The sequence below is a fragment of the Blastochloris sulfoviridis genome (assembly GCF_008630065.1).
Taxonomy (GTDB): Bacteria; Pseudomonadota; Alphaproteobacteria; order Rhizobiales; family Xanthobacteraceae; genus Blastochloris; species Blastochloris sulfoviridis.
Window position 1 is genome coordinate 1 of the sequence record NZ_VWPL01000010.1, and the last position, 56,746, is coordinate 56,746.

Genomic DNA, 56,746 nt, shown 5'->3' on the forward strand with positions numbered 1-56,746 from the left:
GCAAAGTCCGGTTCCGCTGGCTCCATCGCCCATCCTCCGCATCCGAATCGAAGGAACCGACAGATTCAGCACTTCAGGACCTTGTCACGCCTTTCTTCACCCGATCGCCCTGACCGCGCCACGCCTCAATGTTGCCGCCTCGCCGGTCGATTTGATGCAATCGGCCTTGCCCCCTATGGTCGCGTCTTCGAGGCCGGACAGGAGATGCCGCCCGCAATGCCCGATCGTCAGCCCGAAGAACTCCGTCTGCCTGAAGCACCCCGTCAGCCTGAAGCACCGCGCGCCGCTCCCCGGACCGGCCTGCCGCGACGGATCGCCGCCGCTGCCCTGGCGCTCGTGCTCGCCGTCACCACCGCCAGTCCGCAGCCGGCGGTCGCGCAGGGACAGCCGAAGCTGCCGATCGTCCGCGACGCCGAAACCGAGGCGCTGCTCAAGGACTATATGACGCCGATTCTCAGGGCGGCCGGGCTGGCGAAGCAGAATGTCGAGGTGACGCTGATCAACGACCGGAGTTTCAACGCCTTCGTCGCCGATGGCCGCCGCATTTTCGTCTTCCTCGGCACGCTGGTCGAGGCGAAGACCCCCAATGAGGTGATTGGCGTGCTGGCGCACGAGACCGGCCACATCGCCGGCGGTCATCTGGCCCGCATGCGCCAGCAGCTCGCCGCGGCGCAGACGGTGTCGATCGTCGCCTTCCTGCTGTCGCTCGGTGCGGTCGCCGCGGGCGCGGCGGCCGGCTCGGCGCGCGACACGAACCTGGGCGGCGCGCTGGGCGGGATCATGACCGGCCCGCAGGAGATGATTCGCCGCTCGCTCCTGTCCTATCAGCGCGGCGAGGAACAGGCAGCCGACCGGGCGGCCATCAGCTATCTGCACGCCACCCACCAGTCGCCGAAAGGCATGCTGGAGACGTTCCGCCGCCTGAGCGACCAGAGCCTGTTCATCTCGCGCGGCGTCGATCCCTATATGCTGTCGCATCCCCTTCCCCGGGAACGTATTTCGCAGCTTGAGGAGCTGGTGGCCAAGAGCCCCTATCGCGACACGCGCGACCCGGCCGAGCTGCAGCTTCGCCACGACCTGATGCGGGCCAAGATCATCGGCTACTTCGACCGGTCCGACACCGTGGCCCGCCGCTATCCGCCGAGGGACACCAGCCTGCCGGCACGCTACGCCCGCGCCATATCTGCCTACCGCTTCAAGCAGGTGCGCGAGGCGATCGCCCAGATCGACGGGCTGATCGCCGCCCAGCCCAGAAATCCCTATTTCTACGAGCTGAAGGGGCAGGCGCTGCTGGAGAGCGCGCGGCCGGCCGAAGCCATCGCGCCGCTGCGGCGGGCGGTGGCGCTGGCGCCCAACGCCAACCTGATCCGCATCATGCTGGGCCAAGCACTGGTGGCGACCGGCGACAAGGCCCATGCCGAAGAGGCGATCCGCGAGCTGTCGCGGGCGCTGACCCGCGAGACCCTGGCCGCCGACGGATACCGCCAGCTTGCCATCGCCTATGGCCGCAAGGGCGACATCGCCAATGCCGACCTCGCCTCCGCCCAGGCGGCGTTCGCCGGCGGCGAGTTCAAGACGGCGCGCCACCTCGCGGCCCGGGCCAAGACCCGCTTCGCCAATGGCTCGCCCGGCTGGCTCAAGGCCGACGACATCGAGAACTACAAGCCCCCCAAGCTCGACGGCAAGAGTTGAGGCGACGGCAAGAGTTGAGGCGAGAGCTGAAGCAGACGGCGAACCGGGGTCGCGAGATGCGTCCGTCGATGTGAACGAACCGAACGGGGCGTTCGAAGGTTCTTGGCCGAGGCAGCTTGCTGCACATAACCGCCGGTTCGCACTTCTGCGGAGAATGCCCCAAGTCTCCAGCTGTCGCCTTCTCTTGCGCAAAACCGGTTCCCACTTCTGCGGAGAATGCTCTAAGGCTGTCGGCAAACGCCCCTCCGACCTGGTTTGGAGAGAACGACCGGCGGGGCATGCCAAAGAATCTCCCGGTCCGTGTCGACCGGCCATCAAGGAGCCCCCGACCCATGACGCTCTTTTCCCTCAAGGCGCGGACGGCCGTGGCCGGCCTGGCGCTGCTGGCCGCCATCGCTGTCGCCGCGCCGGCCTGGGCGCAATCAGCGGCACCGCTGTCGCGCGAGGATGTCGAGAAGATCGTTCGCGAGACGATCGTAAAGAATCCGGAGATTCTTCAGGAGGCGATGCAGGAGCTTGAAAAGCGCGCCAACGCCGACGAGGACAAGCGGCGCAAGCAGGCGCTCTCGGCCAATCGTGATCTGTTGCTCAACTCGCCGAAAAGCATCGTTATCGGCAACCCGAAGGGTGACGTCACGATTGTCGAGTTTTTCGACTACAATTGCGGCTTCTGCAAGCGCGCGCTCTCCGACCTCATCGGACTGGTCAAGACCGACAGCAATCTCAAGGTGGTGCTGAAGGACTTCCCCGTTCTCGGCGAATCCTCGGTCCAGGCCGCCACGGTGGCGCTCGCCGCCAAGCTGCAGGCGAACCCGGCCAAGTATTTCGAATTCCATCAGAAGCTGATGGGCGGCCGCGGCGAGGCAAACCGCGAGCGCGCGATGGCGGTGGCCAAGGAGGTCGGCTTCGACATGGCCCGCCTGACCAAGGACATGGAGTCGCCCGCGGTGATGGCGACCCTGCAGGAGAATTTCCGGCTGGCCCAGGATCTCGGCCTCACCGGAACGCCGAGCTACGTGGTCGGCAGCGAGGTGGTGGTCGGCGCCGTCGGCCTGGAGAAGTTGCAGGAGCAGATCCGGGCGGCACGGGCAGCCTGTCCGGAAAAGGACTGCTGAGCGAGGACGCACCGATCGAGGACACGCTGATTCGAGCGGGTCAAATCGTCACGAACGGGGCTGGTGCATCGCCGCGGCCCCGTTTCGGCGGACCGGACGCGGCGCCCGGCCGCCGCGGCGCAATGCCTGTCAATGCCAAAAAAGTCTGAAAGTGCATGCGTGTCGGCCGCCCGTGAGGACCGGCCGCGCACCGCCCGAAGACCCGCCGAGTGGGTGCTCGACACAGGCCGCTTTTCACCGGACGCATCCATGCCTATAAGAGCGCCGGCGGGCGAACCGGTCGGCCGCGCCAGATGGGTCCGATGGTTGCGGTCTGCAATGGGTGCGATCATCGTCTTCAAGGAATCGGCATCGAGCCGGATGGAAGCGCGCTCGCCGCGGCGCATCGGCATGACGGCGAGATCGGTCCGGCCGAGGCGTATCCTGCGCGAAATCCCCCCGCGCATACGCGTTCAGTGCTCATTCGCGGCGAGCCGACCGCTCCGCCAAGCTGAAGGCGACGGTCTGAACCGGCGCCGGGAGATAGAATGTTGAAGCCCAAACCCGCCATCGATCCCGCATTGATCCGCGAACTCGCGCAGCTACTCAACGACACCGACCTCACCGAGGTCGAGGTGCAGCAGGGCGAACTGCGTATCCGCGTTGCCCGCAATATCCAGCTCGCGCCGTTCCCGGCGGCGATGTCGGCCAATGCCGTCACCGTCGCGGCGCCAGCGCCCATTCCGGCTGTCGCCGCGGCGGTTGCGGCGGCCGAGGCCGTCGCCGATCTGGCCGCCCACCCCGGCCTGGTGAAGTCGCCGATGGTCGGCACCGCCTACCGCGCGCCGGAGCCCGGCTCCAAGGCGTTCGTCGATGTCGGCACGCAGGTGAAGGAAGGCCAGACCCTGCTGATCATCGAAGCGATGAAGACGATGAACGCGATTCCCGCGCCGCGCGCCGGCACGGTGACGCAGATCCTTGTCGGCGATGCCCAGCCGGTCGAATACGGCGAGCCGTTGATGATCATCGAGTGACGATCGCGCCCCCGGGCGGCGCCCGGAGGAAAAGAGGCTCGCATGTTCACGAAAATCCTGATCGCCAACCGTGGCGAGATCGCGCTCCGCATTCTGCGCGCCTGCAAGGAACTCGGCATCTCCACCGTCGCCGTCCATTCGACGGCCGATGCCGATGCCATGCACGTCAAGCTCGCCGATGAGAGCGTGTGCATCGGCCCGCCGCCGGCCAAGGACAGCTATCTCAACGTGCCCCAGCTTCTGGCCGCGTGCGAGATCACCGGCGCCGAGGCGGTACACCCAGGCTACGGCTTCCTGTCGGAGAACGCGCGCTTCGCCGAGATTCTCGCCGACCACCATATCGGCTTCATCGGCCCCAAGCCCGAGCACATCCGCCTGATGGGCGACAAGATCGAGGCCAAGCGCACCGCCAAGCGGCTCGGCATTCCGTGCGTGCCGGGCTCGGAGGGCGGCATCACCGACGACGTCGACGCCCGCCGGATCGCCGCCGATATCGGCTATCCGGTGCTGATCAAGGCCGCGGCCGGCGGCGGCGGACGCGGCATGAAGGTGGCGCGCACCGAGGCCGACCTCGACGTCGCGCTGGCCACCGCCCGCTCCGAGGCCAAGGCGGCCTTCGGCGACTCGACGGTCTATCTCGAAAAGTATCTGGAAAAGCCGCGCCACATCGAGATCCAGGTGCTGGGCGACGGCCGCGGCAACGCCGTCCACCTCGGCGAGCGCGACTGCTCGCTGCAGCGCCGCCACCAGAAGGTCTGGGAGGAGAGCCCCTCCCCGGCGCTCAATGTCGACGCCCGCAACCGGATCGGCGAGGTGGTCGCCGACGCCATGCGCAAGCTGAAATATCTCTCGGCTGGGACGGTGGAATTCCTGTACGAGAACGGCGAATTCTATTTCATCGAGATGAACACCCGCATCCAGGTCGAGCACCCGGTCACCGAGATGGTCACCGGCATCGACCTCTTGAACGAGCAGATCCGGCTCGCCGCGGGCCTGCCGCTGTCGATCACGCAAGATGACATCACGATCAACGGCCATGCCATCGAGTGTCGGCTCAACGCCGAGAACCCGTCCACCTTCCGCCCCTCGCCCGGCAGGATCACCTATTTCCACGCGCCGGGGGGCTTGGGCGTGCGCGTCGATTCGGCGGTCTATCAGGGCTACACGATCCCGCCCTACTACGACTCGCTGGTCGGCAAGCTGATCGTCCACGGCAAGACCCGCAACGAGTGCCTGATGCGCCTGCGTCGCGCCCTGGACGAGATCGTGGTCGATGGCGTCGAGACCACCGCGCCGCTGTTTCGCACCTTGGTGCGGCATCCGGACATCGCCAACGGCCAGTACGACATCCACTGGCTGGAGCATTTCCTGGCCGGCTCGCCCGACATTTGAGCGTTCGAGCCGGTCGCGCGGGCTTCACCGCACCCTGCCGCGCTGCTGTCGCGATGTGCTATTGTGATCGCGGCTCTTCGCTGGGGGGCGGAGATATCTGGCCATGACGCGCGGCTTTTCCGGGCAGGTCGACATAACGCCCGAAGTTCTGCTGAAGGCCTATGCCTGCGGCATCTTTCCGATGGCCGAGAGCGCCGACGATCCGGGCTTGTACTGGATCGAGCCGGAGCGCCGCGGCATCATTCCGCTGGATGGCCTGCATGTGAGCCGGCGGCTCGCCCGCACCATCCGTTCCGACCTATTCGAGGTGCGCATCGACTGCGATTTCGAGGGCGTGCTCGACGGCTGCTCGATGCCGGCGTCGGGCCGCATGCGCACGTGGATCAATGCGCGCATCCGCCGGCTCTATCGCGAATTGTTCGATCTCGGGCACTGCCACTCGGTGGAGACCTACCGCGACGGACTCCTGGTCGGCGGGCTCTACGGGGTGGCGATCGGCGGCGCCTTCTTCGGCGAGAGCATGTTCCATGTCGAGACCGACGCCTCGAAAGTGGCGCTGGTGCACCTCGCGGCGCTGCTCCTGGTCGGCGGCTTCACCCTGCTCGACACCCAGTTCTCCACCCGCCATCTGGAGAGCTTCGGCTGCATCGAGGTGTCCCGAAACCAGTACCACCGGCTGCTCGAACAGGCGCTCGCCGGCCGTGCCGATTTCCGGGCCGCCGCCCGCCGGCCGATGCCGGGCGCCGCCGCGCTCGCCATCGTGCAATCGGCCAACGAGCGCCGCTCGGATCCGGGCTGAGGCCGCGCACCTCGCCGTCTTTCCGATCCAGTCACCACCACCAGCATTACCGGAGCGGAAGACCAACTTTTTTCCGTTCTGAGCATATTTTGCGTATGCTCGCTATCGACGAGATGAGTTCGCCCACCAATTACTGTGATTGCCAAAATCCTGAGGAGGCAGCAATGCAGCGTCTGAACAAGGCCGTGCACGTCATCTTCCGCGTGGCCCTGCTGGCCCTGGTCGCAATGGTCAGCGTACCCACGCCGTCGGAAGCGGCAACGGGCACGGTGCGGGCGGTCATCACCCGCGGCGGCTTCATCATCGGTGTCGGCGGTGGCGAAGGCACGCTCACCTTCAAGGGGCGCGTCTTTCCGCTGCGCTTCGGCGGCATCAGCGCCGGTGCCATCATCGGCGCGTCGCAGTCGGAACTGGTCGGTCGGGCCTACAATCTGCGTCGGGCGTCCGACATCGCCGGCACCTACACCGCCATCGGCGCGGGGGCTTCCTTCGCTGGCGGTGCCGGCGCGGTGCGTCTGCAGAATTCGAACGGCGTCGTCCTCGAACTGTCCGGGCAGAGGGTGGGCTTCGACATCTCCGCTGGCCTCAGCGGCATGACGGTGAGCCTGCGATAGGGTATCCGCCGATCCGTCCGAACCAGGCGGCCGCTCTAGGTTCTTGAGTTGTCGCATTCTTTTTTGCAAAGCCAGCATCCACGTTTGCGGGGAGTGCTTCTGGACGGCAGGTCGCCTGGAAACTGGGACTGGATTTCGGGGCGCGGCCGGCTGGCCGCGCCCTTTTCGTTGCGGCGTGGCGCGTGCTCGCGTGAACGGTCGTTTGCGAACACAGGCGGGGCGGCGCTTCGAGCCGCAACCGGCGGCGCCAAGCCTTCCGATCGTCTCGCCTCGCCCGGCGATGTATTGCCCGCCGGCGCGGCGGCGTGCGCAAACGCGCAGCAAGTTGCACTGCGTCGCCCCGCCATGCCTTGCAGCATGACGGTGTCTTCCTGCGCGAGGAACCGCGATCGCGACCAACTCCAGACGACCCACCGGGGCAGCCCTCGGTGGAGACCTGAACGGACATGGCGATACCGCCCCTATTCCGCAGATGGATGGTAATGAATTACATAACGTCTGCTCGTTCCTTATGCCGACGCACGATTTTTAGACTTTACTTTGGAAATTTACCATTTCGAATATGGACTTACGCTGTTGACCTCGGCCCCGGGTTGACTATGAATAGTGAGTGCCGGTGCGGCACGGATCCGGCGTGCAGCGCCGGTGGCGTCGCGGGTCGGCACCCGATGCTCCTGCTGGGCAGCACCGTCGGTTTTGCCATGTTTCGGGTGCCGGGGTTTCGGTTTGCGGGTGACCGCTTGGCGATCGCCAGGGACACTCCCGCCAAGATCCTCGGTCGAGACCGGGATTTCTGGCGGTCGGACGGCGGAACTCCGTCCGGATCGGCCGGTTTCGTGTGAGGGGATGACGATTGTGAGCGGGGCAGGCCTGACGGGATTGGACGTTTCCTATGGCGGCAGCGGGCGGATGGCTCGCAGCGCCCGAGCCGAACGGGTGTCCGGGGTGGCGGGCCCCCTGCTGTCGATCATGCTTCTGGTGCTGCCGGTGTCGCCGAACGTCGCATCAGCCCAGGTGCAGGCCGAACCGCCACAGGTTCATCAAACACAGGCTCATCAAACGCAGGCTCATCAAACACAGACTCCTGCCGACGCCGCGACACCCGCGCCGGCGGTGCCTGTTGCACCAGCCGCCGCAGCCCCGGCCTCCCCGATGCCCGCGGCTCCTGCAGCGGCCTCCCCCGTTTCGGTCACAGATCCCGTCTCGCCGCCCGCCGCCGACCCGCCTGTCGACAGGCCTGCCGATCTGCCGCGCGACCTGTCGCCGCTCGGCATGTTCCTGGCGGCCGACATCGTGGTGAAGATCGTGATGGTCGGGCTGGCGCTGGCCTCGATCCTGACCTGGACGGTGTGGCTCGCCAAGACGATCGAGCTCGCCGCCGCGCGCCGGCGCATCCGCGCCGATCTGGACGCGCTGGAAAACTCGGCGACGCTTGATGCCGCGCTGGCGCGGCTCGTGCCGCAGGACGGTGCGGTGACGGCGCTGGCCCGCGCCGCGGCCGTCGAGATGGATGCGTCGAGCGAGCTTGCGGCGGCCGGCATCAAGGAGCGCATCCTCTCCCGGCTGGAGCGCATCGAGGCGGCTGCCAGCCGCCAGATCGCGCGCGGCACGGGCATCCTCGCCACCATCGGCTCGACCGCGCCGTTCGTCGGCCTGTTCGGCACGGTGTGGGGCATCATGAACAGCTTCATCGGCATCTCGAAGGCCCAGACCACCAATCTGGCGGTGGTGGCGCCCGGCATCGCCGAGGCGCTGCTCGCCACGGCGCTCGGCCTGATTGCCGCGATTCCGGCGGTGATGATCTACAATGCGTTCGCGCGCCAGATCGCCGCCTATCGCGGACTGGTCGGCGACGCGGCGGCAGCGGTGCTGCGCCTCGCCGGCCGCGACCTCGACCGGCATGCGGCCGGCCGGCCGCGCGCGACGCGCGCTGCGGCGGAGTAAGGCCATGGCGACGCAGTTCGGCCGCAGCGACGGCGACATCGACGAGGTGCACGAGATCAACGTCACGCCGTTCATCGACGTGATGCTGGTGCTGCTGATCATCTTCATGATCGCGGCGCCGCTCGCCACCGTCGATGTCGCGGTCAACCTGCCCTCTTCCACCGCCGAGCGGCAGCCGCGGCCGGATCGTCCGCTGTTCCTGACCGTGAAGTCCGACCTGTCGCTGACGGTCGGCGAGGACGCGGTGAGTCGCGACGGGCTTTCGGCCGCACTCGACCGAGCCACCGGCGGCGACCGCGAACAGCGGGTGTTTCTGCGCGCCGACAAGGCGGTGGCCTATGGCGATCTGATGTCGGTGATGAACGTGCTGCGTTCGGCTGGCTATCTCAAGGTGGCGCTGGTCGGGCTCGACGCCGGAGGGGCGCGATGAGCCTGCCCGCGTTCGCCCGTCAGGATTCGCTGCGCTGGGGCCTCGCATTCGCGTTCGCCGCAGCGGCGCACGGCGCGGTGGCGGTGGCGGTGCTGACCAACTGGCAGACGGAGGATATGGCGGCCGGCATGCCGGTGGTGATCGAGCTCGACATGATGTCGGCCTCGCCGGACTCGGCCAGCAGCGAGAGCGTGCCCGGTCCCGAGCAGACCCAGGCCGATGCCAACCCCGATTCCAACACGAACGACGAGACCGAGCCCGAGAAGACCGAGCCGCAACCCGAGCCCGAGACGGCGGAGACGCCGCCCGAGACCGAACAGGCGGCGGTGGAGCCGCCCACGCCCGACCCGGTCGAAGTGCCGGATACCGTGCCGGCCAAGCCGGCGCCGAAGCCGCGCCCTGACATCAAGGCGTCCGAGGTCAAGAAGCCTGAACCGAAGCGCGAGACGAAGAAGCCCGAGCGCAAGCCGAAGCGGCAGCAGACGGCCGCGGCGACCACCGCGCCGAGTTCCGCCGAGAGCGTGGCCTCGATCCCGGCGTCGCCGACGTTTGGGCATGGCGCCCGCGATGCGCGGTCGAGTTGGCACAGCCGTATCCGCGCCCATCTGCTGCGTCACATGCGCTATCCGGCCGCGGCGCGGGCCCATGGCGAGACCGGCGTTGCTCAGTTCAGCTTCACGCTCGACCGCCGCGGCCACGTGATCTCCAGCCGCCTCATCGCGAGTTCCGGGCATGCCTCGCTCGACCGCGAGACCGCGGCGCTGATCCAGCGGGCGCAGCCGCTGCCGCCACCGCCGCCCGAACTGGCGGGCGCCCGCTTCAGCTTCTCACAGCCGTTCCGCTACAACTTTCGGTGAGAAGGCCTTGTTCGTCGTCCCGGGACCGTTGGCAGGAAAAGGGCGCAAGAGTGAAGCGTATTCCACCGCCGCATCGGCGCAATACGCTGACGCTGTTGCGCCCTACGGCGCTGCGCACGATCCCGGCTCTCGCGCCTAAGGGCGCTTGGCCGGGATGACGAGGCCCAGGCTGTCGTCCCGGGCGAGGCGAAGCCGAGAGACCCGGGACCGTTTTCAGAATGGGGGCTTGTTCTGCGCACGATCCCGGCTCGGCGCTTCGCGCCGTCCGGGATGAGGCGCGAAAGAGCATCACGCCGCGCGGGTGGCGGTGCCCTGGGCGGCGAGATCGAGGGCGGCGTGCAGGCCGGAGGTGAGGTTTACGGACCAGAACGCGCCGGCGCGGGTGGTGGTCATCACCTCATCGACAATGTTGATCAGGCCGGCCGCGCGCCAATTGGCGAGCAGCGGCTCCGCCGTCGCCAGCACGCCCGGCGCCTCGCGCTCCAATGCTGCGAGGTCGAGCCGTCCGAGATCGAGCGAGGTGATGACGCGGGTGCGGGCGGCGTGGTCGGCCGGAAGGCGGGCAATGCCCTCGATCGGCCAGCGGCCGGCGGCGATCGCCTCGGCGCGGCGGTCGAGCACCGGAATGGTGCGCCAGGACAGGCCATGGGCCGAGCCACCGGCGCCGGCACCGAAGGCGAGGCACACCGCGCCGTCCTTGACCAGCCGGTTATAGCGGTTGCGCTCCACCGTGGTGCGGCCGAAATGCGCTTGCGAGAGCTGGCGCCAGCCGGCATCGACGAGGCGGCTCACCGCGTCGTCATATAAGCGGGCCTGATCGGCGAGTGCCGCCGCCTGTGGCAGCTTGCCCCTTACGATGGCCTTGGCCAGCGGGCCGTGCTGCCAGACATTCAGCGCGTAGACGTCGACGCCGTCGAGGCCGAGCGCCATCGCGGTCGAGACATCGACCTGCCAGGTGCGGCTGTCCTGCCCCGGCAGGCCGTAGATCAGGTCGGCGATCACCGCCGGGCCGTTGAGGGCGAGCAGTTCGCTCAGCGCCCGCTCGATCTGGGCGCGGCTGGCCTTGCGGCCGAGACGGCGGCGGATGGTGGTGTCGAAGGACTGTACGCCGAGCGAGAAGCGGTTGGCGCCGCCGTCCCGGGCGGCCTTCGCCTTCTCGATGGGGAAATCGTGGATGCGGCCCTCGACCGTGATCTCGCAATCGGCAGCCAGCGGCAGGTGGCGGCGCAGGCCCACGATCAGGCGGCCAAGATCGGCGGCCGCCAGCGCGGTCGGCGTACCGCCACCGAGATACACGGCGGCGATCGGCGGTCCCTCGGCGACCAGAGCCGTCCCGGCGGCCCGCTCCAGCTCCGCCAGCACGTCGTCGACGAACGGCGCCGACAGATCGGGGTGCCACACGGTCTGGAAGAAGCCGCAGAACAGGCAGTGATTGTGGCAGAACGGCACGTGCAGATAGGCGACGGTGGTGTCCTCGCGGCGGCGGGCGAGCGCGTCGGCATAGACGGCCGCGGTCTCCTCTGGCGGCACCGGCGTGGCGTTGCGCCAGGGCATGACGGGCACGCGCGCCGTGAAGGCGCTCGTCAGCGGGTCGCCCTCGCCCGCTGCGAAGAAGCGGGCGAGCGGATCGGCTGCCGGCGCCTTGCGGCCGGCCATCGACGGCTGGCCGTTCACGCCGCCGCCTCCACCGAACCGGCCAGCCGGTCGGCCAGGGCGCGGAAGGCTTCGAGCTGTTCGACGCGCAGCGCGCGGCTTTCGTCGCGGCCGACGAACACCTTGAACATGATGCCGCCGTCGATATTGAAGAACAGCACCGCCGCCGACGGCTTGCCCATGAACGGGCGCTCGACGAAGCCCAGGCCGCCGCACCGGTCGTGGCGCAGATGGCCGTGCAGGCCGCTCGACGACATCAGATTGAAATAGCCGTGGCCGACCTCGCCGCGCGGCACATTGGCGGTCATCTCGAAGATGCCGTCGACGGTGTGGACGATGACGGTGACCTCGCCCCAGCCGGCGATGTCGGCCATCACCTCTTCGAACGCGGATGCCGGCGCGAAGCGGCGCATCGACACGGGCAACGCCTCAACCACGTCGCGGGCGCTCACCCCGTATTCATGGGCGGCCTGTTCGATCACCAGGCCCGGATTGGCCGCAATTCGGCGGACGAGGTCGGCGGGAACGGTCATGTCTTGTCACTCCATGGCCCGCGGCTCCTGCCGCGGGCGCAGACTGAGGATGGGGATTGAGCCGGCCCGTTCAGCCGGCCTTGGCTTCGATGGTCTGGCGCACCTCGAAGCCTTCGAAGGTCGGGTGCTCGAGATAGATGCCGGAGACCCCGCCGCCGCCGGCACCGGAATGGGCGCTGCGGAACTGCTCGGATGTCGTCCAGGCGTCGAAATCCGCCTTCGTCGCCCACACCGTGTGCGAGGCGTAGAGGGTGTGGTCTGCGGCCTCGGGGCCCTTGAGCAGATGAAAGGCGACGAAGCCCGGCAGTTCGGGCAGGCGCGTGTCGCGGCCGAGCCAGATGCGCTCGAACGCGTCTTCCTGGCCCTTGGCGATGCGAAAGCGATTCATGGCGATGAACACGGCTCTTCTCCTGGTGCTGGCGGTGGCTGGCGAACGATCCCTCGGGGAACGAAGACAAGCCCTGCCGGCAGCACCAAGGGGGACGGGCCGCCGGCAGGTCCGCGCAAGGCGCGCGGAAAACAGTGGCAAGGAAAACGAATGGCGGAGAGAGGCCGGCGCGGCGAAACGGAGGTGAAACGCCGGCCGGCCTCCTGCGCGTTCCGGACGATCGCACCGCGATGCCGGACCGGCCGCGCGTGGGGGCCTCGCGCGGACATTCGAGCGCCGCGCCCACAGGCGTCCGTCTGGGCACCGGTCGGGTGCGGTCGCCGGCAGGCGCATCGTTCAGCCTCCGAACCTGATCTTGAGCCCGCCCTTGATGGCGAGGCCGGGGGCGGCGGTGGCCAGGATCATGTCGGGCTGGCCGACCGGGTTCGGCAGGTAGTATTCGTCGAGCAGGTTGGTCACCGCGGCGTGCAGCAGCACGTCCGGGTTCGGCTGGTAGCCGACATAGATGTCCACCAGATTGTAGGCGGCGGTGTAGGTGTAGCCGTCGGGCACGTGGTCGTAGCGCGCCGCCGTCCAGCTCGCCTGCAGCGTCACCTTGCGGTCGAACAGGCGGATGCCGGCCACGGTAACGATCCGGTCGGACGGGATCGACAGCAGCGGCGTGTCTTCGTTGACGTTGCGCCCCTCCATCCACTGCGCGGTGAGGCCGAGATACCAAGCGCCGGCGTCGTAGCGGCCCTCGAACTCGAAGCCCTCGATCATCGCCTCGGGAACGTTGCGGTACTGCGCCAGCGAATAGTCGTTGATCGTCACCAGCGGAACCGGCGGACAGCCGGGAAACGTCACCGGGCACCAGGTGACCGGATCGCCATAGGTGAAGATTTCGATGTAGTTCTCGACGTCGTTGCGGAACACGTTGATCTTGGCGCGCAGCGCATCGCCCTTGCTGAACAGATCGTCCTTGCGGATGTTGAAGCCGATCTCCTTGGTCTTGCCGACTTCCGGCTGAAGCCCCGGATTGGGCACGAAGGTGAACAGGCTCGGAATGCCGGGCGCGTAGCCGGGGTGAGCGCCGGCCACCAGCGTCTCGGTCACCGCCGGAGCGCGGTAGCCCTCGGCATAGGTGCCGTAGACGGTGAGCCACGGCAGCGGCGTGATGCCGAGCGTGATCTTGGGCGAGATGCGGTCGCCCTCCGAGGAATTGCCGCCGCCCGACAGTTCGTAGCCGTCATAGCGGGCGGCGGTGATCAGCTCGAACCAGTCCGCGTGATTGAGCTTCCACTGCAGGAAGCCGCCATAGACGGACCGCTCGCCGGACGGCGTCGAGAGATCCGAGGCGCCGGTGGGATCGCTGGTCTCGACCTGATCGTTGAAGAAGTCGGCGCCATAGGTGAAGGCGTGGCGAAACGAGCCGGTGTCGATGCGCGTGGTGTTGTGGAGGTCGAAGCCGGCGGTGTCGATGGCGAAGGTGCGCGCGACGCCGAGCGTGCCGCTGATCTGGCCCGAGGTGCAGCAGACCTTGATCTGCTCCATGTCGGTGCGATTCCAGTAGACCGAACCCTCGAAATCGAACAGCCGGTCCTCGGGCTTGGAGTAGCGCCAGCGCATCGAGGCGGTGTCGTTCTGGAGCTTGGTGTCGTAGGCCGAGGCATTGGCGGCTGACTGCCCCACCTCGTAGTCGGTGCGGTTGGTGAGTCCGGAAAACTTGACCTCGTGGCCGTCGGCCGGGCGGAAGGTCGCCTTGGCGAGGCCCGAGGCGATGTCGTTGCCGCTGCCGGCGACCTCGGCGCCATTGCCGTTGTCGTAACTGTCCTGCGTCCGGTAGGAGGCACCGACCATGACGTCATAGCTGTCGGTCGGCCGCACTGCCCCAAACAGCGAGCCCATCGCGCGGCCGCGATTGGTGCCGAACAAGGTGTTGGCCAGCGCGCCCCAGCGCTCGCCCGGCCGCAGGATGTCGTCGGTATCCTTGGTGGTGAACGACACCACGCCGCCGATGGCGCCGGAGCCGTAGATGTTGGCCACCGGGCCGCGCACCACCTCCGCCTCGGAGAGCATCTCCGGATCGAGATAGAACTGGCCGTCGGAGCCGTGGCCGGAGCGCTGGAAGTTCTGGCGGGCGCCGTCGACGATCACCGCGACGCGGCCGAAATCCTGCAGGCCGCGAATATTGATGGACGAGCCGGGGTCGTCGCCGCGGTCGGAGAACGACACGCCGGGGACGTACTTGAACACCTCGGCCGGCCGGGTCGGCATGATGGTGTTGAGGTCGCTCTGGGTCACCACGCTGACCGCGGCCAGCGCGTCGATCGCCCGCTCCTCCGTCCGCGTCGCCAGCACCGTCACCGGGTCGAGCATCAGCACCTCGTCGGCGCTCAACTCCTGTTGAGTCGTCGCCTGCTGCGCGCTCGCCGCCTGCGGCATTGCCGCAGCGATGGCACCGGCCGCCGCAATCGACACCCCTGCCAGCCGCACCGCCGCGTCCCCTGCCCGTTTCGTCATCACTCGCCAGCTCCTGCACCTGAATCGTTCGGATCGCTGCTGGCGGGCGCGCCGGAGGGCGGCTGGCTGGCAGGGCCGTCCCACGAGGCGGGCGGCACTCAGCTATTGCATTTAGTAGTCAATTGCATTAGGTCGAGTCAACAAAGATAAATGAAGTTTAGATCGTTTCAAAAGAGCGTTTTCGAGTTCCAGAACCTTTCAAAATCAAACAATGGCTTTGCGCCAGGCACATAAAATGGGCAGGTCTGACGTGTTGAACGATCGTCTAAAGGTCGATGCTGCTGCGAGTTCCAGGCAGAATCCTGCGGATATGCCAGCGAAACGCTATGTCCCCGTCGAACTGAACCGGATCGAAAGCCGAGATCTGTTCGTCGCCACCCGCGAGATCACCATCGGGCACGGTTCCGAGACCTATCGGCTGCGGCTTACAGCCCAGAACAAGCTCATCCTGACCAAATGAGGCGCGTGATGCGAACACTCGCGGCACGGATCGCCGTCCTGACCGGGCTCGTCCTGTCCGGTCTCGCCATCGCCCTCCCCGCGACCAGCGCCACGGCAGCCGGGGCGACATCACCCGACGCCAGCCGCATCGTGTCGGTCGGCGCCGCGATCACCGAGATCCTCTATGCGCTCGGGCTCGACGGGCGGGTGGTGGCGGTCGACGCCACCAGCCAATTCCCAGCGCGGGCGCTGCAGGAGAAGCCGAGCGTCGGCTATCTTCGCCAGCTTTCGGCCGAGGGCGTGCTCGGCACCAACCCCTCGCTGGTGCTGGCTGCCGCGGCCGCCGGCCCGCCCGAGACCGTGCGGGTGCTGGAGGCCGCCGCCGTGCCGCTGGTGCGGGTGCCGGACAGCTATGACGGCGCAGGCATCCTCGCCAAGATCCGCCTGATCGCGGCGACTGCCGGTGCCGAGGCGCGCGGCGTCTGCCTTGCCGCTGCGGTGGCGGGCGACCTCGACGCGCTGGCCGGGCTCGGCGCCAAGGTGACGGCGGCGCCGCGCGTGGTGTTCCTGCTGTCCTTCGTCAATGGCCGCGCCATGGTCGCCGGCCGCGGCACCGCCGCCGACGGGCTGATCCGCCTCGCCGGTGCGGCCAACGTGTTCGACAGCCTCGACGGCTACAAGCCGGTCACCGACGAGGCGATCGTCGCCGCCCGCCCGGACACGGTGATCGTCATGGACACCGGCGGCATTGCCGGCCCCGGCGGCGCGGGCATGCTGACAGCCGATCGGGTGTTCGCGCACGCCGGCTTCGCCGCCACGCCAGCCGCCGAGCACCGCGCGTTCCGTCGCATCGAGGCGCAGGCGCTGGCCTTCGGCCCCATCACCGCGCGGGCGGCGCTCGATCTGGCCCAGGCACTGCACCCGGACCTTGCCGCCGCACCGCGCCCGCCCACACCGGACTGCAGCCGATGACCATGGCCCTGCCGGCCGCGGCCGGCGCCGAGCGGCCGCACCACCCGCTCGCGCACGCGCCGGCCCTGGTGCTGGGCATCCTGCTTGCGCTGCTGATCGCGGCCGCGCTCAGTGCCGCGACGGTCGGGGCGGCCGGCATTCCGCTGGAGCGGCTGCCGGCGGCGTTGGGCTTCGTTGCCGGCGATCCCGCCACGGTCGAGCGCGACCGGTTGGTGGTGTGGTCGATCCGCCTGCCGCGCATCGCCATGGCGGTGATGGTGGGCGCGCTGCTCGCGGCCGGCGGCACCATCCTGCAGGGGCTGTTCCGCAATCCTCTGGCCGATCCCGGCCTCGTCGGCGTCTCCAGCGGCGCGGCGCTGGCCGCCGCGGCCACCATCGTGCTGGGCGACCGGCTGATGCCGGCGCTGCCGGCCGAGGCGCTGCCGGTCGCGGCGTTCGCCGGGGCGCTCATCGTCACCGCAACGCTCTACCGCATCGCCACGAACGGCGGGCGCACCTCCATCGCCATGCTGCTGCTCGGCGGACTGGCGATCGGCGCGCTGGCCGGCGCGCTGACCGGCCTCCTGGTGTTCATCGCCGACGACCGGCAATTGCGCGACGTCACCTTCTGGACGCTCGGCTCGCTGTCGGGCGCCACCTGGGCCAAGGCGGCGACCATCCTGCCCTTCCTGCTGGCGCTGGTGATCGCCACGCCGCTCCTGGTGCGCGACCTCGACCGGCTGGCGCTCGGCGAGGCGGAGGCGTTCCATCTCGGCACCTCGGTCGAGCGGCTGAAGCGCGTCGCCATCGTGCTGGTGTCGGCGGCGGTGGGCGCGGCGGTGGCGGTGTCCGGCGTGATCGGCTTCGTCGGCATCATCGTGCCGCATCTGCTGCGGCTCATCATCGGGCCGGGGCACAGGCTGCTGGTGCCGGCGGCGCTGCTGCTCGGCCCGGTGCTGATGCTGGGTGCCGATACGCTGGCGCGGGTGGTGGTGGCGCCGGCGGAGCTGCCGATCGGCATCCTCACCGCCATTCTGGGCGCACCGGTGTTCCTCGGCCTGCTGCTGCGGCAGCGGGCGCAGATCGGACTGTGACCGATGATCGTGCTGGACGCCGAAGCGATAACGGTAACTGCCGGCAGCAAGCGGCTGGTCGACGACGTCTCGCTCGCCATCCTCGCCGGTCAGGTGGTGACGCTGGTCGGGCCCAATGGCGCCGGCAAATCGACGCTGCTGCGGGCGCTGTCGGGCGAGATCGTGCCGCGCGCCGGCCAGGTGCGTCTCGGCGGAAAGGAGATCCGCACCCTCGGGCCAGCGGCGCTGGCGCGGCGGCGGGCGGTGATGTCGCAGAACTCGACGGTGGCGTTCGCCTTCACCGTCGCCGAGGTGGTGCGGATGGGGGCCGGCGAGCGCCAGGGCCCGCGCATCGAGGCGTTCATCGACGCAGCCCTGGCCGAGGTCGACCTCTCCGGCTTCCGCGAGCGGATCATCACCACGCTGTCGGGCGGCGAGCAGCAGCGCGCCCACTTTGCCCGCGTGCTGGTGCAGCTCATGGTCGGCGCCGAAACCGAAGGCCCCGGCCTGATGCTGCTCGACGAGCCGATCGCCGCGCTCGACCTGCGCCACCAGCTCGACATCGCCGATTCGATGCGCCGCTTCGCCACCCGCGGCGGCACGGTGCTGGCGGTTCTGCACGACCTCAACATTGCCGCCCGCATCGCCGACCGCATCCTGGTGCTCGACCGCGGCCGGCTCATCGCCGACGGGCCGCCGCAGGCGACCGTCACCGAAGCGATGCTGCAGGCGGTGTTCCGGGTCGGCGGCGCGGTCGGGCACGTGCCGCCGCCGGGCACGCCCTTCGTGCTGCCGCACGCCATGCGGGCGATGGTTTGAACGGTTTCCGGTTGATCCGCCGGAAACCGTATCAAATTTTCATTTCTCTCCGTCATGAAAGCTATCGCAACAAGAGCGTGGGGATGGTCGAGGAGCGCAACAGGTCGGCAGTCTTGCTGCCGAACAGCAGGCTGCGCAGTGGCGAGTGACCAAACGCGCCCATGATGAGCATATCGATGGCCTGTTCTTTGACCGTCTTGGCAATGGTGCTTTCCGCATCGCCTGGGATCAGCGCGGCGGTGACGTCGAAGCCCGCGGCCTCCAGGGTGGCTTTGGCCCAATCAAGCTTTTCTTGATGGCGTCCTGGGTTTCCTTGCCCGACATCAGCAGGCAGATCGGCAGCCCCCGGAACAACGGACTCTCTGCCGCCATCTCGACGCCACGCCGGGTGATGGTGCCGCCATCGAAGGCGATCATCACGCGCCGCGGCTCCTTGAAGTCTTCGGTCACGGTCAGGATGGGCTTGCGAAGAGAGAGATAGCCCCGCCTATCGCGCGATGGCGTGATCGTTGATGTTCTGAGCCAGAGGGCTTTTGGACACATGACGATTTCAGAGCTTACGCTTAAACCCAGCATCGACGATTCGGTTCGGCGGCATGAGGTGTCAAGACGGCCGAGAGCCTCAAGTACTTTGTGCTCCACCAACTGCTCACGGTTATCGGCTTCGTCGACTGGGCGATGGCGGGGCGACAGCTTTCTGTTCGAGCGACTGCACGAATGCTCCGATCCGGCCGACGTCGCGTCCAAGAGGACGAACCGGTTGCTGCAGCGCGCCGGTGCCAAGGGGCGCCATTTCGAAGTGGGCCACTCGCTCCGGCACGGCGCGAGGGATCTGATGAGCGACGAGGATATCGAAGAAGAGGCCAGCCGCCTGCAGATGGGTCACGAACTCGGAGATGTTCACGATCGGTTTGGGCGCCGGGCCGAGTTTCGTCGCGCGGAGTGTGCTGCCCTTGCGCACATGGCGCTACCGGCCGGCATCGAATGGTCCGTTTTCCGTGGGCTCGATTTCGAGCGGATATCGAAGAATCCGCGCCCTTATACCAACGGCCGCGAATGCGGACCGTTGGTTCCGGTCGCGGATTTTCGCGAAATCTCTGATTTCGGATGAGAAAATCCGCGAGAGCCAACGGCCCCACGCGTCAGCGTCTGGGGCCGTTGGTATTATAGGGCGTCGGCGAAAGCCCGCTCCTTCGAGCATCCGCCGATCTCGTTGAACCAGGCGGACGCTCCAAATTATTGAGTTGTCGCATTCTCTTCCGCGAAACCGGTTTCCACTTTTGCGGAGAATGCTCTAGGCTCATTGTTGTCGGACTGGGTGTCTTGTCCATGCCACGCTGACGCCCTCCTGTCCTCCACGGCTTAGGTCGATCAGATCGCGAGGTATTTGTACATTAGATCCTCGCTCTCCAGCACCTCCTTCGCGGTGCCGTCGAAGGCCACCTCGCCGGTGTCGAGGATGACGGCACGGTCCGACAGGTTCAGAGCCGCAACCGCGTTCTGCTCGACAATGATCGTCGTGATGCCGGCCTCGCGCACCTCCATCAGCGCCTTGGCGATGTCGTGGCGCACCACCGGCGCCAGCCCTTCATAGGGCTCGTCGAGCAGCAGCAGCTTGACGTCGCGCGCCAGCGCGCGGGCGATCGCCAGCATCTGCTGCTCGCCGCCGGACATGGTGACGCCTTCCTGCTTGCGGCGTTCGGCCAAGCGCGGGAACAGCTGGTAGATGCGCTCGAACGACCAGCCGCGCTCACCGGAGATGATGGAGAGCTGCAGGTTCTCCTCGACCGTGAGGCCGGGTATGATGCGGCGGTCCTCCTGCACCAGCTGGATGCCGGCACGTGCAGCGACATAGTTCGGCTTGCCGTGCAGCGCAACGCCGTCGAGCACCACCTCGCCGCTGCGCAGCTCCGGCGTCGAGGCACGGGCGATGGCCCTGAGCGTCGAGGTCTTGCCGGCGCCGTTGCGGCCGAGCAGCGCCAGGATCTGGCCCTTCTCCAGCGCGAACGAAACGTTCTGCACCACGTAGCTGTCGCCATAATAGGCATCGAGCCCGCGGCATGAGAAGAACGGCGCGGCGTTGGCGGGCGCCGTGCGCGGGCGCTCAAGGGTCTGAACGTTCATACCTGCTCCTCGCCGAGATAGGCCTCGACCACTTTCGGGTTGCCCTTGATCTCGTCAGGCAAGCCCTGCGCGATGACGCGCCCGCCGGCCAGCACGGTAATGCGGTCTGCCAGCGAGAACACCACGTGCATGTCGTGTTCGATGATGACGATCGTCATGCCGGATTCCTTAAATTTCCGGAGAATGTCGATCGTCGCGTTGGTATCCGCTCGGGCCATGCCGGCGGTCGGCTCGTCGAGCAGCAGGAGCTTGGGTTGCTGCACCACGCTCATCACCAGCTCCAGCCGACGCTTGTCACCGCGCGACAGCGCCCCGGCAAGGTGATTGAGGTGGCCGCCGAGGCCGAGATCGGTCAGCGCCTTGGTGGCGCGGAGGCCGGTCTCGCTCCGGTCGCCAAAGCGCGACAATAGCCTGAGGCGGAACGCGCCGTCGCGATGTGACAGCATCGCCATCATGACGTTCTCGACGACCGTGAGGTCGGCGAAGATCTCCGGGGTCTGGAACACCCGCGCGACACCGAGCTGGTTGATCTCGAACGGACGCCGTCCGGTGAGTTCGGTGCCGGCGAGCAGCACCTTGCCCTTGGTGGGCTCCAAGCCGCCGACGCAGACATTGAGCAGCGTCGACTTGCCGGCACCGTTCGGACCGATGATGGCGTGCGTCTCGCCCTCGCGGATGTCGAGATGGACGTTGCTCAGCGCGTCGAGGCCGCCGAAGGTCTTGGAGACGTGGTCGATGTGGAGAACGATCGGCTTGCTCATGATGCTGTCTCCCTCATCGCCTTGGCAGACTCACGGGTTCGCGATGTGTGATCGTCCGGCGGCATGTCCTCGATCACACTCTCGCCGATCGCATCGCGCTGCGGGGAATCGCCGAGCGACTTGACCTTCGGGGTATGCTTGAGGCGGAGCAGTCGCATCACGCCTTCCATGATGCCGCCGGGCAGGAAGATGACGACCAGCATGAACAACAGGCCGAGCGTCAATGCCCAACCCTCGCCGACGAACATGCCGAGCACGCTCACCACATTGTCGCGCAGGTCGTCGGGAAGGAAGGAGAAGATCGCGGCGAGCTGGACGTCGTTGTAGGACGAGAAGATGTTCTCGAAATACTTGATCATGCCGGTGCCGACCACCGGGCCGAGCAGCGTGCCAGCGCCGCCGAGAATGGTCATCAGCACCACCTCGCCCGACGCCGTCCACTGCATGCGCTCGGCGCCCGCCAAGGGGTCGACCGCTGCGAGCAGCGCACCGGCCAGGCCGGCATACATGCCGGAGATGATGAAGGCGGTGAGAAGGAACGGTCTCGTGTTGTAGCCGGTGAAGCCCATGCGCTTCTGGTTCGACTTGATGGCGCGCAGCGTCATGCCGAACGGCGAGCGGAACACCGCGATCGACAGGCCAAAGGCCGCCACCAGCACCGCGCCGCAGACATAATAGCCGGCCCAGCCGGTCATCTGCAGCCCGAACAGCGAGGGCGCGGGCGAGACGTAGCCGAACACGGCGTCGACCACGCGCGGATCGTCGCGCAGCACGCGAAGGCCAGTCTCGCCATTGGTGATCGGCGTCAACACCGAATAGGCCATGTTGTAGCACATCTGCGCGAACGCCAGCGTCAGGATCGAGAAGTAGATGCCCGATCGGCGCAGGCTGACATAGCCGATGGCGAGGGCGAGAATCCCGGCAAACAGCACCGCGAGCAGGATCGCCGGAACGAGGTCCATCGAGACCAGCTTGAATGACCACACCGCGGCGTAGGAGCCGACGCCGAGAAACGCGGCGTGGCCGAAAGACAGATAGCCGGTGAGGCCGAACAGGATGTTGAAGCCGATGGCGAAGATGCCGTAGATGGCGAACTTCTGCAGGAGGTCCGGATAGCCGGCGCCGATCGGCTCAAAGATCACCGGGCCCAAGGCCACCATGACGGCGAAGCCGATCAAAAGGGCGAAATCGGCGAGCTTGCTGGCGTGTTTCATCTTATCAGCTCTCCATCACACCCTTGCGTCCCATCAGTCCGCGCGGCCGGACCAGCAGGACGGCCACCGCCACGAGATAGATGATGATCTGGTCGATGCCGGGGATCAGCGCCTTAACCTCGTTCATCGACGCGAACGACTGCACAATGCCGAGCAGGAAGCCCGCCAGCACCGCGCCGGGCAGCGAGCCCATGCCGCCCACCACCACCACCACGAAGGACATCACCAGGAAGTCCATGCCCATGTGGTAATCGGGCGGCAGGATCGGCGTGTACATCACGCCGGCCACACCGGCGACGATGGCGGCAATACCGAACACGATGGTGAAGCGCCGCTCGACATTGATGCCGAGCAGGCCGACCGTCTCGCGGTCCTGCATGCCGGCGCGCACCACCATGCCGAAGGTGGTGAGCTGCAGGAAGGCGAACACCGCGCCGATGACGGCGAGCGAGAACACCAGATAGACGATGCGCCAGTAGGGGTAGACGATGGTCTCGGTCAGCGAGAGGCTGCCGGAGAAGATCTCCGGCGCGGTCTGCGGAATCGGATTGGCGCCGAAGATCTGCTTGACGATCTCCTGCAGCACGATCGCGAGGCCGAAGGTGACGAGAATCTGGTCGGCATGCGGACGCTTGTAGAAGAAGCGAATCAAGCCGCGCTCCAGCACCACGCCGATCAGCAGCATCACCGGAATGGCCAGCAGGATGGAAACCGGCACCGAAAGGTCGATGAGGAAGCGCCCCCAATCGCCCAGAAGGTCCTGCACGAAGGGGGTTCTGATTTCGAGCGGCGAGCCCCACGGTGTGGTCTGCGTCGGGTCGATTCTGACGGTTTCGAGCGTCAGCAGCTTGTGCAGCGTGACCGCGCAGAAGGCCCCGAGCATGAACAGCGCGCCGTGCGCGAAGTTCACGACGCCGAGCGTGCCGAATGCCAGCGTAAGCCCCAGTGCGATCAGCGCATAGGCAGCCCCCTTGTCGAGGCCGTTCATGATTTGCAGGATGAGTGCGTCCATTCGCCGCCAACCTCGTATTTGGCCGGGAGCAACGCTCCGGGCCCGCCCGTTCCGGGTGTGTCACCGCGATGTCGAAGACGTCGCCTTTTACCGAGGCCGCCGCGATGCGGCGACACCTCATGCCCAACGGCCCAGAATGCCTGAGGCAATGCCTGCGGCATTGGGCCGTCGTCCATCTCGTCGAATTTCCCATCCGGAATCGGAGATGAACGGAGAGCCGGCGATCATGGCCGACGCTTGGTGGCTACCGCCGTAATTATCCAAGGGAGGCGCCGACGCACAGCTGGATCGGCGGAACGCTCGACCGATCGGCCGCGCCTCGCAGAGGGCGCGGTCGACCGGTTGTGTCGGTTCACACCGTAACCTGAGTCAGCGCCAGTGCCGACTGCAGCTCAGCACTTCTTCGCAGCCTTCGACCCGAGATCGCCGCCGAAGATCGCGGGATCGTAGGTCACCTCCGCCGCCGGCACGATCTTCTTGATCGCGAGCAGGTCGTACTTGTCCTTCGGGTTTTCCTTGCCCTGCACGACGAGCACGTCCTTGAAGCATTGGTGGTCGGCGGCGCGGTAGAGCGTCTTGCCGTTGCCCATGCCGTCGAACTCGAAGCCTTCCAAGGCTTCGATCACCTTGGTGGGGTTGAAGGTGCCAGCGCGCTGGCAGGCGTCGGCGTAGAGAATGGCCTGCACGTAGCAGGTCTGGGCGGCCTGCGAGGGCGGCATGCCATAGGCCGCGCCGAACGACTTGGTGAACGCCTTGGTGGCAGCGTCCTCGAGCTTCCAGTCCCAGTTGGCGGTGCCGATGATGCCCTTGATGTTGTCGCCCGCTCCTTGCGCCATCAGTTCGGAGAACAGCGGCACCACGATCTCGAACTTCTTGCCGTTGGCCATCTTCTCGCGCAGGCCGAACTGCACCGCCTGGGTCAAGGAGTTGATCATGTCCTTGCCGTAGTGGTTCAGAATCAGCACGTCGGCGCCCGAGTTCAGCACCGGGGTGATGTACTGCGAGAAGTCACCGGCACCGAGCGGGGTGCGCACGGTCTTGACGGTGGTCCAGCCCAGCTTCTCGGTGGCGTCCTTGATCGATTCCTCCTGGGTCCAGCCCCAGGTGTAGTCGGCGGTGAGGTGATAGGCGGCGCGGTCCTTGCCGTACGCCTCCGCCAGCACCGGACCGAGCGCCAAGCCCGACATGTAGGCGTTGAAGAAGTGGCGGAAGCCGAAGGCGCGCTTGTCCTTGCCGGTGGTGTCGTTGGAATGGGTGAGGCCGGCCATGAAGATCACGCCGGTGTCCTGGCACAGCGACTGGACCGCGACCGCCTCGGCGGAGGAGGAGCCGCCGGTGATCATGATGGCGCCGTCCTTCTCGATCATGCGCTTGGCGGTGGCGCGCGCCGCATCGGCCTTGGTCTGGGTGTCGCCGCTGACGAACGCCACCTTCTTGCCGAGGATGCCGTTGCCCTTGAGCGCCAGCGGCTTCATGGTCTTCAGCAGGCCGCCGTCGCCCTCGCCATTGATGTGTTTGACGGCGAGTTGGAGCGCACGCAGCTCATCCAGGCCCTCGTCGGCATAGGGGCCGGTCTGCGGCACGTTGAAACCGAAGGTGACGGTCGAGCCCTTCGGCATATTGCAGAAATCGTCGGCCCACGCATCGCGAATGAAGAAGGTCGGCGCAGCAAGCGCACCAGCGCCGGCGAGACCTGCCTTGAGAGCGGCTCTGCGATTCAGGCGAAATATCCGATCGGTCATTTAGAGTCTCCGTGGGTTTCCTTGATACGTCTTTTATCGTTGTTTATAGCCGAGATGGGACTTATGTCTCGTTCTATTTAGATTTATACCTGCGGCTACGTATTCAATAAAGGATTTTAAATTCATTTAACAATACAGTCAATTACTACGATGGTCGAATGACGCCGAATGTCGTATGTGCAGTGCAGCAACGTCCAACGGAAATATTTTACGCACGACCAGGTTATGGAGTTCGACTCGCCGAATACAAGGTCGCAGCGCGATCCCCCCGCGCGCAGGGCGGGCTCCCCTCGGCTCGCTGTCGTGTTGGTCGTGGGTCACCGGCCAACGAACCGACGGGCGATCAGGTGGTCCAACGACACCAGGCCGGGGCCGCGGGCCAGCACCACGAGGAGGCAGGTCGCCCACACGCCGTGGGTTGGCCATGCGCCCGGATAAACGAAGATCTGGATCACCGCGGTCATGACGAGCAGCGCCAGAGCCGACGCCCGGCTCGCCAGCCCGACCACCAGCAGAGCCGGGAACAGGTGCTCGGCGATCGCTGCCGCGTGGGCGGCGATCAGCGGATCGACGAACGGCAGCTTGTAGTCTTCGCGAAACAGCACCACGGCGCTGTCCGACAGGGCGAAGCCGTCGACCTTGGTCTGGCCGGATTGCCAGAACACCGCCGCGGGAAACAGTCGCGCGCAGAGCCCGACCACGGCATGGGGAATGCGGTCGAGCAGGGACACGGCGCGGCGCACCAACCTCAGCGGGGCGGACGCCGGCGACGGTACGGACACGATGTCGGTCACGACGGAACCTCCGAAGCATGAATGGCGGCGATGAGCCGGGTCTCGATCAGGTCGGCCAGCGCGGCGGTGAGGTCGAATGCGGCGGCGTCGGCGAGCGCCGTCTCGATGGCGTCGGCGACGGATTGACCGGCGGCGAGCGCAGCGAGGAAGGCGCCACCGCCGGGCGGCAAGCGGCGGACGACGACGCGATGGCCGTCGCGCCCCACAAGCGCATCCTGTGGTCGCCAGTCGTCGATCGCGGCGAGCGGTGCCTCGCCGACGTTCATCGCCCAGATCGTCACCAGAGGATGAAGCGAGCGGATCACCGTGGTGCCGGGGAGCAGCGTCGCCCGCGCCGCGCCGAGTTCGCCGGCGTGGAGTTCGGCGAACGCCGCGGCGTCGAGCCCGTCGGCGTCAACGGCGTGATAGGCGTGCGTGCGCGCCGCCTCAAGCCGCGCCACGTCGGCGAGAAAGGGCAACTCGGCCACCGGCGCGAAGGTTTCGAGGAACGCCGGCAGGGCGTCGCCATAGTGCATCATCAGCGGCGAGCGCGGCGGATGGGCGCGGACGAACACGCCAGCCATCGCGCGGAAGAACTCGTCGCCGACAATGGCGCAAACCGCCGGGAAACGTGCCTCCAGCGCCTCGACGAGCCCGACCACGACATTGTTGCGATAGACCGCGAAGCGCTGCGTCGGCGCGCCCGTACGGCGTGAGACGAGGCCGGTCGGCACCGGCAGGGTCGGGTCGAGCAGCGCGGCGGCGAAACCATCCTGCCAGGTCATGACCCGCCTCACGCCACTGACCGTGCGGCCGCCGCATCGGCGAGCCATCGTTCGGCGGCGGCCGCCTCGCCGCGCAGGATCGGCCAAGTCGGCACGTCGTTGTCCCATTCGATCAAGGTCGGCAGCGGGCCGGACCGGGCGAGCACGTGCCCGTAGAGCGCCCAAACCGGATCGGGAACCGGCGAATCGTGCGCGTCGATCAGCAGCGGGACGCCCCCCTCGTCCTCGGCGACGGCATGGCCAGCGAGATGAATTTCGCCGACGTCGGCGAGCGGGAAGCCGGCAAGGTAGGCCTGCGCATCGGTGCCGTGGTTGACGGCCGACACGAAGACGTTGGCGATGTCGAGCAGCAGGCCGCAGCCGCTGCGCCGCACCACCTCGGCCAGGAAGTCGACCTCGGCGATCGTGCTGTCCGCGAACAGCACATAGGTCGCCGGGTTCTCCAACAGCATGCGGCGCCCAAGCACGTCCTGCACCTCGGCGACATGGTCGGCGACGCGGGCGAGCGTCACGGCCGTATAGGGAATCGGCAGGAGATCGTTCAGAAAGACCTCGCCGTGGCTCGACCAGGCGAGATGCTCCGAGAAGCTCTCCGGCGCGTGGCGGTCGCAGAGGCGACGCAGCCGCGCAAGGTGCGCGCGGTCGAGCGGACGGTCGGCGCCGATCGACAGGCCGACACCGTGGATCGATAGGGCGAAGCGCTGGTGCAGGGCGGCGAGCTGGGCGTGGGGCCGCCCGCCGTCGCCCATGTAGTTCTCGGCGTGGACCTCGACGAACCCGATCGGTCCGGGATCGGCAAGGATGGCGTCGAGATGCTGCGACTTGAAACCGACGCCGGCGCGGGCGGGAAGCGTGGGGGTGATCATCGCGATGTATCCGGGCGGGGGAAGGAGGCGCGGCATCGCCGCGCCCCGATGCCGATCAGCTCTTCACCGGCTCGAGCGAGCCCGTGCCCTTCGGCGTCTTCATCGTGGTGCAGGTGCCCTTGGGGACGTACTTCCAGGCGTTGCCCTGGTAGTCTACCTTCGATGTGCCCGCGCAGGTCGTGCCGGGCCCGGCCGCGCAGTCGTTTTGCCCCTTCAACGCGACGCCGAAGCACTTCTCCTTGGCGGCGTTCTTGCCGGGGTCTTGGGCGCCGGCCGGAACGGTGGCGAGTGCCAGCGCAGAGGCCAGCGAGCCAGCGAGGGCGAGGGTGGCGGTGCGGCGGTTGGTGCGGCGGTTCATGGGTGGTCTCCTCGAGTGCTGGTGGATCGGGTCGCTGCTGGCCGTTGGGCGGCCACACGACACCCTTCGGCCACGCCACGCACTCCGTTACGCCGCTCACGCGGCTGTGTCCGGCGACCGCGTCGCGAACACAGCTGCGCAACCGGGCGCCAGCAGCCTGTAACGAACCGCGGTCTGGCAACGAAGAGGGGACGAATGACGGCCGACGACCGCGAACGGCAGTGGGCCGACTGGATGGTCGCCGGTCTCGGCGGCGACGAAGCTGCCTATCGCCGGCTGCTGACCGCGCTGGCGCCAGCGCTGCGCGGCAAGGTGCGGCGCGCGCTGGCCCGCTGGGGCGTGCCGGACGCAGATGCGGAGGACATCGTGCAGGACGCGCTACTCGCCATCCATCTGAAGCGTCACACGTGGCGCCGCGAGGATGCGATCGGTCCTTGGATCGAAGCCATCGCCCGCTACAAGCTGGTCGATGCGCTACGCCGCCGCGGCCGCCGCGGCGAGGTGCCGATCGACGGTCTCGGCGATTTCCTGCCGGGCGACGACGACCCGGCCGAAAACCTCGGCCGCCGCGACGCCGAGCGGCTGGTCGATCGGCTCGGCGGAACGCAGGGACGCATCGTGCGCGCCGTCGCCGTCGAGGGAACCAGCATCCGCGACACGGCGCAGTCACTGGGCATGAACGAGGGCGCCGTGCGCGTCGCGCTGCATCGAGGGCTGAAGACGCTGTCGAAACTCTATCGGGTGGAGCCGTGAGGACTGACGATCTCATTTCTGCGTTGGCGGCCGATCATGCCGTAGAGCCGGGACCGCGCGGTCTGGTCGCCGCGGCGATCGCGGTCGGGGTCGCCGTCGCTGCCGTCCTGTTCGTGGTCGCGCTCGGGGTGCGGCCGGACGCGGTCGCCGCGCTCGGCACGCCGCGCTTCCCGCTGAAATTCGTGCTGACGTTGGCGCTCGCCGTGACGGCGACGCGGTTGCTGCTGGCCCTGGCGAGGCCCGGTGCCGATCCGCGCCGCGCGGCGCGCTGGCTGGCTCTTCCGACGATCCTCGTTTTCGTCGCATTGGTCGCCGAACTGTTGGCGGTGCCGGCGGACGCTTGGTCGGCAAGGCTCGTCGGCCGCAATGCGGCGGTCTGTCTCGTCGCGATTCCGTCGCTGGCGATCGCGCCGGTCGCCGCCTTGTTCGTCGCGCTGCGGCGCACGGCACCGACCGCCCCGGCCCGCACCGGCGCCGTCGCCGGACTCGCCGCCGGTGCGCTCGCAGCGACGCTCTACGCTGCCCATTGCCCCGACGATTCGCCTCTGTTCGTCGCGACCTGGTACGGCCTCTCCGTCGCGCTCGTCACTGTCGCGGGTGCGGCGCTCGGCGTGCGGTTGTTGCGCTGGTGAGCGGGTCTTCAGCATGCCCCGCGCAAGTGGAGCAGATTGGCGGGCAGCGGTCACCTATGTGTCGGCGATCGACGACGGTCGCGTGCTTGCGGTTGGACGACGCGCGCATGTGCGCGGCCACGCGCTTGGCGACCTTGCCGCTTGGCGACCTTGGCCTCGGTGCGCGCGCTGCACAAGCCGTTCGCGGTGGACGCGGTGATCATCATGGCCGCAAGAAATCAGGCTGCCCTCACCCGGATCCCAGACCAAGCCACCACGCGCCCATGATGATCACCGCGTCCGCCGCGATCAGCCCGGCGGTCACCGAGCGGCCGGTGGCGGCGTAGGCGCCGGCCCCCGCCCCCACCGCGGCAAGCCGCAGCGCCAGCGGAATGGCGGCGAGCCCGCCGGTCGGGAACAGCACCATCCGCGCCGCCAGCCCGGCCACCATCGCGGTGGCCACCGCCCGCACGAAGCGGAAGCCGAGGCTGCGGTCGTCGATCCGGTTGGCCACGGCGATGCCGAGAAACCGCCAGACATAGGTGGCCGCGGCCGCCGCCAGCACCATCGCATAGATGGCAAGGTCGCTCATGCCCGGCGCTCCCAGGCGAGGCCGGCGGCGAACGCCACCGCGCCGCCGATCGCGCCGGTCAGCATCAGGTCGAAATCGGGCGCCGCCACCGCCATCGCCGGCCCGAGCACGAGGCCGGCGGCAAACGCCAGCTTGTCGACGACACTTCGCGCCGTTCGCTCCAGCGACAGGAGAAAGAACACCGGCGGCAGGAACACCAGCCCGATCACCAGCGGCTCGGCCAGCCGGCCGGCCACCACATGGCCCAGCGCCGTCGCCGCCGCCGAGGCGACGATCAGCGCATAGGACATGCCGAGATAGAAGCCCGGCCGCTCGGCGCGCGGAATGTCGGGCAGGTGGCGGAAGGACTCCACCCACACCGTCTGCGCCACGAAATGGGCGCACCAGAACTGCGTGCCCACGCCCATTCGCGGCGCCCGCAGCACCGGCATCAGCGACACCACCATCGGCATCAGCCGCACCGCCGACAGCGACACCGCCAGCAGTGCGGCGAGCGGCGAAGACCCGGCGGCGACGGCCCCGAGCAGCACCACCTGCCCCGGCATCGCCCAGACCAAGAGCGTCGCCAGCACCGCGGCCGGCAGCGGCCAGCCGGCATCGTGCGCCAGACCGCCGAAGCCGACGAAGGAGGCCATCAGCACCAGCATCGGCGGGCCGAAGGCAACGCGGATGCCGGCGGCGAGCGGGGCGTTGTGCGAGGTCATTCGGGAGAACCGGGCCATGGACCGCCAGTGGTCCTATCTGGCCGATTCTCGGCGGCAAGAGGAAGCCGACATTCCTAGAACCGCTTCATGGGCACCAGCTTCAGGCGTCGTCCCGGGCTTCGCAACGCGAAGACCCGGGACCGTACGCAGACAGGAACCCCTTCTGAACCCGATCCCGGCTCCGCTGACGCGGGCCGGGATGACAGGACACCGGATTGGCGCGCCGCCTTCACGCCTTGATCAGCGGCACCTTGGGCACCGAGCTGCGCGCCGGGCCCGGTCCGCCGCCCTTGGCGGCCTTCGGCTTGGCCTTGGCCGACTTGGTGCGGTAGGACGTCTTGCGCTTGCGCGGTTTCTTGACCGGAGCCACCGGATCGGGCTTCGGCGTCACCGGCCCTTCGAGAAACTCGAAGCCGAGCCTGCGGCCGCCGTCGACCTCCTCGACCACCACCTTGACGTGGCCGCCCGTGCGCAGGCGTCCGAACAGCACCTCGTCGGCCAGCGCCTTCTTGATGTTCTCCTGGATGACGCGGCCCATCGGCCGCGCGCCCATCTGCTCGTCATAGCCGCGCTCGACCAGCCATTCGGTCGCCGCGGGCGTGAGCGCGATCGTGACGTTGCGGTCGGCGAGCTGGGCTTCGAGCTGCAGCACGAACTTCTCGACCACCAGGGCGATGATCTCGGGCGACAGGTGCGCGAACGGGATCACCGCGTCGAGACGGTTGCGGAATTCCGGGGCAAACATGCGGTTGATCGCCTCGGTATCGTCCCCTTCCCGCTTGGTGCGGGTGAAGCCATAGGCCGCCTTGGCGAGGTCGGCTGCCCCGGCATTGGTGGTCATGATGATGATGGTGTTGCGGAAATCGACCTGCTTGCCGTTGTGGTCGGTCAGTTTCCCGTGGTCCATCACCTGCAGCAGGATGTTGAAGAGATCGGGATGGGCCTTCTCGATCTCGTCCAAGAGCAGCACCGAGTGCGGGTTCTGGTCGACCGCGTCGGTGAGCAGGCCGCCCTGGTCGAACCCGACATAGCCCGGAGGCGCGCCGATCAGCCGCGACACGGTGTGCCGCTCCATGTACTCGCTCATGTCGAAGCGGGTCAGCGGCACGCCGAGCACGGAGGCGAGCTGCTTGGCGACTTCCGTTTTGCCGACGCCGGTCGGCCCCGAGAACAGATAGGAGCCGATCGGCTTCTCCGGCTCGCGCAAGCCGGCGCGGGCGAGCTTGATGGCCGAGGCCAAAGCCTCGATCGCCTTGTCCTGGCCGAACACCACGCGCTTGAGCGTCTGCTCCAGATTGGCCAGCACCTCGGCGTCGTCCTTGGAGACGGTCTTGGGCGGAATGCGCGCCATGGTGGCCACCACCGCCTCGATCTCCTTGACGCCGATGGTCTTCTTGCGCCGGCTCTCGGGCTGCAGCATCTGCGCCGCGCCGGATTCGTCGATCACGTCGATCGCCTTGTCCGGCAGCTTGCGGTCATGGATGTAGCGCACCGCCAGATCGACCGCCGCCTTGATCGCCTCATTGGTGTAGCGGAGCTTGTGGAAGTCCTCGAAATACGGCTTCAGCCCCTTGAGGATCTCGAAGGCGTCCTCCGGCGTCGGCTCGTTGACGTCGATCTTCTGGAAGCGGCGCACCAAGGCGCGGTCCTTCTCGAAGTACTGGCGGTACTCCTTGTAGGTGGTCGAGCCGATGCAGCGCACATTGCCGGAGGCCAGCGCGGGCTTGAGCAAATTGGAGGCGTCCATCGCCCCGCCCGAGGTGGCGCCGGCGCCGATCACCGTGTGGATCTCGTCGATGAACATGATGGCGCCGGGATAGTTCTCGATCTCCTTGATGACCTGCTTCAGCCGCTCCTCGAAATCGCCGCGGTAGCGCGTGCCGGCCAGCAGCGCGCCCATGTCGAGCGCGAACACGGTGGCGTTCGACAGCACCTCCGGCACCTCGCCATTGACGATGCGCCGCGCCAGCCCCTCGGCGATGGCGGTCTTGCCGACGCCGGGGTCGCCAACGAACAGCGGGTTGTTCTTCTGGCGGCGGCACAGCACCTGGATGGTGCGCTGGATCTCGGAATCGCGGCCGATCAGCGGATCGATCTTGCCGTCGCGCGCCTTCTTGTTGAGGTTGACGCAATAGGCTTCGAGCGCGTCGCCCTTCTTCTTGGGCTCGTCGCCCGGCTTGGTGTCGGCCTCGTCCTCGACGCCGCGCGCCGGCCGGCTCTCCGACAGGCCGGGCCGCTTGGCGATGCCGTGGCTGATGTAGTTGACGGCGTCGTAGCGCGTCATGTCCTGCTCCTGCAGGAAATACGCGGCGTGGCTCTCGCGCTCGGCGAAGATCGCCACCAGCACGTTGGCGCCGGTCACCTCCTCGCGGCCGGAGGACTGCACATGGATCACCGCGCGCTGGATGACGCGCTGGAAGCCCGCGGTCGGCTTGGATTCGTCGCTGCCGTCGGTGGTCAGATTGTCCAGTTCGCTGTCGATATAGTCGACCAGGGCGCGCTTGAGCTTGTCCAGGTCGACATTGCAGGCCCGCATCACCGCCGCCGCGTCCTGGTCATCGACGAGGGCGAGCAGCAGGTGTTCCAGCGTCGCGTACTCGTGATGGCGTTCGTTGGCCAAGGCCAGGGCGCGGTGCAGGGACTGTTCGAGGCTGCGGGAGAAACTGGGCAATGGGGGCTCCTATTTCTTCTCCATGACACACTGGAGAGGGTGCTGGTGTTTGCGGGCAAAGTCCATCACCTGCGTGACCTTCGTCTCCGCCACCTCATAGGTGTAGATCCCGCACTCGCCGACGCCATGGTGGTGGACGTGCAGCATGATGCGCGTCGCCTCGTCGCGGCTCTTGCCGAAGAACCGTTCGAGGATCAGCACCACGAACTCCATCGGCGTGTAGTCGTCGTTCAGGATCAGCACCCGGTACATGTTCGGCCGCCGGGTCTGCGCCTTGGTGCGGGTGATGACCGCCGTTCCCGGCCCCTGCGGCGGCGCGGGCTTTCCCTTGTCGGCCATCCCCTTGCCGGCCATCGCCCGCGGGCGAGCCGCCGCGGTGCCGAACCGATCGATCGAAGAGAACTCCTGAATCATGGGCGAGCCGGGGGCACGAGGACAGCGATCTGGTGACGGGTCTTCACTCGGGTAGCGGAACATCCGGACAGAGGAACATCCGGGTAGCGGCACATCGCGGCTTTCGCACGGCGCCTGGCTTTGGATCGTCGCTCGTACGCACGGCCGACGGACCCGCGGCCCTGGCGCCACCGATCACCGTTCTCTTGACTCATAATAGTTGCTGCCCCGGTGCGCCGCCAGTGCGGCCGGTCTGGCGCCGGACAGGGAACGCGCCGAGCAGGACCGCAGGAAGCCGGCCGGCCGGTCACATGACGGTGAGCAGGTCCGGCGGGGACGGCCGCACGCAAGGGCGGGTGCACCCGCTTGGCGCCGGTCTGGCGCCGCGCCGGCATGAACCAGCGAGACATCATACCAACGGCCCCAGACGCTGACGCGTGGGGCCGTTGGCTCTCGCGGATTTTCTCATCAGAAATCAGAGATTTCGCGAAAATCCGCGACCGGAACCAACGGTCCGCATTCGGCCGTTGGTATAAACCGAAGCATTTTATGCAAATGAGGATGCAGCCTTGATGAAAATAGCAAGATGGACTCGCCATATTGGACCAGCGGAAGGATTATCCACACCGGCATACACTATAAAATTCGATGCATAAAGGTTAACCAATCGTTTCGTCGCCACCCATGTTTTATGCGGCCGACCTAACCGATCCGATACGTCTTATGTGTAAGTTTACACAACAGCACGCACCGGAGGGCACACGATGGTCCGTTTTTGGCGTTCCGAATCCGGCAATGTCGTCGTCATTTTCACCTTGGCGGTGATCCCCGTCCTCGGACTGATCGGCGCCAGCGTCGACTTCAGCCGCAAGTCGCATGCCTTGTCGGAGATGCAGATCGCGGTGGACTCCGCCGCGCTGGCACTCAGCAAGATGCCGCTGAACACGCCGCAGGGCACCTTGGAGACCAAGGCCAGGCAGTATTTCAACGCCAACTTCAACGAGGCCAATGTCGGCGACGTGACGCTCACGGTCACCCCCAACAAGGGCGAACTGGCGGTGTCCGCCGCCACGACCATGTCGCCGACCGTGACCATCCTGTCCTCGGTGACCTCGATGCCGCTCGCCGCCAACGCCACCGTGAAGTGGGGCAACGGCAAGCTGCGCGTCGCCCTGGCGCTGGACATCACCGGCTCGATGAACAGCGCCAACAAGCTCAACGCGCTCAAGACCGCGACGAAAGGTCTCCTCGAACAGCTCGAGGCGCTCGCTGTGAACGACGGCGACGTCGAGGTCGCGATCATCCCCTTCAGCGAACTGGTCAATGTCGGCACGGCCAACAAGAACGCGACTTGGCTCGACTGGACTTCCACGAACGCCGAATACGGCACCTGCAGCAAGAATTCCTCGACCAACGTCAGCCGGAAGCGTTGCGCGAGCGCCGGCGGCACTTGGACTCCGTCGACCAACAAGAACGCCTGGAAAGGCTGCGTGACCGATCGCGGCCTCTCCACCGGGCCGAACCCCGCCACCGCCGGCGCCGGCTACGATCAGAAGATCGACGCCACCGATACGTCGGTCATCGCCTCGAAATTCCCTCCGGCCTCCCCCTCGCTCGACAGCTATTGCCCGACGACGACGATGATCGGTCTCAACCACAATTGGTCGTCGTTGAAATCGACCGTGGAGAACCTCACCGCGGCCGGCGCCACCAATCAGCCGCTCGGACTGGTGTGGGCCTGGCAGGCCCTGGTGGGCGGCGGCCCGCTGACGGCGCCCGACAAGGATCCCCAGTACAAGTACAACGAGGCGATCGTGCTGCTGAGCGACGGCCTCAACACCCGAAACCGCTGGGAAGGCAACGGTTCGAACACCTCGACCGCAGTCGACAAGCGGATGTACGACAGTTCGAACGGCGGCAAGGGAACCTGCGCCAACATCAAGGCCACGGACATCACGATTTACACGATCCAGGTGAACACCGGGAACGACGCCCGATCGACCCTTCTTCAGAACTGCGCCACCGACGCCGGCAAGTTCTACTACCTGACCTCGGCCTCGGAGATGGTGACGGTGTTCGACGAGATCGCCTCGGAACTCGCAAGCCTGTACATCGCCAAATGAGCGACCGCCGGGTCGGCGATCGGAATACGGCCCGAAGGCTCGATCAGCCGGAACCCGTATAACGCCAAAAAGCCCGGCTCATCGGCCGGGCTTTTCCATCTTGCGCACGCTGCGCGTCGCAAGAGCATTCTCCGCAAAAGCGGGAACCGGTTTTGCGAAAGAGAATGCGACAACTCAAGAAACTGGAGCGTCCGACCGTTTCAGTCCGACCGGCGGACGCTCAAGAGCATTCTCCGCAAAAGCGGGAACCGGTTTTGCGAAAGAGAATGCGGCAACTCAAGAAACTGGAGCGTCCGACCGTTTCCGTCCGATCGGCGGACGCTCTGTCCGAGGTGCCGGCCCCATCCCGCGGCCGCTGACCGCTGACCCTGGACGCGGAGTTCCGCGAAATCCCTGAATTCCGGAAAGAACATCCGCGAGGATCAACGGCCCCACGCCGCGGCGTGTCGGGCCGTTCGCATCAGGACTTCGGCGTCAACTTGCCGAGCACGTTCTCGTAAGGCTTGTAGGCTTCCTTGGCGAGATCGGTGTAGAGCGCGCCGAGTTTGGTTGCCTGCGAAATCATGCTTTCGTAAGCCGACTTCACATAGTCGGTCTGGATCTCCATAGCCTTATCGAGCGAGCGGGCGCCCAGCAGTTTCTCGGCCGCGGCCGACCCCTGCTCGAACGATTTCTTCGAGTAGTCGACCATCTCGACGGCGATCGCCTGCGCGCTCTTAGTGACTGCACTTACGGACTTTACCGCAAGGTCGACGTTTTCTTTTCCGAGCTTCTGAATTTCGTCAAAATTCTGGAACATCTGGGCTTCCTCTCTTTCGGCTTCAGCGCCGCAAGCGCGGCGTTTCAGCGGCGTTTCAGCAATGGCCCCGCCCCCCATGGTGGATACCGCGATGCAGCATTTTGGTCAAGATTTTATACCGCACTGCAATATACCGATGCCTTTTTTGAAGTCTCTTAACACCCCGTTAACCCACCGACCCCAGACTTGGGGCATTTCCCGCGTCGCAGATGCGTCCGGGCTGGCCCGGACGCCCGCAGGAACCAGCCCACGGAACCGGCCAACCAACACGGCCAACGGATCACGCCGTGATCACGCCGCGCCGCATCTGCCGCACATGGTGAAAATGGCCGCAAGGATCGCGGCTGCAAAGGACAGCAACGGACCGCGCCAATGAATGTGCTCGCCTCTGGACAGAGTTTGTTGCCTTTCGCCATCCGCGTCATCGCCATCGCCGCAGCGCTCGGCATCGCGCTTCCCGACCCGGCGGATGCCCGCGCGAAGCACCGCCGCGGCAAGCCCTCCGCCGCCGCCGAGCAGCGCAGCCGGGCGCCGGCATCGTCCGAGCAGTGGCGCACCGGCTATGCCGCCTTCGTTGTCGATGCGAACACCGGCAAGGTGCTCCACGAGAGCGCGCCGGACGCGCTTCGCCATCCGGCCTCCATCACCAAGATCATGACCCTCTACATGCTGTTCGAGCAGCTCGAGGCCGGCCGCCTCAAGCTCGACAGCCAGCTTCCGGTCTCGGCGCGCGCCTCGGCGCAGGAGCCGACCAAGCTGGGCCTCAAGCCCGGCTCGACCATCGAGGTCGAGGACGCCATCAAGGCCCTCGTCACCAAGTCGGCCAACGACGCGGCGGTGGTGATCGCCGAGGCCGTCGGCGGCGACGAGGCCTCCTTCGCGACGCTGATGACCCGCAAGGCGCGTGCGCTGGGCATGTCGCGCACCACCTTCAAGAACGCATCGGGCCTGCCCAATCCCGAGCAGGTGACCACCGCCCGCGACCTGTCGGTGCTCGGGCGCGCCATCCAGGAGCGGTTCCCGCGCTATTACCGCTACTTCTCCACCCGCCAGTTCGTCTGGCGCGGCGGCACCATCGCCAACCACAACAAGCTGCTCGGCCGGGTGGAAGGCGTCGACGGCATCAAGACCGGCTACACCCGCGCCTCGGGCTTCAACCTCGTCACCTCCGCCAAGCGCAACGGCCGCCACATCGTCGGCGTGGTGCTCGGCGGCCGCTCCGGCGCCTCGCGCGACGCCCAGATGGCAAACCTGATCGAGACCTGCCTGCCGAAGGCCTATGCCGGCGCCCCGATGGTTGCGCGCATTGCCGAGGTCGAGCCGGCCACCCCCATTCCGCAGCCGGAGCCGCGGCCGATGAGCCGCGAGCCGCTCGCCCTCGCCGCCGTTGTCGTGGCCGACCAGACGCCGACCGCCGCGATCTCGCGTCCGGCCCCCGGCTCCACCGAGCCGCTGCGTCCAACCACCGTCCGTTCCGTCCCGGTCGGCCCGGTCACCAACACCGCGCCGCTCGGTGCGGTGGTGGTGCGGGCCTCGGCCAATTCGGTGTCGACCTACACCACCGCCTCGGCGTCGGCGGCGCCGGGCCAGATCGCCCCGGCGGTCATCACCATCGCCCCCGAACCGGCACCGCATACCCTGGATGCGCAGGTCCGCGCCTATGCCGCTACCGCTCAGCCGAGCCGGCCCGGGGCGATCCAGGTCGCCTCGGTGCAGGTCGCCTCGGTGCAGATGGCCGCTCCCCCGTCACCTCCCGTCCGTCATGCCGGCCGCAGCGCGTGGATGATCCAGATCGGCGCCTTCCAGGCGGAATCGCAGGCGCGCGACAAGCTGCGCGAAGCCCAGACCCGCAACAAGGGCCTGCTCGGCAACGCCGATCCCTTCACCGAGAAGGTGGTCAAGGGCTCGACCGCGCTCTACCGCGCCCGCTTCGCCGGCTTCGACGAGGAACGCGCCCACGAAGCCTGCCGGGTGCTCAAGAAGTCCGACTTCGCCTGCATGCCGCTGCGGAACTGATACGGTTTCCGGTTGATCCCTTCGGGATCCCGGAAACGGGCTCGCCGAAAACCTCTTGTTCGGAAAGAGGATTTTCGGCGACCGGAATACGAAACTCCGGCCTGTTCGGCCGGATTTCGTATGATACCGGCCTGCGTCGACGGGAACCTGCGGTCTGGGCAGTCTAGAGCATTCTCCGCAAAAGTGGATACCGGTTTTGCGAAAGAGAATGCGACAATTCAAAGAGTTAGAGCGCCCGATCTGATGCAGTCAGATCGGGTCGCGCTCTAGCCGGAACAGTCCCGGTCATCGCCGGGCTCGTCCCGGCGATCCCGACACCCTGGTCACCCGTCCGTCGCCCTCTTGTCCGACACCGCCGCGATCCCATCGAGATCGCCGGCACAAGCCCGGCGATGACCACGGCGCGAGCGCACACGCGCCGGACGCCGGACGCCGGACGCCGGACGCAATTCAATCGCGCCAACGCCGCGTGATGTTAAACCAAAGATAAAGGATTACCGACAATATTAGATGAACGAGGCGCATACATGCCTCGGTTCAGGGTTCCTTCGCGCGTGGAGTATCAGCGATGGTGCCGCAGAAGTACGTCCTTGGCTTCATTGACGCGGGACGCCAGCCAATCGGTTCCGCCCTGGTCGGGGTGCAGCCGCTTCATGAGCGTCCGGTGCGCCCGTCGAATGTCCTCGGCGGCGGCTCCTGGCTCAAGGCCAAGGATCTCATAGGCCTCCTGCTGGGTCATCGCGCCGTCGCGCCCTCCCTCACCGCGCCCCGCTGCCGCGTCCGCCTCGCCGTGTTCACGCCAGCCGGGCGCCCGGCGGTCAAGATACGCTTCCAGTAGCGCGCGGCTGTCGCCATCGGCGTCGGCGTAGAGATCGCCCAGCTCCGCCAGGGTCAGGTCGTCCAGGGTCCGCCCCTGGTGCGCCCCGGCGGTCACGGTTCCGCGCATCTCGCCGCTGTCATGGTCGAGCTCCATGTCGAGCAGAGCGGTGCGGGCGCGCGAGCTTTGCCCGGTCGAGCGCTGGGTCCGCTGGCTCCAGCCCGCCGGCCGGTTCGGCAACCAGCCGAGCAGCGACAGCCCCAGGAACAGCAGCGGTACCGCAACGACGAACCGTCCGGTGACCGCGAGCAGCACCCCCGCGGCCAGCGCCACGCCGCCGCCGATCTGCGACAGCCGGGCGACCAGCGTCCGGGCATCGAGCTTGGCCAGCCGGTCGAGCCCCCACAACGCCAGCAGCAGCGCAACGATGCCGATCGCCAGCGTCATCATGGCGCCCGCATCTGCTCCAGCAGCAGGCGCGCCCCCCGCCCCTCGCGGTCGGCCAGCGCGGTGAGCGCCCGGCGTCCGCCCGAGGCAAAGGCCGCCACCGCCTGCAGCAGCGCCCGCAGCTCCGCCGCCGAGCCGGGTCCGAACCGGCAATAGGCGCCGCGCGTCAGCCGTGCCACCTCGCGGAACGCCTGCTCGGCGACCGGGTCCGCCCCCTCCTGGAACAGGAAGGCCGGCACGCCGCGCAGCGCCAGCGGACCGGCGGCGGCGCAGAGATCGTCGAGCGATTCCTCCATGGCATCGCCGACGAACGCCAGCGCATGCACCCGTCCGCGCAGGGCCTCCTGGCCGGCATGGCGCAGCACGCGGGCGATCTGGGTGTGGCCGCCGCGGCAGTCGATCGACGTCATCAGCCGCTCCAGGCTGGCGGCCTCCGACACCCACCGCGAGGCCCGGCACTCGCCGAGACCGCGGTAATAGACGAGCTGCACTTCGAGGCCGGCCAGCGTTCCCGCCTCGCGGAACATGTCGGCCTGCAGCCGCATCGCCATGTCCCAGGTCGGCTGCCGGCTCATGGTCGCATCGAGCGCGAAGACCAGGCGTCCGCGCTCGCCGGCCGCCACCGCCGGGGCGCGGCTTCGCACCTCGGCGAGAAACGCCGCGACATCGCTGCCGCGCTCCAGGGCTTTGCTTTCGCCGGAAACGGCGACGGGCGCTTTGGTCTCTCGGCTTGCCATCAATGGACTCGAACTCAACGGCCTGCCCACTAGGTGGGGCTGGTGTGGCCATCAGGCAACCGCGCCGGCGGCGCTATTCGCCGGCCATCAGGCCGGGATCGGCGCCCGACCAGCTCTCGCGCGGCTCGGCGCGGCCACGGCCGCGCACGTCGAGCGGCAGGTTGAGGACGTCGAGCAGCGAGCGCACCTCGGTGCGCGCCGTGAAGTGCGACAGGTTGGGCTCGATGCCGAACAGCGAGCGGTCGAGCGTGTCGAGCACGGTCAGGCCGCGCGCGAACAGCTCGCGGTAGATCACCCGGTCGGACAGGCCGTTGGCCGGGCGGAAGTCGAGCGTCGAGGCCAAGAGCGACAGGCAGCGCTCCAGATTGCGGCCGTTGCGGGTCTCGAACTGGCCGACGCGGTTGCGCACCACGATCCAGTCGGTGGTGCCGCCATCGGCCAGCCGGCGCTGCCGGCGCGCCTCGCACACCAGCTCGGCATACTGGCTCACCGCGAAGATCTCGCCGCTCTCGGAATCGACCCGCGCCAGCACGTCGAAATCGATGAAGCTGTCATTGAGCGGGGTAATCAGCGTATCGGCCATGGCATGCGCCAAGCGCATGAGATAGCTGTCCGACCCCGGCGTATCGATCACCACGATGTCGTGGGTATGCTCCAGCGTGGTGATGGCCGCGGCAAACGACGCGAACTCGTCGGTCTCGTTGCGGTCGATCTCGTTGTGGGTCGCGCGGTCGACCGTGAAGTGATGCGACAGTTCGAGCTCGATCCCCATCCGGACGGCCAGCGCCCGGCGGTTTTCGACATAGCGCGTGAAGGACTTCTGCCGGCAGTCGAGATCGATGGTGGCGACGAGGTAGCCGGCCTTCATCAGCGCCACCGCCAGATGCATGGCGATGGTCGACTTGCCGGAGCCGCCCTTCTCGTTGCCGAGCACGACCACGTGCGCCCCGCGCCGACGCGCGGGCTCATTGGTGACCGGCACCGATTCTCGACGCATCGAGCACAACCCGAATCCGACGCAATGCATGGAATTGTCGGTGCTATGTACCTCTCCGGTCAAGCGCTTGGCAGCATTTTCACCCGGCAATAGGTTTGCCAAGGACGAGCGGCCAAGATTAAACGGCAAGATTGAACGGCAAGATTGAACGGCCAGGATTGGACGGCCCCGGGATAAACGGCCAAGGATGAGCGGCAATCACGCCGGCGCCACCCGGCCGCGCTGATCGGGCCGGCGAGTTCCCGGCGAGTTTTTGGGGGAGACGAGAATGGCCAAGGAAACGCGGGTCGTCCGCTCGGTCCGCAGCCTGCGCCGCGCCATCGAGCCGTGGGCGGCGGCCGGCGAGCGCATCGCGCTGGTGCCGACCATGGGTGCGCTGCACACCGGCCATCTGGCGCTGGTGAAGCTGGCCCGGCGCAAGGCCGACCGCGTCGTGGTGTCGATCTTCGTCAACCCCACCCAGTTCGCCCCCACCGAGGATTTCTCCAAATATCCCCGCACCTTCCGGCAGGATTTCCGCAAGCTCGAAGCGGCCGGCGTCGATCTCGTCTATGCGCCGACAGCGGAGGAAATGTATCCGGACGGCTTCGCCACCCGCATCGTGCCGGAGGGCGCGGCGCTGGCCGGGCTTGAGGACGCGTTCCGCCCGCACTTCTTCGGCGGCGTCGCCACCGTCGTCGGCAAGCTGTTGTTGCAGGTGCGGCCGGACATCGCGGTGTTCGGCGAGAAGGACTACCAGCAGCTCAAGGTGGTCAGCCGCCTCGCCCGCGACCTCGACCTGCCGACCCGAATCATCGGCGCGCCGACCACGCGCGAGGCGGACGGGCTCGCCCTGTCGTCGCGCAACGTCTATTTGTCGGCGGACGAGCGCGCCCGCGCCGTGGCGCTGCCGCACGCGCTGGTCAAGGCGGCCGAATCGATCGCCGCCGGCCAGCCTGTGAGCCGCGCGCTGGCCCAGGGCCGCGCCACGCTGTCGCGCGCCGGCTTCGAGACCGACTATTTCGAGGCGCGCGACGCCGAGACCCTGGCGCCGCTCAAGCGCGGCCAGCGCAGCCGGGTACGCCTGCTCGCCGCCGCCCGCATCGGCGCCACGCGGCTGATCGACAATCTGGCGGTGCCGGAGGGGTGATCGATTTATACGGTTTCCGGCCCACAGGGCCGGAGAACCGTATTCCGATCGCCGAAAAATCCTTCCCAGATCAAGGATTTTTCGGCGAGAGCGTTTCCGGTATCCCGAAGGGATCAACCGGAAACCGCATTACAGTAACCCGAGGCCGGCCAGTTCCTGGCGCAGCGCCTCGGGCATGTCGGCGACGCCCTCGCCGGCCCGATCGAGATCGGACGGCGCGTCGGCGGCCGAGAGGTAGCGCCAGCCCTGGAACGCCCGCATCGGCCGCAGCACCGTGCGCACCAATTTGGGCTCCAGCACCAGCTCGCAACGACTGACGCCCTCGGCATCGACCACCGGGCGCAGATCGATCAGCCGCTGGCGGCACTGGACCACGCCCTTGATCACCCAATAGAGCGAGCCGCCGGCCAGAAGCTCGGCGCGCCGCTTCGGCGTCATGCGGGTGGTGTGGACCTGCTCATGCGGCCGGCCCTGGCGGGTGCACTCGCGGATCCGCGCCGCGATCCATTCTTCGAGGTCGGCGACGGCATCGCAGCCGACGCACAGCTTGACGAGATGGAGCGGATTGGTCGGCGAGTCCGGCATCGCCGCGTCCTACCATGCGGGGACAACGGCCGTCATCCGCGGGTCGCTTTGCCGCCTCGTCGTCCCGGGCAAGCAGCGAAGCTGCGCGACCCGGGACCGTCATCCGGAAAGGGTGCCTTTTCCTGCAAACGATCCCGGCTCTCGCTGACGCTCGGCCGGGATGACGCCATGGTATTAAGGTAGGTCGGAATAGCGAAGCGTATTCCGCCATCTTCGCCGTGCGTCCTCGACCAATTCGGCGCAATACGCTGGCGCTATTGCGCCCGACGGCGCCTCACCCCTCGACCGGCGCGATCAGCATGATCTTCGCGCCGTCCGCCACCTGGGCGCCGACGCTGACCGCCACCTCCGCCACCGTGCCGTCGATCGGCGCGGTGAGCGCGTGCTCCATCTTCATCGCCTCGATCACCGCGATCGTCTGCCCCTTGCGGACCGGATCGCCCGGACCGGCGGCGAGCGCCAGAACCTTGCCGTGCATCGGCGCGGTGACGATGCCGCCCTCATCGAGGTGCTCGATGTCGATGGCCTCAATGTCCTTGGCCTTGACCATGGCCTGCCGGCCGTGGCGCACCGCGATCACCGCGTCATCGGCCTCGATCACCGCCGCGTCCGCCGCGGCAATGCCCTCGACGCTGACCGCCAGATCCGGCGCCGAATAGCGCACCCGCGCCGTCACCGTCTCGCCGTCGGCGGTCACCTGCAGCCCGACCTCGCGGGGGCCGGCGAGGTCGAAGGCGTCGAGCACGTCCCACGGCGAGGCCGCCTCGTCGGAGCGCGCGCGCGCCAGCGCCGAGAGCCGCGCCTGCTCGCGCCGCACCAGCCGCGCGGTCGCCGCCGCCACCGCGCCGGGATCGGGCCCGCGCTGCGGCAACAGCTCGTCGAGATGGCGGTCGATGAAGCCGGTGTCGAACTTGCCGGCGCGGAACGCCGGATGCCGGGCGAGCGCCGCCAGGAACGGCGCATTGGTGCGCGGCCCCGCCACCAGCGTCTCATCGAGCGCTTGCGCCAGCCGGTCGAGCGCCTCGTCGCGGGTGGCCGCGTGGGCGATGATCTTGGCGATCATCGGATCGTAGTGCGGCGAGACCTCGCCGCCCTCCTCCACCCCGGAATCGACGCGGATGCCCTCGCCCACAGGCAGCTTCAACGCCCACAGCCGCCCGGTCGAGGGCAGGAAGCCGCGCTCGGGATCCTCGGCATAGAGCCGCGCCTCCACGGCATGGCCGTCGATGGCGAGGTCGCCTTGCGCGAACGGCAGCTTTTCGCCCGCCGCGACGCGGAACTGCAGTTCGACCAGATCGAGCCCGGTGATCGATTCGGTCACCGGGTGCTCGACCTGCAGCCGGGTGTTCATCTCCATGAACCAGAAGGCGTCGGGCCTCAGGCCCTTCGAGCCGTCGGCGATGAACTCGACCGTACCGGCGCCGACATAGCCCACCGCCTTGGCCGCCTTGACCGCGGTGTCGCCCATCAGCGCCCGCATCTCGGGCGAAAGCCCCGGCGCCGGCGCCTCCTCGATCACCTTCTGGTGGCGGCGCTGCAGCGAGCAGTCGCGCTCGAACAGATGCACGGCGTTGCCGTGGGCGTCGGCAAACACCTGGATCTCGACGTGGCGCGGATCGGTGACGTAGCGCTCGATCAGCACCCGCGGGTCGCCGAACGCCGCCTCCGCCTCGCGCTTGGCCGACGCCAGCGCCTCGGCGAAGCCGGCGGGGTCCGTGACCTTCTTCATGCCCTTGCCGCCGCCGCCCGCGGTGGCCTTGATCAGCACCGGAAAGCCGATCTCGACCGCGGCATCGGCGAGCCGCGCCGGATCCTGGTCCGCGCCGTGATAGCCCGGCACCACCGGCACGCCGGCCTTGGCCATCAGCGCCTTGGCGCCGTCCTTGGCGCCCATCGCCCGGATCGCCGAGGCCGGCGGGCCGATGAACACCAGCCCGGCCGCGGCGCAGGCGTCGGCGAAATCGGCGCGCTCGGACAGGAAGCCATAGCCGGGGTGGATCGCCTCGGCGCCGCTCTCGCGCGCCGCCGCGATCAGCCGCTCGGCGACCAGATAGCTGTCGCGCGCGGGCGCCGGCCCGATGCGGCAGGCCATGTCGGCGAGCTTCACGTGCGGCGCCGTGGCGTCGGCGTCGGAATGGACGGCGATGGTGCGAAGGCCGAGGCGGCGCGCGGTTCGGATGATGCGGACGGCGATCTCGCCGCGATTGGCAATCAGGACGGAGCTGAACATGGGGACCGAAGGTTGCGCGCAGGAAATAGGACTATGCGCAACCGGTTCCGCCCCCGTCAATCCTTGCTTGAAGCCAATCCTGCGTGGAGCCAGTCCCCGCCTGGGTTCGATCCCCGCGCGGCGTCAATCCTCGCTCGGCGTCTCGGCGGGCTCTTCGTCCGGCATCGGCGGTAAGGTCAGCGAGGTCGGCGGCGGCAGCCGCGGAACGGCGGGCTGCACCGGGGCCATCGCAGGGGCCGGCTGCTGCGGGCGCGGCACGGTCGCCGGCCGCGCCACCGGCTGCGGCGGCGGCTTCGGTGCCGTTGTCGGCGCCGCGGTCGGCGCTGTCGCGGGGGCCGTCACAGCCGGCGCGGTGGGCGCGGCCGTCGTCGCCCTCGGCGCCGGAGCAGCGGGCTTCGGCGCGGCGGCCGGCGGCGGCGCAGCACGCTCTGCCGGAGGCGCAGAACGCGGCACGGCGGCGGGCGAAAGGTCGGTCGGCGGACCCAGGCTGTCCGTGCCGGACGGCCCCGGCCCGAGCGTCGTCGGGCCCGGCGGGGGCATCTCCATCGTGCCGGAGGTCACCGGCCCCGGCGGGCCCGACAGCGCGGGATCGAGACGGGAGGGGTGCTGGCGGAACCCGAACGGACCGCCACGGCCGGGCGTCCAGATCGCCGACTGCTTCTCGACCAGCGTCTCGAAGGTCCGCGCCGCCATGTTGGCCTTGATCTTCTCGGCGTCCTTGAAGAGGTCGAGCGGAGCGCAGGACTCGGGCCGGCACTGCTCCGTCTCGGTGAGCACATAGGCGACGAGCCCGAAATCGTCGCTTTCCAGCGCCCGGCGCAGCCGCACCGTACGCGAATCGTCCGGACCCAGCCCGCTGGCCGGCAGCGAGGCGAGCGTCAGAAGCTCCAGCCGGTCCCGGATCAGCGACACCGCTGCGGCGGCATTCTCGGGCTTGGCGAACACCGTGCGCTCGCACGCGGCCCGCAGGTCGGGATTGGTCACGCCGTTCACGCAGGCCAGCAGCGGATTGCTCTCGACCGGCGAGATGATCGCCCGCGACAGCCGCTCGCCAAGCGCGAGGCGGGCCGATTGGACCTGCGTCTCTTCGAGATACTGGAACCCGCGCCAGGCGACGAAGCCGACGAGCACGATGAGGGCGAAGCGCCAGAGCCCGCCGCCGCCGCCAGTGTCGTAACCGTACGGCCGGAACAGCCGGCCGAGCAGCAGCACGGCGAGGAGCGCGGCCACAGCCACCACCCCCCAGGCCGGCACCGGCACCGGCTGCGTCCACGCACCGCTTGCAAGGATGTTCGCAACGGACGCGAGCCACGTCCGAACGGCATCGAGGGTCGCCACTGCCTGATCCATAAGAATCTACTAACATGAAGGATGGCGGCGGGAGTGTGGCCGTTCTGCCACAATCGGCCTCAGATGTTTCGGCTGCGACAGAAGACGGCCGAGGACAGCCGCGCCGGCCGAAACGCACGGCCGCGCGGCATCGCGCCGCGGAACCGGCGATCGCGGGCCGGCGGCCGGACCCCCCTGCCGGACAGGGTGTTTCGGCGAACGCCGTTCCGGTCCCGCACGTGACTTTCCGGACGCCGCACGACTGGCGAACCGCCGCCCTGCCCCCCATATGCCGACCAACCAACATCCGATGGAGGATTCGACGATGGCCCGACCCGTGTTCCGACGCTCCCTTGCCCTTGCGGTCGCAGCCCTGGTGCTGGCGTGGCCGGTCGGCGAGGCTGCCGCCAAGGCGGGCAAAGGCTTCGGCATGGGCAGCCGCGGCTCGCAGACCTTCAGCGCGCCGCCCGCGACCAATACCGCGCCGCGGCCGGGCGCGCCGATCGAGCGGTCGATGACCCAGCCGGGCCAGACCAATCCCGGTGTCAACCAGGCCCGTCCCGGCCAGCCGGCGGCCCAGCCCGGCGGCTCGTTCGGCCGCGGCCTGCTCGGCGGCATCGCCGGTGGCCTGCTCGGCGCCGGCCTGTTCGGCCTGCTGATGGGCAGCGGCTTCGGCGGCATGGCCGGCGTGCTCGGTCTCCTCGTTCAGGTTGCCCTGATCGGCGGCCTGGTGTGGCTGGCGCTGCGCCTGTTCCGCCGGCGCCAGCAGCCGGCCTATGCCGGCATGCCGGGCCCGGCCCCGTCCGAGCGCCCCTCGCCGCTGAACCGGGCCGGATTCGACTCCGGCCTCAATGGCGGACCCGGCGGCCTCAATGCCGGGCGCTCCCCGCTGTTTGGCGGCGGCTCGGCCCCCTCGCCGCGCAAGGCCGGCTTTGACGGCGTCGGGCTGGCGGCGGCGGACTTCGACACGTTCGAGAAACTGCTCGGCGATGTCGAGACCGCCTATGGCCGCGGCGACCTCGCCACGCTGCGCCAGGCCGCGACGCCCGAGATGGCCGGCTACCTCGCCGACGATCTCGCCGCGGATGCCGAGGCCGGCCGGGTGAACCGCATCGACGACGTCAAGCTGCTGCAGGGCGATCTCGCCGAAGCCTGGCGCGAAGGCACGACCGACTACGCCACCGTCGCCATGCGCTTCTCGATGGTCGACCGCACGCTCGACAAGGCCACCGGCCGCCTGCTGGACGGCTCCGAGGAGCCGGCCGAGACCACCGAGCTTTGGACCTTCCGCCGCGACGTTGGCGGCACCTGGAAGCTGTCGGCGATCCAGCCGGCCTAAACAGGGGACGCCTCTTCTCCCCTCCCCCCGCGAGCTTCGCGAGCGGTGGGGAGGGGTCGGGGGTGGGGGGCGCGGAACGCCTCGGCGCGCGTCGTCCAAACCGAAAGTGTGCGGGCCAACCCCACGCCAACGGCTCCCGACGACGGCGAGGCGATTTTTTCATTCCCGGCGTGGCGGGTTTCCGGTGGCAAACCGAGACGGTTTCCAGCCCAAAGAGCCGGAAACCGGGTTGAACAGCATCGACGGCCCCGGGCGTCAGCGTCCGGGGCCGTTTGCATGATGGGTTGTCGAAGAGGATGCGCTGGCGAAGAGGATGCGTCGTCAGTCGGTTCCGCAGGAGAGCGCGGCCGAACGGCCGGCCTGCTCAGCCGGGAAGTTACGTTACGGCAGCCGGTGATCACAGCAGCGGGCAGCTTTCGGACGACGGCCCCGACAGCGCCGCGACTTCGCGGAGCGCGGACATGTCCTGGATCGTCAGCACATGGTTCTCCAGCGTCAGGATGCCGTCCTGGCGGAAGCTGCGCAGCACGCGGTTGAGGTGGACCGTGGTCAGGCCGAGCGCATCGGCCAATTGCACCGAGGTCAAGGGCACGCGGAATCCTTCGTCGCGGGCCATCTGCCGCTCGCGCAGGCGCTGGTGCAGATCGAGCGTGAAGTGCGCGAAGTTTCGCCGGGCGTTGCACGCGCCCACAACCGCCAGACGCTCGGCGATGCGCTGCTGCTCGGCCAACAGCATGACCGTGAGGCGGCGGGCAAGCGAGGGAATGTTCAGCATGTCGTCGATCTGCCGGCAGTCGAGCGAACAATAGGTGACGTCGGTCACCGCCTGCACGGCATGGCGCACCGCCCCGCTCAGCACGCTCTCCAGGCCGATCAAGTCACCCGGCAGCAGCACCTTGATCAAATGGCTCTCGCCCGAAGGCAGCGTGATGGTCTTGATCGCCCAGCCGGAATAAAGCGTCAACAGACGGGGTTTCTGGCTGCCCTGTTCGAGCAGGTACTCGCCCGACCAGCTTCGGCCATGCGCGTTCTTGAACCGCTGCATGAACTCGAGTTCTGCATCGGTCATACTGTCGAAAAAGCCGAATTGTCGAAGACGGCACTCCCGACACCGAGGCATGGCCGTGGTCACCGACGAAATCGCCGGCCGCAAGGGAGTCACGGTGCGGGGGGAACTCACCATCGCCATCGCCGGTACCCTGAAATGCCTTACCTCCCTGGCGTGTAGGAACGACCAGGAGCGCGTTAAATCCCCCATCAAAATTATACGCTGCAGGCTTGGCTTGCATAGCGCGATGACGGACACAAAAACAACCATGCCCTTGAGTCAATGCAGGCTCAGGGCTTGCGCTGCGGATCGTTTCTTCTCAACCAAATGCCATATGAATTTAAATAGGTTTTGAACAAAAAACGAACAACAGAAAAAATCTCCGGTAGCGACATATCGCAACATTTGTTGCATCAAGGCGTCAAACCGTCCGCGATCGCTCCGGACCGCTCAGCTTGCGCGCCGTGTCCGTGGCAGCGCGTCCGCGCCCGAAACACGCTGCGATTGATGAAGTAACCTTACGCCCCCCGCCTCCACTTGCGGAATGCGGAAAGATCGCGACCCTGACCCCACAGCGATGCAGGGCCGGCAACTCTGCGCGAACAGGCGCAGGCGCGCCGCCGGGCGATGTCGGGGCATCCCCCGTCACGATCCGGACAAGCCCTCGCCGAAATCCTTGTCTGATAACGAGATTTCCGGCGATCCGCCGGCGGGGCCGGCCCAGGGGGACGCCAAGGGGACGCCAGTTCGCGCCGCAACCCGGCCTCCGTCCGAGTTTCCAAACGGTCTCAGCGCGACGTCAGGCGGGCCTCGAAGCAGTCGGCCCAAAGCAGCCCGACATCGTCCTGGCCGGGCGAGGCCATCCACGGCGCCTCCTCCGCGTCCACACTCTCCGCCTGCGACAGGCTGCAGCCCAGCGCATCGGCGACGACACGACCATTGCGGCACCCCTGCTCGAACATCGCGTCGTTGGCCGAGCTCAGCAGCACTAGGTTTTCGCCGATCGTATCCTCGCCCTGGCCGGTCACATCGGCCCACGCGCCGGCCTGCACCAACGCCAGCGTGTCGTTGTCCATTGCACCGGCCTGCTGTTCGGCGAGCCGGGTGATCAGCATCGCCAGGAATCCGATGACATAGGGATCGGACCACGCCGAGTCCGCGATGCCGCCCAGCCTGAACCGGCTGCCTTCGACCAGCGGGGCGATGATCGCCGCCACCCGTTTGCGCGTGCGTTGCGCCCGCCAGAGCGACAGCACCATGCCCTCCCCCTCCGTGGGGCCGTGCGGCACCGTGCAGCAATCGCCCGGCGCCCCTCACCCGGCAGTTCGATCTATTTTTTATTCAATGTCTACCAATATACAGTGATCCCCAATGAGGTCGCACCATGAACCGGCTGCCGCCCCGGCCCGACTTCGAGAAAATTGAAGCCGCCGCCTTCGCATCGGCCGACCAGCGCACCGCCGTGCTCGCGCTGATCGGCAACATCGTGTTCAGCTGGTCCAACAATGAGAGCCTGCTCATCTATGTGATGATGCTCCTGCTCGACAGCGACGAGACCACCGCCGCCGTCGTGTTCTCGACCCTGAACACCACGCGCGCCCGGCTCGATCTCATCGAGCGTCTGTCCCGCGTCAACGTCACCGACCGCGCCCTGGCCAAGGAGCTTGCGCGGCTGATGGACCGGTTCAACGCCTGCACCCGTGCGCGCAACGAGTTCAATCATTGCATGTACGGGCTGGACGACCAGGGGCTGATCACCCACACCCGCTCGCTGCGCCTGGAACTGACGCGCACCCGCCTGCAATGGGGCAACGAGCGGCCGATGGACGAGGCGCGCATGCAGGAAATGACCGCGCTGCTGCGCGAACTGCGCGCCCTCAATCGCGACCTTTGGGAGTTCCTCCCCCGCCTGCAGACCGGCGTGCGGTCGCTCTCCAGCAAGCCGCCCCAGCCGGCCACGGCAACCCCGGCGGCCCGCCCGCGCCAAGACCGCCCTCAAGACCGCCCTCAAGACCGCTCTTGAGGACGAGGCGTTCCTGAACCGGATGCGCTCCCGAAGAAGGAGCGTTCCTGCAACGGGAGCATTCCTCAAGGTCCAACCTCATGCCCGAAGCTTATGCTTCAGCTTCTGGCAGGGCTTCGAGGACGATCCTGTCGCGATTCCGAAAGCATCCCCTGCCGAGATCCTTGTTCGCCAACAGGATTTTCCTTGAGCCGACGGTGAAGCGCCGCTCACGACGGCGGGATTTCGCACGAGTCGCCGCGCAACGCGGGGATTAACCTTAACCACGACAATAGATCCCACAGAAATCCGATTCCCGTGCGCCCTTTGTTTTCGTTGACTTTTTTCAGCTCGCCCGGACGACAGATGTACTCGGCTGCAACAAATGTGGTCTGTCCGCGCCGCGAAGTTTGACCTGCATCAGATCCGCAGACATCATTACGAAGTTAACCGGATGTTAACGATTGTGGCGGAGCGAAAATTGCCACAAGGAAAATATTCGGTTAGCAAATAATTTCTACGCCGCAGAATGCGGAGTGGAACCTTCAGAGACCTCCAGCATTACCGAGTTGTTCGCCACGGCACTTCGTTCATTTCGTGAGCGAAAACGAGATTTTCTGCCTGAAATACGGGGAGGCGCCGCACCGGCACCGAAATTCATCATAACATGTCTGGATAGCGACCATAGGGCTCCCGGCGTCATGCGGGCTCCCGGATCGTGAAGCCGGATCAACCCGAAATTCTGTCATCAGCACTGTGCGTGTAGCTTCGAACGCCGACGTAGATGATTGGCGTTGTGGAAACACAAGCGGTGCGTCCTTCCAAGCTTTCTTGAAGCAGGAGACGTACTATGTCACGTCGTCACGACGATCCGACCCAGGCGCAAGGTCAGCTGCAGGGCGAGGCTCAGGGCCAGCTCCAGGGCCAGGCGGAACTGCAGGGCCAGCTCCAGGGCCAGGCTTCGCTGCAGGGCCAGGGTCAGGGCCAGTCTCAGGCGCAGAACGCCTACCAGGGCGTCGGTCAGGCCGCGTTCGCTCTGAATAACAACAAGAGCGAAAACGAGAACGAGAACGAGAATTCGAACAAGAACGAAAACGAGAACAAGATCGACAACGAGGTCGAGAACAAGGTCGAGAGCAAGGTCGACAACGACGTCGACAACAAGGTCGAGAACAACGTCGAAAACAATGTCGACGTGAAGGTTGACGTCGAAGTCGACCTCGACATCGACGGCAAGCTGTTCCAGCCGTCTGAAGCCGACGTGATCGATATCGACGAGATCGCGTGCATCGACGACAGCATCATTATGCCGGACGTCGTCACCCAGACGCTCAACGACGGCAACATGTTCAACATCGACCAGGTCAACAACCTGGCCGACCAGGATCATAGCTGCGCTTCGCTGAGCTATGGCAGCGCCAGCCTCGGCCTCGCCGGGCTGTTCGCCGATGATCCGGGCACCGAGTCGTCCTTCTCGATGTGGGCCAAGGCCGAAGGCGGCGCAGCCAAGGCCGAGGACATCGAGGCCAAGGTCGGCGATGACGGCAGCATCGAGAGCGTCGGCACCACCACCGCCGATGCCATCGTGAACCAGGAAGCCTTCACCCAGAACATCGTGCTGGGCTCGAACATCCAGTTCAACCAGATCGATATCACGGCTGCTGGCAACAACCTGACGATGGACGACTCCATCTGACGCATAGACGTGTGGTCGGGGGCCGTGTTCGCACGGCCCCCGATTCTTCTCGCTCGACCACTTCCGAAATCCAACCGACCGCTGTCGTGCCGGGCTCGGGGAGCGATCCGTTCGAGAGGGACCGTCCATGAATATTCACGATGTGACCGAACTGATCTGGCACTTCGTCGGGCATCTTCGCCTTGACGAGGATGTCTCGAGAAGTCGCATCCAATATGAAGACGCCGAAGCCGGGCGTGTTCTGGCGGACGACGTCGACCGCGTGAAGGACGCTCCGGTTCGCCACGAAGATCCGGACGACACCGACCCGACCCCGGTGGTCTACGCGAACTTCGCGGGCGCGCAGGCGCTGCCGCCGTTCGTCCCGCAGTTCATGCATCCGAATACCTCTCCGGTGCCGATCGACCCGGTGGATGACATCCATTTCAAGACCCCGCCGCGGGTCGTGCCCACCCCGGCGCCCGGCTCGCTTTCAGGCGCCCTTCCGCAGAGCATCGGCCCCGAATACCGCGAGACGCTGTTCGAAGCCCGGCAGATCAATCAGCTCGACGATTCCGATTATTTCACCGACGATCTGTTGTGGGCCGGCGCATTGCCGGTGGCGAACACGAGCTACATGCTCGACGAGCTCTATGCTACGGCCCAGGACGCAATCCCGGCGCACCTCGAAACGGTGTCCGGCGGCGGTTCGCAGGAGGCGGTCGCCTACGCCACCAATCTTGGCAGCGGCGCCTACGAGGTGCCCTCCTCGCAGGTCGAAGCCGGCAGCTATCACAACGGCGAGCGGCTCGCCGACGACCAGACCCTGCCGACCGATATCGGCGCGATCGTCCCGGAAATGCCGGAGCCGACCAACGGCTCGACCGGCGATCTCGGCATCACCACCCAGGCCGCCGAGCTTGGCGCCAACGGGGCCTACAACTACGCGCTCATCGCCGACGCCAACGGCGCCTGCGGAACGCTGGTGGTGCTCGGCGACAAGTTCAGCCTCAACGCCATCGTCCAGATCAACGCCTATTCCGACGACGACGTGATCAACCGGACCGGCCTCGGCGGCTACGGCGAAGCCGGAACCATCGCCGGCGGCGGCAACCACGCCGACAACCTCGCCCAGGTGGGGTTCACCGAGCTCGAAGCGATGCCGGCCGCCAAATCCGGCACGTCCTACCGGATCGACGTCATCGAGGGTGACTTCTTCGACATCCGCACGCTGTTCCAAAGCAACACTGCGGCGGACGACGACGTCGCGACCCTGACGACCGAGGGGCATTACTGCCTGGTGCGGACCGGCGCAAACGAGATGGTCAATGTCTCGGATCTGCGTGATTTCGACTTCACCAACTACTACGACGTGATCGTGGTTGGCGGTCAGTATTACGACATCAACGCCATCATTCAGCTCAACCTGCTGTGCGACAACGACGCTGTCTCGGCCACCGGAACCGGCGATGGCGCAACCATCAACACCGGTGGCAACAGCCTGCTGAACGACGCCCAGATCGAGAATTACGGCACCACCAACGTCCAGCCGCTCGGCGATGGCATGGCGACGTTCGTCTCCTCCCTCGCCGATGGCGATGCGCCCGACGGGGCATCGAGCTGGGGATTCTCGGACGGCGGCGACGGCTACATCGACGTGCTCTACGTCACCGGCAATTATTTCGACATCAATCTGCTCTGGCAGATCAACGCGGTCAGCGACGTCGACGTCGCCGCGCTGCAGGCCGGAAGCGACGACTCGGCGACCCAGGTGGTCTCGACCGGCGCCAACGAGCTGCAGAACCAGGCGATCATCGTCGATGTCGATGCGCTCTCCAGCGAATTCATCGGCGGCGACGTGTACGAAGGCTCGATCCTGATCCAGGCGAACCTCGTCGAAAGCGACGACGACTCGGTGGTTCACCATGACACCGACACGCTGGTGCCGGAGGTGATCGCCTTCACCGGCGGCAACGACGACAACGGGCCGAGCGACCACGCCTATGTCGGTCCGCCGGTCACCATGACCGACCACATCATGGGCACCGTCATGACCTGACGGTGCGGGCGCCTCGTCGCCTCGCACCGGCCGGCGCAAAGTCCCGGCCGGAACAACAAGACGAAATTCGCAGCAGAGGCTGACCGATGAAAGACCGCTCTGACGCGCAAGGCATGCCGTATACCGGACCGAATGCGGCGGGAAGCCCAGAGACGCCGGGCAGCGGTGTCGCGCTGCAGGCGCCGGCCGACGCCGAGCGTGCCGCGCTGTCGGACGCCACGTCCGCGTCCGGCGCCCTGACGACCGACCCCGCCGAGCAAGGCGCGGAGGCGCAGCCAGCCGTGGCCGCCGAACCGGGACAGCCGAAGTCGCCGGTGCTCCAGCAGCGCTGGCGCGACCAGGATTTCCGCTCCGTCCTGACGTCCGGACTTGCCGCCTGCCGGCGCAACCTCGTCACCGTCGCCCTGTTCTCGTTCTTCACCAATCTGATCGTGCTGGCGGTGCCGATCTATCTGTTCCAGATCTCCGACCGCGTGATGACCAGCCGCAGCATGGACACGCTGGTGATGCTCACCGTCGTGGTCGTCGTGGCGATCTTCCTGCACGTCTTCCTCGACATGATGCGCCGCTTCATCCTCATGCGCATCGCCGTCGAGGCGGAGAGCAAGCTCGGCGCGCCGGTCCTCAGCGCCGCCGCCAAGGCCTCGCAGAGCGGCTCGAACCGCGAGTACCAGACGCTCGCGGACATGCAGCAATTGCGCAACTTCATCACCGGGCCGGTGCTGATCTCCATGCTCGATGCGCCGATCGCGCCGATCTATCTCGTCGCGGTGTTCCTGGTGCACCCCGATCTCGGCTTCATCGTCACGCTCACCGGCATTGCGCTGCTGACGATCGCGGTCATCAACCAGCGGCTCACCGCCGTGCCGTTCTCCCGCGCCAACGCCTTCTCGACGCGCGCCAACCTCCAGGCCGAGGCGATGGCCCGCAACTCGCAGGTCATCAACGCCATGGGCATGATCCCGGAGGGCGTCGCGATCTGGGGCCGGGAAACGGCGGAATCCCTGAAGTCGCAGGTGACGGCGCAAGACTACAACATCTACATGGCCGGCCTGTCGAAGTTCATCCGCCTGTGCACCCAGATCGCCATTCTCGGCTGGGGTGCGTGGCTGTGCCTGCACTCCGAACTCACCGGCGGCATGATGATCGCCGCCTCGATCGTGGCGAGCCGCGCGCTGGCGCCGATCGAGGGCACCATCGAGGGCTGGCGCGGCTTCGTCCAGGCGCGTTCCGCCTATGGCCGAATCCGCTCGCTGCTGCAGAATTCGCCGCTGAACTTCGAGCGGCTGCGCCTGCCCCATCCGGCCGGCCACCTGACCGTCGAGCGTATCCTCTACGTGCCGCCGCCCAACAAGCGGGTGATCCTCAACGGCGTGTCGTTCCGCCTCGAACCGGGCGAGTCGCTGGCCATCGTCGGCAATTCCGGCGCCGGCAAGTCGACCCTGGCCAAGATGCTGGTCGGCTCGGTCATCCCGACCGCCGGCAGCGTGCGCCTCGACTCCATGGATCTGCGCAACTGGGATCCGCGCCAGTTCGGCGAATGCGTCGGCTACCTGCCGCAGGACGTCGAGCTGTTCCCGGCGACGATCAAGGCCAACATCGCCCGCATGCGGGCCGACGCCACCGACGAGGCGATCTTCGAGGCCGCCGAGCTTGCCGACGTCCACGAGATGATCTCGCACTTCGCCCACGGCTACGAGACCACGATCGGCGTCGACGGCAGCCCGCTGTCCGGCGGCCAGAAGCAGCGCATCGGGCTCGCCCGTGCCTTCTACGGCCGTCCCCGCCTGGTGGTGCTCGACGAACCGAACTCCAATCTCGACGTCGCCGGCGAACGCG

The 56,746-nt window shown here is 67.3% G+C and carries 52 protein-coding genes and 1 pseudogene (1 of these 53 cut by a window edge); 24 read left to right on the forward strand and 29 right to left on the reverse strand.

Going from position 1 to position 56,746, the window contains the following annotated elements; genetic code table 11:
- Positions 1-216 precede the first annotated feature (216 nt).
- The 9 genes from F1193_RS07370 to F1193_RS07410 all read left to right on the forward strand — a co-directional run bounded on the left by F1193_RS07370 (position 217) and on the right by F1193_RS07410 (position 9,856).
- Positions 217-1,692 carry a M48 family metalloprotease gene (locus F1193_RS07370; protein ID WP_150097040.1) on the forward strand — a complete coding sequence of 492 codons (1,476 nt, stop codon included), beginning with the start codon at positions 217-219 and terminating at the stop codon, positions 1,690-1,692.
- 332 nt (positions 1,693-2,024) lie between these two features.
- Positions 2,025-2,807: a DsbA family protein gene (locus tag F1193_RS07375; RefSeq protein WP_150097041.1), complete on the forward strand. Its 783-nt coding sequence runs from the start codon at positions 2,025-2,027 to the stop codon at positions 2,805-2,807.
- 527 nt (positions 2,808-3,334) lie between these two features.
- The gene (accB, locus tag F1193_RS07380) at positions 3,335-3,820 is read left to right on the forward strand and encodes an acetyl-CoA carboxylase biotin carboxyl carrier protein (protein ID WP_150097042.1); all 486 of its coding nucleotides are present in this window, start codon (positions 3,335-3,337) and stop codon (positions 3,818-3,820) included.
- Between the two features lie 42 nt (positions 3,821-3,862).
- Positions 3,863-5,212, forward strand: coding sequence for an acetyl-CoA carboxylase biotin carboxylase subunit (accC, locus tag F1193_RS07385; protein ID WP_150097043.1), 1,350 nt, complete (start codon positions 3,863-3,865; stop codon positions 5,210-5,212).
- Between the two features lie 103 nt (positions 5,213-5,315).
- On the forward strand, positions 5,316-6,011 hold the full coding sequence (gene aat, locus F1193_RS07390) for a leucyl/phenylalanyl-tRNA--protein transferase (protein ID WP_150097044.1): 696 nt from the start codon (positions 5,316-5,318) through the stop codon (positions 6,009-6,011).
- 164 nt (positions 6,012-6,175) lie between these two features.
- Positions 6,176-6,625, forward strand: a complete 450-nt coding sequence (locus F1193_RS07395; RefSeq protein WP_150097045.1) for a hypothetical protein — start codon at positions 6,176-6,178, stop codon at positions 6,623-6,625.
- A gap of 1,152 nt (positions 6,626-7,777) precedes the next feature.
- Positions 7,778-8,569, forward strand: a complete 792-nt coding sequence (gene exbB / locus F1193_RS07400) for a tonB-system energizer ExbB (protein WP_425457216.1) — start codon at positions 7,778-7,780, stop codon at positions 8,567-8,569.
- A 4-nt stretch (positions 8,570-8,573) separates the two neighbouring features.
- On the forward strand, positions 8,574-8,999 hold the full coding sequence (exbD, locus tag F1193_RS07405; protein ID WP_150097047.1) for a TonB system transport protein ExbD: 426 nt from the start codon (positions 8,574-8,576) through the stop codon (positions 8,997-8,999).
- Positions 8,996-9,856, forward strand: a complete 861-nt coding sequence (locus tag F1193_RS07410) for an energy transducer TonB (protein ID WP_150097048.1) — start codon at positions 8,996-8,998, stop codon at positions 9,854-9,856. The genes exbD and F1193_RS07410 overlap by 4 nt, the downstream gene beginning before the upstream one ends.
- 288 nt (positions 9,857-10,144) lie before the next feature.
- Here F1193_RS07410 and hutW read toward each other — a convergent pair whose 3' ends face one another.
- The 4 genes from hutW to F1193_RS07430 form a co-directional block, all read right to left on the reverse strand.
- Complete coding sequence (hutW, locus tag F1193_RS07415; RefSeq protein ID WP_150097049.1) at positions 10,145-11,530, reverse strand: heme anaerobic degradation radical SAM methyltransferase ChuW/HutW; 1,386 nt, start codon at positions 11,528-11,530, stop codon at positions 10,145-10,147.
- Positions 11,527-12,042, reverse strand: a complete 516-nt coding sequence (gene hutX / locus F1193_RS07420; RefSeq protein WP_150097050.1) for a heme utilization cystosolic carrier protein HutX — start codon at positions 12,040-12,042, stop codon at positions 11,527-11,529. The genes hutW and hutX overlap by 4 nt, the downstream gene beginning before the upstream one ends.
- 70 nt (positions 12,043-12,112) lie before the next feature.
- On the reverse strand, positions 12,113-12,442 hold the full coding sequence (gene hmuQ, locus F1193_RS07425; RefSeq protein ID WP_150097051.1) for a heme-degrading protein HmuQ: 330 nt from the start codon (positions 12,440-12,442) through the stop codon (positions 12,113-12,115).
- 324 nt (positions 12,443-12,766) lie between these two features.
- Positions 12,767-14,932, reverse strand: a complete 2,166-nt coding sequence (locus tag F1193_RS07430; protein WP_150097052.1) for a TonB-dependent hemoglobin/transferrin/lactoferrin family receptor — start codon at positions 14,930-14,932, stop codon at positions 12,767-12,769.
- A gap of 211 nt (positions 14,933-15,143) precedes the next feature.
- Here F1193_RS07430 and hemP point away from each other — a divergent pair, with 211 nt between their 5' ends.
- Genes hemP through F1193_RS07450 form a run of 4 tightly spaced genes read left to right on the forward strand, consistent with a single transcriptional unit; the run spans position 15,144 to position 18,216 of the window.
- A complete protein-coding gene (hemP, locus tag F1193_RS17435) occupies positions 15,144-15,392 on the forward strand; it encodes a hemin uptake protein HemP (protein ID WP_246164194.1) in 249 nt (82 codons plus the stop codon).
- An 8-nt stretch (positions 15,393-15,400) separates the two neighbouring features.
- A complete protein-coding gene (locus F1193_RS07440) occupies positions 15,401-16,345 on the forward strand; it encodes a heme/hemin ABC transporter substrate-binding protein (protein WP_150097053.1) in 945 nt (314 codons plus the stop codon).
- On the forward strand, positions 16,342-17,418 hold the full coding sequence (locus F1193_RS07445; RefSeq protein ID WP_150097054.1) for a FecCD family ABC transporter permease: 1,077 nt from the start codon (positions 16,342-16,344) through the stop codon (positions 17,416-17,418). Before F1193_RS07440 ends, F1193_RS07445 begins: the two co-directional genes overlap by 4 nt.
- Before the next feature lie 3 nt (positions 17,419-17,421).
- Positions 17,422-18,216: a heme ABC transporter ATP-binding protein gene (locus F1193_RS07450; protein ID WP_150097055.1), complete on the forward strand. Its 795-nt coding sequence runs from the start codon at positions 17,422-17,424 to the stop codon at positions 18,214-18,216.
- A gap of 61 nt (positions 18,217-18,277) precedes the next feature.
- On the opposite strand, the gene F1193_RS17440 is transcribed toward F1193_RS07450, so the two are convergent.
- Positions 18,278-18,550: a universal stress protein gene (locus F1193_RS17440; protein ID WP_342781791.1), complete on the reverse strand. Its 273-nt coding sequence runs from the start codon at positions 18,548-18,550 to the stop codon at positions 18,278-18,280.
- Positions 18,445-18,963: a hypothetical protein gene (locus F1193_RS17445; protein ID WP_246164196.1), complete on the reverse strand. Its 519-nt coding sequence runs from the start codon at positions 18,961-18,963 to the stop codon at positions 18,445-18,447. The genes F1193_RS17440 and F1193_RS17445 overlap by 106 nt, the downstream gene beginning before the upstream one ends.
- A gap of 13 nt (positions 18,964-18,976) precedes the next feature.
- On the opposite strand from F1193_RS17445, the gene F1193_RS07460 reads away from it, so the two are divergent.
- Positions 18,977-19,327 carry a site-specific integrase gene (locus tag F1193_RS07460; protein ID WP_150097056.1) on the forward strand — a complete coding sequence of 117 codons (351 nt, stop codon included), beginning with the start codon at positions 18,977-18,979 and terminating at the stop codon, positions 19,325-19,327.
- Positions 19,328-19,587: 260 nt separating this feature from the next.
- On the opposite strand, the gene F1193_RS07465 is transcribed toward F1193_RS07460, so the two are convergent.
- The 10 genes and pseudogenes from F1193_RS07465 to F1193_RS07505 form a co-directional block, all read right to left on the reverse strand.
- A complete protein-coding gene (locus F1193_RS07465; RefSeq protein WP_150097057.1) occupies positions 19,588-20,340 on the reverse strand; it encodes an ABC transporter ATP-binding protein in 753 nt (250 codons plus the stop codon).
- On the reverse strand, positions 20,337-20,612 hold the full coding sequence (locus tag F1193_RS17770; RefSeq protein ID WP_425457218.1) for an ABC transporter ATP-binding protein C-terminal domain-containing protein: 276 nt from the start codon (positions 20,610-20,612) through the stop codon (positions 20,337-20,339). Before F1193_RS17770 ends, F1193_RS07465 begins: the two co-directional genes overlap by 4 nt.
- 9 nt (positions 20,613-20,621) lie before the next feature.
- Positions 20,622-21,023 (reverse strand): annotated as a pseudogene (locus F1193_RS17775) (ATP-binding cassette domain-containing protein); the annotation flags it as partial.
- 74 nt (positions 21,024-21,097) lie between these two features.
- The gene (locus tag F1193_RS07475; RefSeq protein ID WP_150097059.1) at positions 21,098-22,315 is read right to left on the reverse strand and encodes a branched-chain amino acid ABC transporter permease; all 1,218 of its coding nucleotides are present in this window, start codon (positions 22,313-22,315) and stop codon (positions 21,098-21,100) included.
- 4 nt (positions 22,316-22,319) lie between these two features.
- Entirely contained in the window at positions 22,320-23,327 is a 1,008-nt protein-coding gene (locus F1193_RS07480) for a branched-chain amino acid ABC transporter permease (RefSeq protein WP_150097060.1), read from the reverse strand.
- A gap of 392 nt (positions 23,328-23,719) precedes the next feature.
- Positions 23,720-25,069 carry a substrate-binding protein gene (locus F1193_RS07485; protein WP_150097061.1) on the reverse strand — a complete coding sequence of 450 codons (1,350 nt, stop codon included), beginning with the start codon at positions 25,067-25,069 and terminating at the stop codon, positions 23,720-23,722.
- Positions 25,070-25,386: 317 nt separating this feature from the next.
- On the reverse strand, positions 25,387-25,854 hold the full coding sequence (locus tag F1193_RS07490; protein WP_425457219.1) for a DoxX family protein: 468 nt from the start codon (positions 25,852-25,854) through the stop codon (positions 25,387-25,389).
- Positions 25,855-25,859: 5 nt separating this feature from the next.
- Positions 25,860-26,627, reverse strand: coding sequence for an HvfC/BufC N-terminal domain-containing protein (locus tag F1193_RS07495; protein ID WP_150097063.1), 768 nt, complete (start codon positions 26,625-26,627; stop codon positions 25,860-25,862).
- 8 nt (positions 26,628-26,635) lie between these two features.
- A complete protein-coding gene (gene bufB, locus F1193_RS07500) occupies positions 26,636-27,493 on the reverse strand; it encodes an MNIO family bufferin maturase (protein ID WP_150097064.1) in 858 nt (285 codons plus the stop codon).
- Positions 27,494-27,548: 55 nt separating this feature from the next.
- Positions 27,549-27,851, reverse strand: a complete 303-nt coding sequence (locus F1193_RS07505) for a BufA1 family periplasmic bufferin-type metallophore (protein ID WP_150097065.1) — start codon at positions 27,849-27,851, stop codon at positions 27,549-27,551.
- A gap of 195 nt (positions 27,852-28,046) precedes the next feature.
- Here F1193_RS07505 and F1193_RS07510 point away from each other — a divergent pair, with 195 nt between their 5' ends.
- Both F1193_RS07510 and F1193_RS07515 read left to right on the forward strand, forming a co-directional pair.
- The gene (locus tag F1193_RS07510) at positions 28,047-28,604 is read left to right on the forward strand and encodes a sigma-70 family RNA polymerase sigma factor (RefSeq protein ID WP_150097066.1); all 558 of its coding nucleotides are present in this window, start codon (positions 28,047-28,049) and stop codon (positions 28,602-28,604) included.
- Positions 28,601-29,236, forward strand: a complete 636-nt coding sequence (locus F1193_RS07515; RefSeq protein ID WP_150097067.1) for an NrsF family protein — start codon at positions 28,601-28,603, stop codon at positions 29,234-29,236. The genes F1193_RS07510 and F1193_RS07515 overlap by 4 nt, the downstream gene beginning before the upstream one ends.
- A 229-nt stretch (positions 29,237-29,465) precedes the next feature.
- Here F1193_RS07515 and F1193_RS07520 read toward each other — a convergent pair whose 3' ends face one another.
- From F1193_RS07520 to clpS, 4 genes are all read right to left on the reverse strand, one after another.
- A complete protein-coding gene (locus F1193_RS07520; protein WP_150097068.1) occupies positions 29,466-29,807 on the reverse strand; it encodes an AzlD domain-containing protein in 342 nt (113 codons plus the stop codon).
- A complete protein-coding gene (locus tag F1193_RS07525; RefSeq protein WP_170263445.1) occupies positions 29,804-30,511 on the reverse strand; it encodes an AzlC family ABC transporter permease in 708 nt (235 codons plus the stop codon). Before F1193_RS07525 ends, F1193_RS07520 begins: the two co-directional genes overlap by 4 nt.
- Before the next feature lie 229 nt (positions 30,512-30,740).
- Positions 30,741-33,182, reverse strand: a complete 2,442-nt coding sequence (clpA, locus tag F1193_RS07530) for an ATP-dependent Clp protease ATP-binding subunit ClpA (protein ID WP_150097070.1) — start codon at positions 33,180-33,182, stop codon at positions 30,741-30,743.
- Positions 33,183-33,191: 9 nt separating this feature from the next.
- Positions 33,192-33,536 carry an ATP-dependent Clp protease adapter ClpS gene (gene clpS / locus F1193_RS07535; protein ID WP_150097138.1) on the reverse strand — a complete coding sequence of 115 codons (345 nt, stop codon included), beginning with the start codon at positions 33,534-33,536 and terminating at the stop codon, positions 33,192-33,194.
- An 803-nt stretch (positions 33,537-34,339) separates the two neighbouring features.
- Between clpS and F1193_RS07540 the strand changes: the two genes are divergently transcribed.
- Positions 34,340-35,698 (forward strand): TadE/TadG family type IV pilus assembly protein, encoded by a 1,359-nt coding sequence (locus F1193_RS07540; RefSeq protein ID WP_150097071.1) that lies wholly within the window; start codon positions 34,340-34,342, stop codon positions 35,696-35,698.
- Between the two features lie 460 nt (positions 35,699-36,158).
- Here F1193_RS07540 and F1193_RS07545 read toward each other — a convergent pair whose 3' ends face one another.
- Positions 36,159-36,497, reverse strand: a complete 339-nt coding sequence (locus F1193_RS07545) for a phasin family protein (protein ID WP_150097139.1) — start codon at positions 36,495-36,497, stop codon at positions 36,159-36,161.
- Positions 36,498-36,896: 399 nt separating this feature from the next.
- On the opposite strand from F1193_RS07545, the gene F1193_RS07550 reads away from it, so the two are divergent.
- Complete coding sequence (locus F1193_RS07550; protein ID WP_246164198.1) at positions 36,897-38,513, forward strand: D-alanyl-D-alanine carboxypeptidase; 1,617 nt, start codon at positions 36,897-36,899, stop codon at positions 38,511-38,513.
- Between the two features lie 562 nt (positions 38,514-39,075).
- Here F1193_RS07550 and F1193_RS07555 read toward each other — a convergent pair.
- The 3 genes from F1193_RS07555 to F1193_RS07565 form a co-directional block, all read right to left on the reverse strand.
- On the reverse strand, positions 39,076-39,780 hold the full coding sequence (locus F1193_RS07555) for a DnaJ domain-containing protein (RefSeq protein ID WP_150097073.1): 705 nt from the start codon (positions 39,778-39,780) through the stop codon (positions 39,076-39,078).
- Positions 39,777-40,514: a vWA domain-containing protein gene (locus tag F1193_RS07560; protein WP_210247322.1), complete on the reverse strand. Its 738-nt coding sequence runs from the start codon at positions 40,512-40,514 to the stop codon at positions 39,777-39,779. Before F1193_RS07560 ends, F1193_RS07555 begins: the two co-directional genes overlap by 4 nt.
- 73 nt (positions 40,515-40,587) lie before the next feature.
- Complete coding sequence (locus F1193_RS07565) at positions 40,588-41,511, reverse strand: division plane positioning ATPase MipZ (protein WP_150097074.1); 924 nt, start codon at positions 41,509-41,511, stop codon at positions 40,588-40,590.
- Positions 41,512-41,779: 268 nt separating this feature from the next.
- Between F1193_RS07565 and panC the strand changes: the two genes are divergently transcribed.
- Positions 41,780-42,640 (forward strand): pantoate--beta-alanine ligase, encoded by an 861-nt coding sequence (panC, locus tag F1193_RS07570; RefSeq protein WP_150097075.1) that lies wholly within the window; start codon positions 41,780-41,782, stop codon positions 42,638-42,640.
- A 129-nt stretch (positions 42,641-42,769) separates the two neighbouring features.
- On the opposite strand, the gene F1193_RS07575 is transcribed toward panC, so the two are convergent.
- The 3 genes from F1193_RS07575 to F1193_RS07585 form a co-directional block, all read right to left on the reverse strand.
- Positions 42,770-43,225: a DUF1489 family protein gene (locus F1193_RS07575; protein WP_150097076.1), complete on the reverse strand. Its 456-nt coding sequence runs from the start codon at positions 43,223-43,225 to the stop codon at positions 42,770-42,772.
- A gap of 274 nt (positions 43,226-43,499) precedes the next feature.
- A complete protein-coding gene (locus tag F1193_RS07580; protein ID WP_150097077.1) occupies positions 43,500-45,455 on the reverse strand; it encodes an acetyl-CoA carboxylase biotin carboxylase subunit in 1,956 nt (651 codons plus the stop codon).
- Positions 45,456-45,578: 123 nt separating this feature from the next.
- Complete coding sequence (locus tag F1193_RS07585) at positions 45,579-46,793, reverse strand: hypothetical protein (protein WP_150097078.1); 1,215 nt, start codon at positions 46,791-46,793, stop codon at positions 45,579-45,581.
- Positions 46,794-47,109: 316 nt separating this feature from the next.
- Here F1193_RS07585 and F1193_RS07590 point away from each other — a divergent pair, with 316 nt between their 5' ends.
- On the forward strand, positions 47,110-48,123 hold the full coding sequence (locus tag F1193_RS07590) for a TIM44-like domain-containing protein (protein ID WP_246164200.1): 1,014 nt from the start codon (positions 47,110-47,112) through the stop codon (positions 48,121-48,123).
- A 397-nt stretch (positions 48,124-48,520) separates the two neighbouring features.
- Here the strand turns inward: F1193_RS07590 and F1193_RS07595 are convergent, their stop codons facing one another.
- Complete coding sequence (locus tag F1193_RS07595) at positions 48,521-49,312, reverse strand: Crp/Fnr family transcriptional regulator (RefSeq protein ID WP_170263447.1); 792 nt, start codon at positions 49,310-49,312, stop codon at positions 48,521-48,523.
- Positions 49,313-49,959: 647 nt separating this feature from the next.
- On the reverse strand, positions 49,960-50,430 hold the full coding sequence (locus tag F1193_RS07600; protein ID WP_150097081.1) for a hypothetical protein: 471 nt from the start codon (positions 50,428-50,430) through the stop codon (positions 49,960-49,962).
- Between the two features lie 125 nt (positions 50,431-50,555).
- On the opposite strand from F1193_RS07600, the gene F1193_RS07605 reads away from it, so the two are divergent.
- The 4 genes from F1193_RS07605 to F1193_RS07620 all read left to right on the forward strand — a co-directional run.
- Positions 50,556-51,194 carry a hypothetical protein gene (locus tag F1193_RS07605; RefSeq protein ID WP_246164201.1) on the forward strand — a complete coding sequence of 213 codons (639 nt, stop codon included), beginning with the start codon at positions 50,556-50,558 and terminating at the stop codon, positions 51,192-51,194.
- Positions 51,195-52,023: 829 nt separating this feature from the next.
- Positions 52,024-52,869, forward strand: coding sequence for a hypothetical protein (locus F1193_RS07610; RefSeq protein ID WP_210247323.1), 846 nt, complete (start codon positions 52,024-52,026; stop codon positions 52,867-52,869).
- A gap of 127 nt (positions 52,870-52,996) precedes the next feature.
- Positions 52,997-54,907: a hypothetical protein gene (locus tag F1193_RS07615; protein ID WP_150097082.1), complete on the forward strand. Its 1,911-nt coding sequence runs from the start codon at positions 52,997-52,999 to the stop codon at positions 54,905-54,907.
- An 86-nt stretch (positions 54,908-54,993) separates the two neighbouring features.
- Positions 54,994-56,746, forward strand: partial view of a type I secretion system permease/ATPase gene (locus F1193_RS07620; RefSeq protein ID WP_150097083.1) — the 5' portion only. The gene runs 236 nt beyond the window's last position; the window shows 1,753 of its 1,989 coding nt (coding positions 1-1,753); its start codon is at positions 54,994-54,996; its stop codon lies beyond the right edge, outside the window.

Excerpts from the sequence above, each read along its gene's own strand:
- accB (WP_150097042.1), top strand. The coding sequence starts at position 3,335 with ATGTTGAAGCCCAAACCCGCCATCGATCCCGCATTGATCCGCGAACTC.
- bufB (WP_150097064.1), bottom strand. The coding sequence starts at position 27,493 with ATGATCACCCCCACGCTTCCCGCCCGCGCCGGCGTCGGTTTCAAGTCG.
- F1193_RS07485 (WP_150097061.1), bottom strand. The coding sequence starts at position 25,069 with ATGACCGATCGGATATTTCGCCTGAATCGCAGAGCCGCTCTCAAGGCA.
- F1193_RS07395 (WP_150097045.1), top strand. The coding sequence starts at position 6,176 with ATGCAGCGTCTGAACAAGGCCGTGCACGTCATCTTCCGCGTGGCCCTG.
- F1193_RS07475 (WP_150097059.1), bottom strand. The coding sequence starts at position 22,315 with ATGAAACACGCCAGCAAGCTCGCCGATTTCGCCCTTTTGATCGGCTTC.
- F1193_RS07520 (WP_150097068.1), bottom strand. The coding sequence starts at position 29,807 with ATGAGCGACCTTGCCATCTATGCGATGGTGCTGGCGGCGGCCGCGGCC.
- F1193_RS07510 (WP_150097066.1), top strand. The coding sequence starts at position 28,047 with ATGACGGCCGACGACCGCGAACGGCAGTGGGCCGACTGGATGGTCGCC.
- clpS (WP_150097138.1), bottom strand. The coding sequence starts at position 33,536 with ATGGCCGGCAAGGGGATGGCCGACAAGGGAAAGCCCGCGCCGCCGCAG.
- F1193_RS07495 (WP_150097063.1), bottom strand. The coding sequence starts at position 26,627 with ATGACCTGGCAGGATGGTTTCGCCGCCGCGCTGCTCGACCCGACCCTG.
- F1193_RS07450 (WP_150097055.1), top strand. The coding sequence starts at position 17,422 with ATGATCGTGCTGGACGCCGAAGCGATAACGGTAACTGCCGGCAGCAAG.
- exbD (WP_150097047.1), top strand. The coding sequence starts at position 8,574 with ATGGCGACGCAGTTCGGCCGCAGCGACGGCGACATCGACGAGGTGCAC.
- F1193_RS07480 (WP_150097060.1), bottom strand. The coding sequence starts at position 23,327 with ATGGACGCACTCATCCTGCAAATCATGAACGGCCTCGACAAGGGGGCT.
- F1193_RS07615 (WP_150097082.1), top strand. The coding sequence starts at position 52,997 with ATGAATATTCACGATGTGACCGAACTGATCTGGCACTTCGTCGGGCAT.
- F1193_RS07505 (WP_150097065.1), bottom strand. The coding sequence starts at position 27,851 with ATGAACCGCCGCACCAACCGCCGCACCGCCACCCTCGCCCTCGCTGGC.
- F1193_RS07440 (WP_150097053.1), top strand. The coding sequence starts at position 15,401 with ATGCGAACACTCGCGGCACGGATCGCCGTCCTGACCGGGCTCGTCCTG.
- F1193_RS07410 (WP_150097048.1), top strand. The coding sequence starts at position 8,996 with ATGAGCCTGCCCGCGTTCGCCCGTCAGGATTCGCTGCGCTGGGGCCTC.
- exbB (WP_425457216.1), top strand. The coding sequence starts at position 7,778 with ATGCCCGCGGCTCCTGCAGCGGCCTCCCCCGTTTCGGTCACAGATCCC.
- F1193_RS07370 (WP_150097040.1), top strand. The coding sequence starts at position 217 with ATGCCCGATCGTCAGCCCGAAGAACTCCGTCTGCCTGAAGCACCCCGT.
- F1193_RS07445 (WP_150097054.1), top strand. The coding sequence starts at position 16,342 with ATGACCATGGCCCTGCCGGCCGCGGCCGGCGCCGAGCGGCCGCACCAC.
- panC (WP_150097075.1), top strand. The coding sequence starts at position 41,780 with ATGGCCAAGGAAACGCGGGTCGTCCGCTCGGTCCGCAGCCTGCGCCGC.
- hemP (WP_246164194.1), top strand. The coding sequence starts at position 15,144 with ATGGCTTTGCGCCAGGCACATAAAATGGGCAGGTCTGACGTGTTGAAC.
- F1193_RS07560 (WP_210247322.1), bottom strand. The coding sequence starts at position 40,514 with ATGGCAAGCCGAGAGACCAAAGCGCCCGTCGCCGTTTCCGGCGAAAGC.
- F1193_RS07580 (WP_150097077.1), bottom strand. The coding sequence starts at position 45,455 with ATGTTCAGCTCCGTCCTGATTGCCAATCGCGGCGAGATCGCCGTCCGC.
- F1193_RS07565 (WP_150097074.1), bottom strand. The coding sequence starts at position 41,511 with ATGCGTCGAGAATCGGTGCCGGTCACCAATGAGCCCGCGCGTCGGCGC.
- hutX (WP_150097050.1), bottom strand. The coding sequence starts at position 12,042 with ATGACCGTTCCCGCCGACCTCGTCCGCCGAATTGCGGCCAATCCGGGC.
- F1193_RS07590 (WP_246164200.1), top strand. The coding sequence starts at position 47,110 with ATGGCCCGACCCGTGTTCCGACGCTCCCTTGCCCTTGCGGTCGCAGCC.
- F1193_RS07525 (WP_170263445.1), bottom strand. The coding sequence starts at position 30,511 with ATGACCTCGCACAACGCCCCGCTCGCCGCCGGCATCCGCGTTGCCTTC.
- aat (WP_150097044.1), top strand. The coding sequence starts at position 5,316 with ATGACGCGCGGCTTTTCCGGGCAGGTCGACATAACGCCCGAAGTTCTG.
- F1193_RS07465 (WP_150097057.1), bottom strand. The coding sequence starts at position 20,340 with ATGAACGTTCAGACCCTTGAGCGCCCGCGCACGGCGCCCGCCAACGCC.
- F1193_RS07595 (WP_170263447.1), bottom strand. The coding sequence starts at position 49,312 with ATGGCGATGGTGAGTTCCCCCCGCACCGTGACTCCCTTGCGGCCGGCG.
- accC (WP_150097043.1), top strand. The coding sequence starts at position 3,863 with ATGTTCACGAAAATCCTGATCGCCAACCGTGGCGAGATCGCGCTCCGC.
- F1193_RS07605 (WP_246164201.1), top strand. The coding sequence starts at position 50,556 with ATGAACCGGCTGCCGCCCCGGCCCGACTTCGAGAAAATTGAAGCCGCC.
- F1193_RS07545 (WP_150097139.1), bottom strand. The coding sequence starts at position 36,497 with ATGTTCCAGAATTTTGACGAAATTCAGAAGCTCGGAAAAGAAAACGTC.
- F1193_RS07555 (WP_150097073.1), bottom strand. The coding sequence starts at position 39,780 with ATGATGACGCTGGCGATCGGCATCGTTGCGCTGCTGCTGGCGTTGTGG.
- F1193_RS07375 (WP_150097041.1), top strand. The coding sequence starts at position 2,025 with ATGACGCTCTTTTCCCTCAAGGCGCGGACGGCCGTGGCCGGCCTGGCG.
- F1193_RS07575 (WP_150097076.1), bottom strand. The coding sequence starts at position 43,225 with ATGCCGGACTCGCCGACCAATCCGCTCCATCTCGTCAAGCTGTGCGTC.
- F1193_RS07610 (WP_210247323.1), top strand. The coding sequence starts at position 52,024 with ATGTCACGTCGTCACGACGATCCGACCCAGGCGCAAGGTCAGCTGCAG.
- F1193_RS17770 (WP_425457218.1), bottom strand. The coding sequence starts at position 20,612 with ATGAGCGTGGTGCAGCAACCCAAGCTCCTGCTGCTCGACGAGCCGACC.
- F1193_RS07540 (WP_150097071.1), top strand. The coding sequence starts at position 34,340 with ATGGTCCGTTTTTGGCGTTCCGAATCCGGCAATGTCGTCGTCATTTTC.
- F1193_RS07600 (WP_150097081.1), bottom strand. The coding sequence starts at position 50,430 with ATGGTGCTGTCGCTCTGGCGGGCGCAACGCACGCGCAAACGGGTGGCG.
- F1193_RS07430 (WP_150097052.1), bottom strand. The coding sequence starts at position 14,932 with ATGACGAAACGGGCAGGGGACGCGGCGGTGCGGCTGGCAGGGGTGTCG.